Annotated in this window: 44 protein-coding genes, 1 tRNA gene, 1 pseudogene and 1 riboswitch; of the genes and pseudogenes, 29 read left to right on the top strand and 17 right to left on the bottom strand. The window is 72.1% G+C overall.

Features of this window, described 5'->3' with window-relative positions; genetic code table 11:
* Positions 1–465 precede the first annotated feature (465 nt).
* Both VH969_RS29135 and VH969_RS29130 read left to right on the top strand, forming a co-directional pair.
* Positions 466–2,592: a PQQ-dependent sugar dehydrogenase gene (locus VH969_RS29135; protein ID WP_331980029.1), complete on the top strand. Its 2,127-nt coding sequence runs from the start codon at positions 466–468 to the stop codon at positions 2,590–2,592.
* Positions 2,592–3,512 carry a LamG-like jellyroll fold domain-containing protein gene (locus VH969_RS29130; RefSeq protein WP_331980031.1) on the top strand — a complete coding sequence of 307 codons (921 nt, stop codon included), beginning with the start codon at positions 2,592–2,594 and terminating at the stop codon, positions 3,510–3,512. The genes VH969_RS29135 and VH969_RS29130 overlap by 1 nt, the downstream gene beginning before the upstream one ends.
* Positions 3,513–3,556: 44 nt before the next feature.
* Here VH969_RS29130 and VH969_RS29125 read toward each other — a convergent pair whose 3' ends face one another.
* Positions 3,557–4,255 carry a histidine phosphatase family protein gene (locus VH969_RS29125; RefSeq protein ID WP_331980027.1) on the bottom strand — a complete coding sequence of 233 codons (699 nt, stop codon included), beginning with the start codon at positions 4,253–4,255 and terminating at the stop codon, positions 3,557–3,559.
* A 76-nt stretch (positions 4,256–4,331) separates the two neighbouring features.
* Between VH969_RS29125 and VH969_RS29120 the strand changes: the two genes are divergently transcribed.
* From VH969_RS29120 to VH969_RS29095, 6 genes are all read left to right on the top strand, one after another.
* Positions 4,332–4,985, top strand: coding sequence for a PadR family transcriptional regulator (locus VH969_RS29120; protein ID WP_331980025.1), 654 nt, complete (start codon positions 4,332–4,334; stop codon positions 4,983–4,985).
* Positions 4,986–5,236: 251 nt separating this feature from the next.
* On the top strand, positions 5,237–6,271 hold the full coding sequence (locus VH969_RS29115; protein WP_331980023.1) for an efflux ABC transporter ATPase subunit, DrrA-related: 1,035 nt from the start codon (positions 5,237–5,239) through the stop codon (positions 6,269–6,271).
* On the top strand, positions 6,268–7,062 hold the full coding sequence (locus VH969_RS29110; protein ID WP_331980021.1) for an ABC transporter permease: 795 nt from the start codon (positions 6,268–6,270) through the stop codon (positions 7,060–7,062). The genes VH969_RS29115 and VH969_RS29110 overlap by 4 nt, the downstream gene beginning before the upstream one ends.
* A 121-nt stretch (positions 7,063–7,183) precedes the next feature.
* Entirely contained in the window at positions 7,184–8,356 is a 1,173-nt protein-coding gene (gene fxlM / locus VH969_RS29105; protein ID WP_331980019.1) for a methyltransferase, FxLD system, read from the top strand.
* A gap of 189 nt (positions 8,357–8,545) precedes the next feature.
* Positions 8,546–9,880 carry an MFS transporter gene (locus VH969_RS29100; RefSeq protein ID WP_331980017.1) on the top strand — a complete coding sequence of 445 codons (1,335 nt, stop codon included), beginning with the start codon at positions 8,546–8,548 and terminating at the stop codon, positions 9,878–9,880.
* A complete protein-coding gene (locus VH969_RS29095) occupies positions 9,877–11,310 on the top strand; it encodes a pyridoxal phosphate-dependent decarboxylase family protein (RefSeq protein ID WP_331980015.1) in 1,434 nt (477 codons plus the stop codon). Before VH969_RS29100 ends, VH969_RS29095 begins: the two co-directional genes overlap by 4 nt.
* 6 nt (positions 11,311–11,316) lie before the next feature.
* On the opposite strand, the gene VH969_RS29090 is transcribed toward VH969_RS29095, so the two are convergent.
* Complete coding sequence (locus tag VH969_RS29090; RefSeq protein ID WP_331980013.1) at positions 11,317–11,817, bottom strand: Lrp/AsnC family transcriptional regulator; 501 nt, start codon at positions 11,815–11,817, stop codon at positions 11,317–11,319.
* Positions 11,818–11,912: 95 nt separating this feature from the next.
* Between VH969_RS29090 and VH969_RS29085 the strand changes: the two genes are divergently transcribed.
* The gene (locus VH969_RS29085) at positions 11,913–13,091 is read left to right on the top strand and encodes an MFS transporter (protein WP_331980011.1); all 1,179 of its coding nucleotides are present in this window, start codon (positions 11,913–11,915) and stop codon (positions 13,089–13,091) included.
* On the opposite strand, the gene VH969_RS29080 is transcribed toward VH969_RS29085, so the two are convergent.
* Positions 13,019–14,047: a hypothetical protein gene (locus VH969_RS29080; RefSeq protein ID WP_331980009.1), complete on the bottom strand. Its 1,029-nt coding sequence runs from the start codon at positions 14,045–14,047 to the stop codon at positions 13,019–13,021. The two genes, VH969_RS29085 and VH969_RS29080, sit on opposite strands and share 73 nt — an antisense overlap.
* A 136-nt stretch (positions 14,048–14,183) precedes the next feature.
* Here VH969_RS29080 and VH969_RS29075 point away from each other — a divergent pair, with 136 nt between their 5' ends.
* From VH969_RS29075 to VH969_RS29060, 4 genes are all read left to right on the top strand, one after another.
* Entirely contained in the window at positions 14,184–15,194 is a 1,011-nt protein-coding gene (locus VH969_RS29075) for an amidohydrolase family protein (RefSeq protein WP_331980007.1), read from the top strand.
* Positions 15,195–15,292: 98 nt separating this feature from the next.
* Positions 15,293–16,084: an IclR family transcriptional regulator gene (locus VH969_RS29070; protein ID WP_331980005.1), complete on the top strand. Its 792-nt coding sequence runs from the start codon at positions 15,293–15,295 to the stop codon at positions 16,082–16,084.
* 76 nt (positions 16,085–16,160) lie between these two features.
* Positions 16,161–16,745: a helix-turn-helix domain-containing protein gene (locus tag VH969_RS29065; RefSeq protein ID WP_331980003.1), complete on the top strand. Its 585-nt coding sequence runs from the start codon at positions 16,161–16,163 to the stop codon at positions 16,743–16,745.
* Entirely contained in the window at positions 16,742–17,461 is a 720-nt protein-coding gene (locus VH969_RS29060) for an SRPBCC family protein (RefSeq protein WP_331980001.1), read from the top strand. The genes VH969_RS29065 and VH969_RS29060 overlap by 4 nt, the downstream gene beginning before the upstream one ends.
* Here the strand turns inward: VH969_RS29060 and VH969_RS29055 are convergent.
* On the bottom strand, positions 17,388–18,353 hold the full coding sequence (locus VH969_RS29055; RefSeq protein WP_331979999.1) for a cobalamin-binding protein: 966 nt from the start codon (positions 18,351–18,353) through the stop codon (positions 17,388–17,390). The genes VH969_RS29060 and VH969_RS29055 overlap by 74 nt on opposite strands.
* A 535-nt stretch (positions 18,354–18,888) precedes the next feature.
* On the opposite strand from VH969_RS29055, the gene VH969_RS29050 reads away from it, so the two are divergent.
* Positions 18,889–19,161 (top strand): hypothetical protein, encoded by a 273-nt coding sequence (locus VH969_RS29050; RefSeq protein ID WP_331979997.1) that lies wholly within the window; start codon positions 18,889–18,891, stop codon positions 19,159–19,161.
* 1 nt (position 19,162) lies between these two features.
* Here the strand turns inward: VH969_RS29050 and VH969_RS29045 are convergent, their stop codons facing one another.
* From VH969_RS29045 to VH969_RS29020, 6 genes are all read right to left on the bottom strand, one after another.
* Entirely contained in the window at positions 19,163–19,945 is a 783-nt protein-coding gene (locus VH969_RS29045; protein ID WP_331979995.1) for a helix-turn-helix domain-containing GNAT family N-acetyltransferase, read from the bottom strand.
* 82 nt (positions 19,946–20,027) lie between these two features.
* A complete protein-coding gene (locus tag VH969_RS29040) occupies positions 20,028–20,531 on the bottom strand; it encodes a hypothetical protein (protein WP_331979993.1) in 504 nt (167 codons plus the stop codon).
* Positions 20,532–20,587: 56 nt separating this feature from the next.
* Positions 20,588–21,235: a TetR/AcrR family transcriptional regulator gene (locus VH969_RS29035; protein WP_331979991.1), complete on the bottom strand. Its 648-nt coding sequence runs from the start codon at positions 21,233–21,235 to the stop codon at positions 20,588–20,590.
* 22 nt (positions 21,236–21,257) lie between these two features.
* Positions 21,258–23,549 carry a xanthine dehydrogenase family protein molybdopterin-binding subunit gene (locus tag VH969_RS29030; RefSeq protein WP_331979989.1) on the bottom strand — a complete coding sequence of 764 codons (2,292 nt, stop codon included), beginning with the start codon at positions 23,547–23,549 and terminating at the stop codon, positions 21,258–21,260.
* A gap of 101 nt (positions 23,550–23,650) precedes the next feature.
* Complete coding sequence (locus VH969_RS29025) at positions 23,651–24,637, bottom strand: FAD binding domain-containing protein (protein WP_331979987.1); 987 nt, start codon at positions 24,635–24,637, stop codon at positions 23,651–23,653.
* A complete protein-coding gene (locus VH969_RS29020; RefSeq protein ID WP_331979985.1) occupies positions 24,634–25,119 on the bottom strand; it encodes a 2Fe-2S iron-sulfur cluster-binding protein in 486 nt (161 codons plus the stop codon). Before VH969_RS29020 ends, VH969_RS29025 begins: the two co-directional genes overlap by 4 nt.
* A 137-nt stretch (positions 25,120–25,256) precedes the next feature.
* On the opposite strand from VH969_RS29020, the gene VH969_RS29015 reads away from it, so the two are divergent.
* The 3 genes from VH969_RS29015 to VH969_RS29005 all read left to right on the top strand — a co-directional run bounded on the left by VH969_RS29015 (position 25,257) and on the right by VH969_RS29005 (position 29,734).
* The gene (locus VH969_RS29015; protein ID WP_331979983.1) at positions 25,257–25,721 is read left to right on the top strand and encodes a hypothetical protein; all 465 of its coding nucleotides are present in this window, start codon (positions 25,257–25,259) and stop codon (positions 25,719–25,721) included.
* Positions 25,722–25,990: 269 nt separating this feature from the next.
* Complete coding sequence (locus VH969_RS29010; protein ID WP_331979981.1) at positions 25,991–26,608, top strand: LAVTG motif-containing sortase-dependent surface protein; 618 nt, start codon at positions 25,991–25,993, stop codon at positions 26,606–26,608.
* A 207-nt stretch (positions 26,609–26,815) separates the two neighbouring features.
* Positions 26,816–29,734, top strand: coding sequence for a WD40 repeat domain-containing protein (locus VH969_RS29005; RefSeq protein WP_331979979.1), 2,919 nt, complete (start codon positions 26,816–26,818; stop codon positions 29,732–29,734).
* Positions 29,735–29,738: 4 nt separating this feature from the next.
* Here the strand turns inward: VH969_RS29005 and VH969_RS29000 are convergent, their stop codons facing one another.
* Positions 29,739–30,245: a DinB family protein gene (locus VH969_RS29000; protein ID WP_331979977.1), complete on the bottom strand. Its 507-nt coding sequence runs from the start codon at positions 30,243–30,245 to the stop codon at positions 29,739–29,741.
* A gap of 92 nt (positions 30,246–30,337) precedes the next feature.
* On the opposite strand from VH969_RS29000, the gene VH969_RS28995 reads away from it, so the two are divergent.
* Entirely contained in the window at positions 30,338–31,180 is an 843-nt protein-coding gene (locus tag VH969_RS28995) for a MerR family transcriptional regulator (RefSeq protein WP_331979975.1), read from the top strand.
* An 88-nt stretch (positions 31,181–31,268) separates the two neighbouring features.
* Positions 31,269–31,349: riboswitch (S-adenosyl-L-homocysteine riboswitch) on the top strand.
* A 15-nt stretch (positions 31,350–31,364) separates the two neighbouring features.
* Positions 31,365–34,991, top strand: coding sequence for a methionine synthase (gene metH, locus VH969_RS28990; protein ID WP_331979973.1), 3,627 nt, complete (start codon positions 31,365–31,367; stop codon positions 34,989–34,991).
* Here metH and VH969_RS28985 read toward each other — a convergent pair.
* The 4 genes from VH969_RS28985 to mug form a co-directional block, all read right to left on the bottom strand.
* Complete coding sequence (locus VH969_RS28985; protein ID WP_331979971.1) at positions 34,976–35,341, bottom strand: MmcQ/YjbR family DNA-binding protein; 366 nt, start codon at positions 35,339–35,341, stop codon at positions 34,976–34,978. The two genes, metH and VH969_RS28985, sit on opposite strands and share 16 nt — an antisense overlap.
* Before the next feature lie 30 nt (positions 35,342–35,371).
* Complete coding sequence (locus tag VH969_RS28980; protein WP_331979968.1) at positions 35,372–36,286, bottom strand: PLP-dependent cysteine synthase family protein; 915 nt, start codon at positions 36,284–36,286, stop codon at positions 35,372–35,374.
* Positions 36,287–36,382: 96 nt separating this feature from the next.
* Positions 36,383–37,213, bottom strand: coding sequence for an EamA family transporter (locus tag VH969_RS28975; protein WP_331979966.1), 831 nt, complete (start codon positions 37,211–37,213; stop codon positions 36,383–36,385).
* 4 nt (positions 37,214–37,217) lie between these two features.
* Positions 37,218–37,787, bottom strand: a complete 570-nt coding sequence (mug, locus tag VH969_RS28970) for a G/U mismatch-specific DNA glycosylase (protein ID WP_331979964.1) — start codon at positions 37,785–37,787, stop codon at positions 37,218–37,220.
* A 170-nt stretch (positions 37,788–37,957) separates the two neighbouring features.
* Between mug and VH969_RS28965 the strand changes: the two genes are divergently transcribed.
* The 4 genes from VH969_RS28965 to VH969_RS28950 all read left to right on the top strand — a co-directional run bounded on the left by VH969_RS28965 (position 37,958) and on the right by VH969_RS28950 (position 42,751).
* Positions 37,958–39,343 carry an SDR family NAD(P)-dependent oxidoreductase gene (locus VH969_RS28965; protein WP_331979962.1) on the top strand — a complete coding sequence of 462 codons (1,386 nt, stop codon included), beginning with the start codon at positions 37,958–37,960 and terminating at the stop codon, positions 39,341–39,343.
* Positions 39,344–39,414: 71 nt separating this feature from the next.
* Entirely contained in the window at positions 39,415–40,551 is a 1,137-nt protein-coding gene (locus tag VH969_RS28960) for an MFS transporter (RefSeq protein ID WP_331979960.1), read from the top strand.
* 71 nt (positions 40,552–40,622) lie between these two features.
* The gene (locus VH969_RS28955) at positions 40,623–41,294 is read left to right on the top strand and encodes an HAD family hydrolase (RefSeq protein WP_331979958.1); all 672 of its coding nucleotides are present in this window, start codon (positions 40,623–40,625) and stop codon (positions 41,292–41,294) included.
* Positions 41,291–42,751: an alpha,alpha-trehalose-phosphate synthase (UDP-forming) gene (locus VH969_RS28950; protein WP_331979956.1), complete on the top strand. Its 1,461-nt coding sequence runs from the start codon at positions 41,291–41,293 to the stop codon at positions 42,749–42,751. Before VH969_RS28955 ends, VH969_RS28950 begins: the two co-directional genes overlap by 4 nt.
* Positions 42,752–42,783: 32 nt before the next feature.
* Here VH969_RS28950 and VH969_RS28945 read toward each other — a convergent pair.
* Both VH969_RS28945 and VH969_RS28940 read right to left on the bottom strand, forming a co-directional pair.
* Positions 42,784–42,856 (bottom strand) — tRNA-Arg (locus tag VH969_RS28945).
* 112 nt (positions 42,857–42,968) lie between these two features.
* Complete coding sequence (locus VH969_RS28940) at positions 42,969–44,045, bottom strand: LacI family DNA-binding transcriptional regulator (protein ID WP_331979954.1); 1,077 nt, start codon at positions 44,043–44,045, stop codon at positions 42,969–42,971.
* Positions 44,046–44,145: 100 nt separating this feature from the next.
* Between VH969_RS28940 and VH969_RS28935 the strand changes: the two genes are divergently transcribed.
* The 6 genes and pseudogenes from VH969_RS28935 to VH969_RS28910 all read left to right on the top strand — a co-directional run.
* Entirely contained in the window at positions 44,146–45,348 is a 1,203-nt protein-coding gene (locus VH969_RS28935; protein ID WP_331979952.1) for an MFS transporter, read from the top strand.
* Positions 45,349–45,361: 13 nt separating this feature from the next.
* The gene (locus VH969_RS28930) at positions 45,362–47,356 is read left to right on the top strand and encodes a bifunctional copper resistance protein CopD/cytochrome c oxidase assembly protein (RefSeq protein ID WP_331979950.1); all 1,995 of its coding nucleotides are present in this window, start codon (positions 45,362–45,364) and stop codon (positions 47,354–47,356) included.
* 191 nt (positions 47,357–47,547) lie between these two features.
* The gene (locus tag VH969_RS28925; protein ID WP_331979948.1) at positions 47,548–47,964 is read left to right on the top strand and encodes a single-stranded DNA-binding protein; all 417 of its coding nucleotides are present in this window, start codon (positions 47,548–47,550) and stop codon (positions 47,962–47,964) included.
* A 122-nt stretch (positions 47,965–48,086) separates the two neighbouring features.
* Complete coding sequence (ettA, locus tag VH969_RS28920; RefSeq protein WP_331979946.1) at positions 48,087–49,763, top strand: energy-dependent translational throttle protein EttA; 1,677 nt, start codon at positions 48,087–48,089, stop codon at positions 49,761–49,763.
* A gap of 17 nt (positions 49,764–49,780) precedes the next feature.
* Complete coding sequence (locus VH969_RS28915; protein WP_331979944.1) at positions 49,781–54,265, top strand: hypothetical protein; 4,485 nt, start codon at positions 49,781–49,783, stop codon at positions 54,263–54,265.
* Between the two features lie 122 nt (positions 54,266–54,387).
* Positions 54,388–55,092 (top strand): annotated as a pseudogene (locus VH969_RS28910) (NAD-glutamate dehydrogenase); the annotation flags it as partial.

Raw genomic sequence — 55,092 nt, 5'->3', positions numbered from 1 at the left:
GGTCGGCGTTCGCGGACGTGGACATGGCCGGCATCAGTGCCACGGTAGTGACAGTCGCCGTGATCGCACCGAGCACCCTTCTTCGTGCGGTCGGGTTCGCGGGGGTCTGCATGGCAGGGACGACTCCTTGAGTTGTGGCGGGGGTTTCGCCGGAGCGCGATTGATCTGATCTTTCACTCGAATGGCGGATGGACGCGGCCTCCGGCCCCCGGGATCCACCGTACCGGCAGGTGCCGACAATCTCGGCGGTCGCCGCCGAGCCTGTGGACAACCGGCCCGAAAACGAAGTTCGAGCCCCCCGGGGCCGAGAGTGACACCGACGAAATCGGCCGGTGGCGATCTTGGTTGTGGACATCCGACCACCGGCACACCTTGCGCGTGCGGGGAGGCCGTCTGTAGGGTCGGGAAAGCGCTTGCCGGAAAGCGCTTTCCTGCATCCTCGACCCCCCAAGGTGGTGGGCGAAAATGTCCCGAACGAGACGGTGGCTCGGCACGATCACCGGCTTCGCACTGGTCTTCGGCCTGTCCGGGCCGACCGCCGCGGCCGAACCCACGGCCGAACCCACGGCGGCCCAATCCACACCACGGCAGGCCGCCACGAGCGAGGGCACGGCCGACGAACCCATCCAGGATCCCCTGCCCGACCCGGTCCAGTCCGGCCTCGGCATCACCGTCGAGGAGTTCGCCCAGTTCCCCAAGACCGAACCCGTTCCACCGCCGACCGACCCGCGCCTCATGCGGCACGCGCGCATCAACCACCTCGGCGAGGTCCCGGACGGCTCGGGCCGCTTCTACGTGCCCGACCTCAACGGCAAGGTCTACCTCGTCGGCCGCGATCGCCGGCCGCATGTCTACCTCGACATCGGCGCCGTCTTCGCGCCCGACTTCTTCTCCGGCCGGGGCCTTGGCACCGGCTCGGGGTTCGTCGCCTTCCACCCGGACTTCAAGCGCAACGGCAAGCTCTACACCGTGCACAGCGAGAACGGCGCCGGGCTCGCCAAGCCGACCACGTGGCCGAGCCAGCCCGACCCGATCCTGCACGCGGTGGTCACCGAGTGGACCGCCGCCGACCCCGCCGCCGACACGTTCAGCGGCACCCGCCGCGAGGTCCTGCGCATCGGCTACAAGGGCCAGGTCCATGCGATCCAGCAGATCGACTTCAACCCGACCGCGCGCAAGGGCGGCCGCGACTACGGCATGCTCTACATCGCCTCCGGCGACGGTGGCCTGGGTGCCTCGACGACCGGTCCGCAGGAGCTGACCACCCCGTACGGCAAGCTGCTGCGCATCGACCCGGCGGGCACCGACGGCACCGGCGGCCGGTTCGGCATCCCGCGCGACAACCCGTTCGCCGGCGACGACGGTGTGCTCGACGAGATCTACGCGACCGGCATGCGCGACCCGCACCGCTTCAGCTGGGACACCGCCACCGGCCGGATGTACCTCGGCCACATCGGTGAGCACCGCATCGAGTCGGTCTACGAGGTCCGGCCCGGCGACAACTTCGGCTGGAGCGAGCGCGAGGGCCCGTTCGTCTACAAGCGCGGCGATCCGCAGTGCGGCGTGTACCCGTTGCCGGAGAACGACGAGCAGTTCGGCTACGTCTACCCGGTGGCCGCGTTCGACCACAACCCGCCGCCCGGCCACCCGCTGTGCTCCGACTCCGGGCACGCGATCAGCGGCGGATTCGTCTACCGCGGACACGACGTCCCCGCGCTGCGCGGCAAGTACGTGTTCACCGACCTCGTCGACGGCCGGGTGTTCTACACCGAGGCGAACGAGATGCGCCACGGCCGGCCGATGGCCACGATCCACCAGCTGATGGTCTACGACGCCGCCGGCGACCGGACCTCGTTCCAGCAGCTGGCCGGCGACGACCGGGTCGACCTCCGGTTCGGCCACGACGGCCGTGGGGAGCTGTACCTGCTCGCGAAGGCCGACGGAAAGGTGTGGAAGGTGACCGGCACGAAGCGGTTCGCGAGCTGCGACACCGGCGACACCCGGGTCGCCGCCGCGGGAGCGGGCGACTGGGCGCCGAAGACCCCGGCGAAGTGGGACTTCCGCGGCGAAGAGATCATCCTCGCCGAGGCGGGCACCGCCCCGCCCGGACCGCGGCGGCCGTTCGAGTACGCCGTGCTTACCAAGGGGCCCGCGTTCGGCTCCGTCCGCATCGACGCGAAGGTCCGCCTCGACACGCCGGTCGAGGTGACCAACCGGGACGTGATCGTCGTGTTCGGGTACGCGTCGGACACGCGGTTCTACTACGCGCATCTGTCCACGGACAACACGATCTACCCGCACAACGGGATCTTCGTGGTGAACGACGCGGACCGGGTGCGCATCGAGGACCAGTGGAACCCAGAGCTGTCCCGCGGCGCCCCGCCCGCGATCACCGACACCGACTGGCACGACGTGCGCGTGGTGCACTGCGCGGACTCGGGTGAGATCGCGGTCTATGTGGACGGTGCCGAGGATCCGCTGATGACCGCCGTGGACCGGACGTTCGCGTCGGGCCGGACCGGGTTCGGGTCGTTCGACAACATCGGTCGCGCGCGTGGCTTCCGGGTCACCGGGACGGCGGCGGGGTCGTGATGCGCCGGACGGCCGTGGTGGTGACGGCGCTGTGCACGGCGCTCGCGCTCCCGGTGCCCGCGAGTGCCGCCCCGCCCGGATCCGGTGTGGCCCCGTCGCTGCAGCGGAACCTCGTGGCGTACTACGACTTCGAACACCCGGTGCCCGCGAACCCCGCGGTGGAACGGGATCGAGGCCGGTCGCACACCGACATGTGGCTGGTCAACGGCGGCGCCGCGATGCGCGAGCACGATCGCGGCGGGCACGTCCTGCGGACCAGGCAGGTCAGCCCGACGGCGCTCGGCAACGACGACTGGAAGGCCGGCAGCTACGACGCCGCCGGCATGGAGTCGCTGCACCGGTTCAACGCCGCGCGGCAGGCCAGCGTGCTCGGCTGGTTCAAGGTCGTCGGCGAGGCACCCGCGCTCAACACCAACACCGCGGACCCGGCCGACCGGTACAACGCGGTCGGGCTCGCCGGCGTGCTGACCGGCGACTCCGACGGGCACGCCGTCCGCGCGCTGCTCGAGGTGATCGACGTGTCGGGCGAGCTGCGGGTCGTGGCGCTCGGCCGGCGCGTCGACGGCGGCAGCTCGCAGACGTTCGCCGCGGACCAGGACTGGCAGGCGGTCCTGCCGCCGGGCGAATGGGTGTTCCTGGCCGCCACGTTCGACTACGACACCGGCGAGATGGCCCTGTACAAGAACGGCCGCCCGCTCGACGGCTTCTACACGGTCGCCGGCGATCCCTGGCTCGTCGACGGGCCGCCCGAGCCGGACGTCACGACGGCGAGCGACCCGCGCGGCATCAAGATCGGCGGGAGCTTCCCGCAGAACAACGTCGAACGCAACCCGTGCGACTGCCGCATGGACGACCTGATGTTCCTCGACCGCGCGCTGTCGCCGGGCGAGGTGTTCCGGCAGTACGCGGCGGAGAGGTGAGCGAAGGCGCCCTCGTGCCGTGCGACACGAGGGCGCTTTCCTTGTCAGGTCAGGGGTTCCGCGCGCACCGTGAACGCCGGATGCAGGTGTGCGGTGTCGTTGAACCGGCGTACGATCCAGCGCCCGTCGGTCACCACGAGCTGGGTGATCGAGGCGTTGTCCGCGCCGATGAACGCGAACGGCTTCGAGTCGGTGGCCATCGCGACCACCTGGCCGATCACGCCGCCGTGCGTGAACACCGCCACCCGCTGGTCGGGGTGTGCCGCGGCGATCCGCTCGATCGCCGCCCGCACCCGGGCCGCGAGGTCCTCTGTGGACTCGGCGTTCGGGATCGCGTCCCAGCGTTGCGTCTGGAACATGCGCTGGGCGATCTCGTGGTTCTCCGAGACGCGGATGCGGAACAGCCCGCCCTCCCAGTCACCGAGCTTGACCTCGCGCAGCCCCGGCTCGACCGCGGGCGTGATCCCGAGCTTCTCGGCGAGCGGCGCCGCGGTCTGCACCGTGCGGCGCAGTCCCGACACGTACAGGGCGTCGAGCGGCTCGACCGCCAGGCGTTCGCCGACCAGCACCGCCTCGCGCTCGCCCTCCGCGGCGAGCGGCGGGTCGCCGTGCCCGTCGACCATCGGAAACTCCATGCCCTCGCGCGCGGGCGCGGACTCGCCGTGCCGCACGAGGAGGATGTCCGTGCCGCCGGGCGGCAGCGTGAAGCGGTACTGGCGGTATTCCGTCTGAGGTTCGGTCACGTCCCCAATTCAACACCGAGCATGCTTCCTCGAAGGTGAGTACTCGAATTCGGATATTTGCGGTACGGTGGCTGCCATGAGGAAGCGGAAGGTGTCCAACCCGCTGGCGCTGGCCGTGCTGGCACTGCTCTCGGAGCGGCCGATGCATCCGTACGAGATGTCCAACACGCTGCGGGAGCGGGCCAAGGAGGAGAGCATCAAGCTCAACTACGGCTCGCTGTACTCGGTGGTCGAGTCGCTGCGGCGGCACGAGCTCATCGACGTGCAGGAGACCATCCGCGCGGGGCGCCGGCCCGAGCGCACGGTCTACGCGATCACCGACCAGGGCCGCGTCGAGCTGGTCGACTGGATGTCCGACCTGCTTTCCCTGCCGGTCAAGGAGTTCACCCAGTTCGAGGCGGCGCTGTCGCTGATGCCGGTGATCGCGCCCGACGACGTGCGACGGCTGCTGGAGACCCGGCTCAGCCGGCTCGACGCGGAGATCGCCGCGATGGGTGGCGTGCTGGACGAGATGGCCCGGCAGGGCATGCCCTACCTCTGGGCGATCGAGTCGGACTACGCCCGGGCGCTGCGCCGCGCCGAGCGGGATTTCGTCCGCGAGTTGATCGACAAGCTCAAGAACGGCTCGCTCGAGGGCCTGGAGGTCTGGCAGCGCGCGCACGAGGGCGGCGATCTTCCGAGCGAGGCGGACTGGGCCCGGGCGAGCGCGCACCTGCGCCGCGTCGAGTAGTCGCGTAGGCATGGTGACATCAGTCTTGACGTCATCGTGATGTCAGTATCATACTCGACTTCGGATATACGCGATCGGGGAGAAGGGGGAGGGGAGCCAGACGCAGCGCTGGCCGGGTGCGGCAACACCCGGCCAGCGACCAGAAACCCAGGATTCGATCCGTGACGGCTCGCATACCCAGGCTGCGCTTTCCACTGTAGCTGGCCGTTTGCGCGGATCGACCTGGTCACACCACCAGGAAGGGTCAGCAGATGACCATGTCCACAGGGCGCGCCACGGCCGGCCGCCACTCCGCGTCCGCCCCGCCGGGCGGTGCGCCGGCGATCGTCGCCGACGAGCTCGTCAAGACCTACGGCCAGGTCGAGGCGCTGGCCGGGCTCGGCTTCACCGTGCCGGCCGGCACCGTGTTCGGCCTGCTCGGCCCCAACGGCGCCGGCAAGTCCACGACCATCAAGATCCTCACCACGCTGTCGCGGCCGACGAGCGGCGCCGCGTCGGTCGCCGGCATCGACGTGCTGCGCCGGCCGAACGACGTGCGCCGCACGATCGGCGTCGTCACCCAGGGGTCGGGCACCGACCCGATGGCGACCGGCCGGGAGAACCTGCTGCTGGCCGGCCGGATCCACGGCATGCGCGGCAAGCCGGTGCGGGCCCGTGTCGACGAGCTGCTCGAGCGGTTCGGCCTGGCCGAGGCGGCCAAGCGCGTGGTGCGGACGTACTCCGGCGGCATGCAGCGCAAGCTCGACGTCGCCATGGGGCTGGTGCACAGCCCGCAGGTGCTGTTCCTCGACGAGCCGACGACCGGCCTGGACCCGCAGGCCCGGGCCGAGATGTGGGCGGAGATCGGCAGGCTCACCTCGCACGAGCGGCTTACGGTCATGCTCACCACCCACTACCTCGAGGAGGCCGACCACCTCGCGGACCGGCTGCTGATCGTCGACCGCGGTCGGGCCGTGGCGCAGGGCAGCCCCGAGCAGCTCAAGAGCGAGCTGCGCGGCGACGCGGTGGTGATCGAGCTGTCGCCCGAGGCCGACCTCGCCGCCGACCTCGCGCGCGCCCGCGCCGCGATCGGCGGGCTCGCCGGCGCCCGCGAGGTCACCGTCGAGGGCCGGACGATCCGCACGCGGGTCGACCACGGCGCGTCGGCCGTGCCCGCGGTGCTCGCGGCACTGGAGAAGGAGTCGGTCCCGGTCGCGGCGGTCACGGTCGCCCGGCCGGCGCTCGACGACGTCTACCTGCGACACACCGGCCGCTCGTTCGCGGCCGCGGAAGGTAGGGCGGCATGAGCGGGCACGCAGGCGCGTCCACTGTCGCGCCGCACTCGGCGTACCTGACCGGCCGGCTGCTGCGCGCCACCGCGCGCCAGCCCGCGTTCGTCGTGATCATGCTTATCCAGCCGATGATCTGGCTGCTGCTGTTCGGGCAGCTGTTCAAGCGGGTGGTCGAGCTGCCGGGCTTCGCGTCCGGGTCCTACATCGACTTCCTCACGCCCGGCGTCGTCGTGATGACCGTGCTGTTCACCAGCGGGTGGGCCGGCATGGGCTTCATCGACGACATGGAGCGCGGGGTCATGGACCGGATGCTGTCCTCGCCCGTGAGCCGGATGGCGATGATGGTCTCGTCGGTCGCGAACCAGGCGGTGACGATCGTCGTGCAGGGCTTGATCATCGTGGTCATCGGCCTGCTGCTGGGTGCGTCGTTCACCGGCGGCGTCGCCGGCGTGGTGATCATGCTCGGCGCGTCGGTCCTGCTGGCCGCGGCGTTCGCGTCGCTGTCCAACGGGATGGCGCTCATGCTGCGCACCCGGGAGTCGCTGATCGGCTTCTCCACGATGCTGACGCTGCCGCTGTCGTTCCTGTCCTCGGCGATGATGGCCCGCGAGTCGGCACCGGAGTGGATCCGGACGGTGTCGGCGTACAACCCGGTCGACTGGACGGTCGTCGCCAGCCGCGAGGCGCTGTCGGCGAGCCCCGAATGGGCGGCGATCTGGCCACGGCTGGGTGGGCTGCTCGCGGTCGCGCTCGCCGCGGTCTGGCTCGCCACCCGGGCGTTCCGCGCCTACCAGCGGTCGCAGTAGATCCACAGGCGACGGTGCCCCGCCGGTTGCCGGCGGGGCACCGTCGCCTCGTTTTGGGGGTTGCCGGCGACGGTGTCGGCAATGGGAGCATTGCGGTCGGTTTCAACGAACGGGAGGCACGTTGGGCGTCGAGCTGAACGGGTTGCGCGAGCAGTTGCTCGCCACGGTCCGCGAGCGCGGCGGTGCGGTCGACGCGCTGGTGGCGGACGCGCTGCGCACCGTGCCACGGCACATCTTCCTGCCCGACGTGGCGCCGGACGTCGCGTACCGCGACGAGGCGATCGTGACCAAGTGGGACGACAGCGGGATGCCGTCGAGCTCGTCGTCCCAGCCCACGATCATGGCGATCATGCTCGACCAGCTCGAGGTCGCCCGGGGCCAGCGCGTGCTGGAGATCGGCGCCGGCACGGGGTTCAACGCCGCGCTGATCGCGCACATCGTCGGCCCGAAGGGGCACGTCGTGAGCATCGACCTCGACCCGGAGATCGTCGGCCGGGCCGAGGAGAACCTGTCCGCCGCGGGCACCGCGGGCGTCACGGTGCTCACCTCGGACGGCGCGCTCGGCGACCGCGCGCACGGCCCGTACGACCGGATCATCGCGACGGTCGGCGTCTGGGACCTCGCGCCGGCCTGGCACGAGCAGCTCGCTCCGGACGGCCGGCTCGTCGTCCCGCTCGACCTGCGCGGCGTGCAGCGGTCGGTGTGCTTCGAGCGCGAGGACGAGCACTGGACCAGCAGGTCCGCCCGGCCCTGCGGGTTCATGCGGATGCGTGGCGCGTCCGCCGGCCCGGACCGGAACTTCGTGCTGGACAAGGAAACCCACCTCACGCTCTCGCTGCCCGAGGGTCGCGAGATCGACACCGCGGCCGTGCTGGAGGCGCTGGCCGCACCCGAGCGCGAGGTACGCACTGGCGTGTCGCCCACACAGATGGAGCTGTTCGACGGGCTGGCGTTGTGGCTGGCGATCCGCGAGCCGCGGTGGTTCGCGCTGGGGTCGCACGAGCCCGACCCGCGCCTCGCGGCCGCCCCGCTGCAGGGGCCGCCCGGCGCCACGACGGCCGGCATCCTCGACGACTTCGGCCTGGCCACGCTGATCAGCGACAACGGTGAGCTCGTGGCCGCGGGCGCCGATCGCATCGCCGACGAGCTCGCGGCGCACGTGTCCGCATGGGACGGGGCGGGCCGCCCGGACTCGGACGGCCTGCGCATCGACGCGTACCCGGCGGGCACGGACGTGGCGGCGGCATACGTGATCGACAAGAAGCACGTCCGCCTGACCCTCGCCTGGGACTGACCCACCCGCCTCGCGCCGCGGGGCTCCGACCCGCCGACCCACCGCGCGCGGGATTGGCGCGCCGCCGCGACGTTGGATCGGGGCGGGTGTTGGACTCGGGCTACCGGGGTGATGGACTCGCCACGTCCGATCGCCGGACCGCGCGCATCCACTGGACGCGCGCTCCTGCCGACCGTAGGGTCCCGCGCAATGATGAATTCGGCTCACGTTCCGACCGAGGTGGACCGGCTGCCCGTGCGCACGCGGTTCGGGTACTCGCTCGGCTCCTTGTCGACCGGCGCGTTCGGCACGGTGCCGGGGCTGCTGCTCCTGCCGTACCTCACCGACACGCTTGCCGTGCCGGCCTCGGTCGCGGGGCTGCTCGTCCTGCTGCCCAAGGCATGGGACGTCGTGTTCAACCCGATCGCGGGCCGCATCAGCGACCGCACGCACACGCGCATCGGCGCCCGCAGGCCGTACCTGATCGGCGGCGGCATCGCGCTCGCGATCTTCTTCGCGGGCCTGTTCGCCGGCCCGAACACCGGCTCGGCGGCCATCGACGCGCTGTACGTGGCCGGAATGTTCCTCTTGTGCGCCACCGCGTTCGCGTTCTTCCAGGTGCCGTTCAACGCCCTGCCGGCCGAGATGACCGGTGACCCCGACGAGCGCACCCGGCTGACCGCGTGGCGGATCGCCGTGCTGGCCATCGCGATCCTGGTGTCCGGCGCGGGCGCGCCCGCGGTCCGCGACGCCGTCGGCGGGATCGCCGGCTACCGCATCATGGGCATCGCGGTCGGCGTCGTGATCATCCTCGGCGCGGTCGGCGTGTTCATCGGCACGGCGCGCGTTCCGTTCGGCCGGGTCCTGCCGTCGGTGTCGAACTGGCGCGAGGTCTTCGCCGCCATCCGCGACTGCCGGCCGTTCCGCTGGCTGCTCGGCGCGTTCGTGATCCAGGCCGTCGGCATCGGGACGCTGCTCGCCGGGGTCGACTACGTCGCCCGCGTCGCGATCGGCGACAAGGGACTGCAGTCGCTGCTGTTCGCGGCCTTCGTCGCGCCCGCGCTGCTCGTGATGCCGGTGTGGCAACGGGTCGCGCTCCGGTTCGGCAAGCGGATCGGCTACATCGTCGCCACGCTCGTCTTCACCGCCGGCGTGCTCGGCATGCTCGGCGCGCGGGTGTTCCCCACGTGGGCCGCGGTCGCGTTCGCCGCGGTGGTCGGCGTCGGGTACGCCGGCATGCAGGTCTTCCCGCTCGCCCTGCTTCCCGACGTGATCAGCGCCGAGGAGCGCCGCACCGGCCAGATCCGCGCGGGCCTGTTCGCCGGCGTGTGGACCGCGGGCGAGACGCTCGGCCTCGCGCTCGGCCCTGCCCTGTACGGGCTCGTGCTGGCGATCGGCGGCTACGTGTCCTCAGCAGGCACGGACGTCACGCAGCCATCCGGCGCGGTCACCGCCGTCGTCCTCGGTGCGGCCCTCGTCCCCGCCCTGTTCGCCCTCGCCGGGCTGCCGCTGCTGCGCCGGCGCGCGCTGGAGGTATCCGCATGACCGCCGGAGTTCCCGCCGACCAGGTACTCGACGAGCTGCGCGCGCTGCGGGCCGGCGACCTGCCGACCCACGGCGGCCGCACGCTCGCCTACGTCTACGACAGCGGGCTGTCCGGTGTGGATGATCTGGCCGCGCGGGCGCACGCGCTCGCCAGCTCGGCCAACGGGCTCGACCCCACCGCTTTCCCCAGCCTGATGCGCATGGAGAACGACGTCGTCGCGACCGCGGCCGCGCTGCTCGGCGGCGGCCCGGCGACCGCCGGCTCGGTGACCTCCGGCGGCACCGAGAGCTGCCTGCTGGCCGTGCAGGCCGCCCGCGACGCGCGGCCGGAGATCGACCGGCCGCGCATGGTGCTCGCCACCACCGCGCACGCCGCGTTCCACAAGGCGGCCCACTACTTCGGAGTCGAGACGGTCAGCGTGCCGGTCGACCCGGTGTCGTTCCAGGCGGACGCCGACGCGATTGCCGCCGCGCTCGACGACCGGACCGTCCTCGTCGTGGTAAGCGCCCCGTCCTACGCCCACGGCGTCGTCGACCCCGTCGTGCCCGTCGCCGCCGCTGCCGCCGAGCGGGGCGTGCGGTGCCATGTGGACGCGTGCATCGGCGGCTGGGTGCTGCCGCACTTCCGCCGGCTGGGTGTCGTGGTGCCGGACTTCGACCTGTCCGTGCCCGGCGTGACGAGCCTGTCAGTCGACCTGCACAAGTACGCCTACTGTCCAAAAGGGACATCTGTGCTGCTGCACGCCTCGGCGGACCTGCGGCGGGCGCAGTACTTCGCGAGCGCCCGCTGGCCCGGGTACACGATGCTGAACTCGACGCTGCAGTCCACCCGCTCCGGCGGCCCGCTGGCCGCGGCGTGGGCGGTACTGCGCCACCTCGGCGACGCCGGCTACGCGCGGCTGGCGTCGCTCACGCTGTCGGCCGTCCGCCGGATCCGCGCCGGCGTCGAGGCGATCGACGGCCTGCGCGTGCTGGGCGACCCGATCTCGACCCTGCTCGCGGTCGCGGCCGCCACCGACGACTTCGACGTGTTCACCGTGGCCGACGAGATGACCGCGCGGCGCTGGTACGTGCAGCCGCAGTTCGGGTTCGCGGCCTCCCCGGCGAACCTGCACCTCACGGTCACGGCCGCGAACAGCGGCACCGAGCAGGCGCTGCTCACCGACTTCGCCGACGCCGTGGCCGCCGCACGCAAGGCCGGCCCGGTGCGCCTCGCGCCGGACCTGGTCGCGGCGATCGGCGCGCTGGACCCGGCCGGGCTCACGCCCGAGCAGTTCGCCGGCCTGCTCGCCGCGGCCGGCATGACCGGCGTCGCCGCGCCGGAGCGGATGGCCGAGGTGAACTCGATGCTCGCGGTCGCGGCGCCGCGGCTGCGCGAGCGGCTGCTGGTGGAGTTCCTCAGCGGCATGTACACACCGGACTTCGCCTGACGGCGGTCAGGACCAGCCCTCCGCCCGGGTCGCGGTCAGGTAGTCCGCGACGGGCGCGCTGACCGGCCGGCCGTCGAACTGGGTCGACAGCACGACGAACGAGCGCAGCTCGCCGTGCTGGCCGAGGCGCTCGAAGAGGCCCTCGAGGTGGTCGAGCGTGGCCGCGCGGACCTTCAGCATCGTGCAGTGGTCGCCGGAGAGCTTGTGCACCTCGACGACCTCCGGGTAGTCGGCGGCCGTGCTGGTCTTCAGCAGGCAGTGGCCGAGCGTGCAGCGCAGCTGCGCGAACGCGAGGAACGGATAGCCGGCCTCGCGCGCGTCGACGTTCGCGCGGTAGCCGGTGATCACGCCGGTCTCCTCGAGCCGACGCACCCGCTCGGCCACGGCCGGGGCGGACAGGTTGATCCGCCGGCCGAGCTCCTTGAACGACAGCCGGCCGTCGGCCTGCAGCTCCTCGACGATCTGCCAGTCGACCTTGTCCAGGGGTCTTTCCGAACGAAAGGTCATCGCCACCACAATCCTTTCGTCGTGCCGGTGGGCGCGACCATACGCCTGCGTCAGGCCATTCGAAAACGCGTCGAACCTGCCTAACGTTGTCTGGCATGACGATCCTGCAGACCCCGGTACGCCGCTCGGCCACGTCGCTGTTCTCCGGCGTCGCCGCCATGAACACCGCGATGGCCGGCGCCAGCACGGCCGGCACGCTGATCGCCGGCGCGACCGCGGGCCCGGCGTGGAGCGGCGTGCCGGGCGCGTTCGGCGTCATCGGCACCGCGCTCGGCACGCTCGGTGCCGGCGCGTTGATGGCCAGACGCGGCAGCAGGCCCGTGCTGCTGGGCCTGTACGCCGCGGCCGTGGCCGGCGCGATCATCGCGTTCGGCGCGGCGGCCGGTGCGCTGCTCGTCGTGCTCCTGCCCGGGATGGTGTTGCTGGGCCTGGGCAACGGCGGCGCGCAGATGAGCCGGTACGTCGCCGCGGAGCTGTATCCGGTGGAGCGCAAGGGTTTCGGGCTGTCGGTGATCGTGTGGGCCGGCACGGTCGGCGCGATCCTCGGGCCGGGACTGATGAAGCCGGGCGGGCACGTGGCCGAGCTGATGGGGCTGCCCGAGCTCGCCGGCCCGGTGCTGGTCGCGGTGGTGACGACCGTGATCGCCCTCGCCGTGACGGCCGGGCTGCCGCGCGTGCCGCCGCCCCCGCCACGGCCGCGGCTGTCCCGCCCGATGGTCGCGGCGGCGCTGCGCCGCCCCGAGGTGGCGGGCCCGCTGATCGCGATGGTCGGCGCGCAGGTGGCGATGGTCTCGGTGATGACGATGACGCCGCTGCAGCTCGAGCACCACGGGCACGGGCTCGGCGTGATCGGCTGGATCCTGTCGGCGCACATGATCGGGATGTTCGCGCTGGCGCCGCTGTCCGGCCGGATCGCCGACCGCTGGGGTGGCCGCGCCACGATCTACCTGGGCATCGGCACGCTGCTCGTCGCCGCGGCGACCGCCTTCTCCGCGCCGACGGCCCACACGTCGGGGTTGCCGCTGGCGCTGTTCCTGTTGGGCTACGGCTGGAACCTCGTGCTGGTGGGCGGCAGCAGCCTGCTCTCCCGCGACCTGCCGGCCGCGGAACGCACGCAGCTGCAGGGCGTGGTGGACGCGGTGGTGTGGCTGTCCTCCGCGGTGGCGAGCCTGGTGGCGGGTTCGCTCTACGGCCTGGGCGGCTACTCGCTGGTGGCGGTGTTCGGTGGCGTGCTGGCGCTGGCCCCGATCGCGGTGGTGAGCAGGAGGTCGTGAAGGTCGAGGGCGCGGCGCACCAGTGCCGCGCCCGCCGCCTGCATCGGGAGGCCGTCGATCGCGGTCGCGGTGAAGGGGCGTTCGGTGACCGCGCCCTCCTCGTTCTCCGCGACCCACCCGCCGAACAGCGCGTCGAACACCGGTGCCTCCAGCACCACCGCCACGAGCAGGTCCGTCGCGAACGTCAGCGGGTCGACGCCCAGGCCCAGGCAGTGCGCGCGGATCCGGCCGCCGCGTAGGGCCTCGCCCATGGCCACCGCGAAGGGCCAGCTCTCGTAGTCCACGCCGGATCGTTCCGGCTCGCCCAGGAGCTCCTCCGCGTACTCACGCAGCAGGAAGTTCCACAGCGAGAACTCGGCCGGCGACGGCCCGCTCGCCTGGAACACCCCCACCGGCACCACCTGGTACAGCCCGCCCGCGTGACCGACCCGCGCCGGGTCGCGCCAGTGCAGGAAGAACGTCGGCGGCGAGCCGAGCCTGATGGTCAGCGCGCTGATCGCCATGTTCGCCGGGCGCCGGGCGAGGTCTGTCGGGTCGCCGATCGCGTCGCGCAGGGGGGCCGGGCCGCCGGCCGCGTACTCGTGCGCGGCCGCCTCACCCGTGTCGATGCTGTCGAAGTACGTGCCCTCGCCGAACGCGAGCCGCGGCTCGCCGGTCAGCCGGGCCTCGAGCAGCCGGTAGGTGGGCCGGTTCTCGAACACCGCCGGCGCGTCGTGCGCGGCCATCATGGCGGCGTAGCCGGTGGGCGGCAGGCCGGGCACCGGCGGCGACGCGCCGAGAGACAGCGCGAGGTCGGCGAGCGGCACCGGGCGCTCCGGCATCCACTCCGGGCGAGTCAGCAGCGGGGTGCCGGCGAGCTTCGGGACGTCCGGGTAGGACGCCGCCGCCTCGACCGCGAGCCGGTGCCGGCCGGCCCGCAGCTCGCGCCGCACGCGCAGCCACTCGGCGATCTCCACGGCGCGATTGTGCCCGACGGCGTGAGATTCCACGCCCGTGAAATATCCGCCGGTTTTTCGCGGGCGTGCAAACCACGCCGTTGACCCCTGACCGTGGCGGCCGAACCATCGAGGTACCTCGATCGGGGAGGCCGCGATGTACGAGAAGGACGGGCAGCGCTACTTCGTCGTCGACAGCCACGTGCAGTACTGGGACGCCCGGCCGGCGAACCAGGCGAACCGCTACGGCGAGGGCTTCATCAACTGCTGCTACGACTACCACCGCAACCTCTCGCCCGAGTCCGAGCGCTGGTCGTTCGAGGAGTTCCGGCTGCAGCCCGAGGAGCGGGTGCTGCACGACCTGTTCGAGGCCGGCCACGTGGACAAGGCGATCCTGCAGCCGACGTACCTGACCGAGTTCTTCGTCAACGGCTTCAACACCACCGAACGCGACGGCATGCTCGCCGAGCGGCACCCCGGCAGGTTCATCGTCAACGGCGCCTGGGACCCGCGCGACGGCCAGGCCGGCCTGGACCGCCTCGAGGCGCTGGCCCAGCGGTGGGACCTGCGCGGCGTCAAGCTGTGCACCGCGGAGTGGAAGGGCGCGTCGAAGGGCTGGCAGCTCACCGACCCGTGGGCCTACCGGTACCTCGAGCTGTGCCAGGACCTCGGCATCCGCAACATCCATGTCCACAAGGGACCAACGATCTACCCGCTCAACCGCGCCGCGTTCGACGTGGCCGACGTGGACGAGGTGGCGTCGGAGTTCCCGGGGCTGCGGTTCGTCGTCGAGCACGTCGGCCTGCCGCGGCTGGAGGACTTCTGCTGGATCGCCACGCAGGAGCCGAACGTCTACGGTGGACTCGCGCTCGCGCTGCCGTTCATCCACACGCGGCCGCGCTACTTCGCGAAGATCATCGGCGAGCTGCTGTACTGGATCGGCGAGGACCGGATCACGTTCGGCAGCGACTACGCGATCTGGACCCCGCGCTGGCTCGTCGAGCGGTTCGTCGACTTCCAGCTCCCCGACGACATGACCGAGTACCCGCGGCTGACGCCCGGGATCAAGCGGAAGATCCTCGGGCTGAACGCGGCGAGGCTGTACGACATCGAGGTGCCGGCGGAGCCGGAGGTGCCCGCGCCGACCGCCGACCGGGTGCCCGTGTGAGCGGTTGGCGGACCGTGATCGTTCGACATAAATTTGTGCCCACGCGAACGTGATGTCAGACCTTTTGCGCGGCGATCCGCTGACGTAATGTCGGCAACGTGACCGAGCAGAGCAGCGGGTTGATCGGGTCCGCCCAGCGCGCGTTGCGGGTGCTCGACATCGTGGGTTCCGCGGGTGACGGCATCACGGCGAAGGCGGTGGCCAGGCGCGCCGGCTACAACCTGTCGACGACCTACCACCTGCTGAACACGTTGGTGCACGAGGGATACCTGATCCGGCTCGGGCACGGGCGCGGCTTCGGCCTCGGGTACAAGGTGGGCAGCCTGTACCAGCGGCTGTGCGAGGAGCTCGATGTCGGCCAGGAGCTGCAGGACGAGCTGCACCGCCTGCACCGGCGGGCCGAGGCGGCCGCGTACTACACGGTCTTCCGCGAGACGGACATCGTGGTCGCCGCGGTGGCCGACTCCCCGGAGTTCCCGCGCGCGACACCGCTGGACTTCGGCTTCCACGAGGCGGCCCACGCCACCGCGTTCGGCAAGGTGCTGCTGGCGTCCATGCCGCGGCGCGCGCGGCGGGAGTACCTCACGAGCGCCGGCATGCCCCGGCTGACCGAGCACACCCACGTGCGCGCCGTCGACCTCGACACCGAGCTCGACCACGTCGAGCGCGCCGGGATGGCGCTGGAGATCGAGGAGTTCCAGCCGGAGCTCGCCTGCCTGTCGGCGCCCGTGCTGTCGTCGGACAACCGCGTGATCGGCGCGGTGGCGTTCTCCGTTCCGTCGGAGACGTTCCACGCGCGGCGGTGGCAGCTGGAACGGGCCGCCCGGGCCGGGGCGGCGCGGTTCTCGCACCTGCTCGCCACCCGCCCGTCGCTGGTGTCGGGCGTCTAGCTCTCCTGCGAAGGTCGAGCCGCTCCTTCGCGCAGGACTATTGACAAGAAAAACTGTCAATTGGCAGCATGGGCCCGTGGCCGCCGGACTCACATATGTCGACCAGCCCGAACAGGTACGGCTGGCGCTGTCCCCGCTGCGCCGCCGGCTGCTCGGCCTGCTGCGCGAACCGGCGTCGGCCACCCGGCTCGCGGGCGAGCTCGACCTGCCGCGCCAGCGCGTCAACTACCATCTGCGCGCGCTCGAGCGGGCCGGGCTCGTCGAGCTCGTCGAGGAGAGGCAGCGGCGCGGGTGCGTCGAGAGAATCCTGCGCACCCGTCCCGGCACCTTCGTCGTTGACCCCACCATGATGATCGCCGACGAGAGGACGCAGGCACGTGACCAGTTCGCCGCCGAGCATCTCGTCGACGTCGCCGCCGCGACGGTGCGGGACGTGGCTCGGATGCAGGCGGGAGCGGCCGCCGAGGGCAAGCGTCTGCTCACGTTCACCGTGGAGGCGGAGGTGAAGTTCGGGCAACCACACGACGTGCACGCGTTCACCGACGCGCTTGCCGAGGCGGTCCGGCAGGTCGTCGCGCGGTTCGACAGCCCGGACGGGCGTCCGTACCGGATGGTCGTCGCCGGCCATCCGGCCCCTGCTGACATGGGAGACAACCAATGACCGACAGCGCGCCGCGGATCGAGGTCACCATCGCGGCACCGGTGGATACCGTGTGGCAAGCCTTGCGCGACAAGGAAACCATCCGGCACTGGCACGGCTGGGACTACGACGGGCTCGACGACGAGATCGAGCTGATCTACTTCACCGAGGTCGAGGAGGACACCGGCGCCCGCACGCTCCACCTCCACGGCGGCGACCCCATCAGCCTCGAGAAGGACGGCGACGGCACGCGCGTCACGCTAACCCGTGCGCCCCGCGGCACCAACCCGGACTGGGACGCCTACTACACGGAGATCACCGAGGGCTGGATCACCTTCCTCCACCAGCTCAAGTTCGCGATCGAGCGCCAGCCCGGTGCCGCCCGCCGCACGCTGTTCTTCGCCGGCAGCAACGAGTCCGGGCTCGACCTCGCCGCCGAGCTCGGGCTGCCCGAAGGCCCGACGGTCGAGACCACGCTCCTCGGCGAGCACGTGAAGGGCGAGGTCTGGTTCCGCTCCGAGCACCAGCTCGGCGTCACCGTCGACGCGTGGGGCGACGGGCTGCTCGTCGTCTCGAGCATCGGGCCGGCCGGCGACAAGCCGGAGGGCTCCGCGATGGCGGTGCTGTCCACGTACGGCCTCGACGACGCGCGCCACGCCGAGATCAAACAGCGGTGGAGCCCGTGGTGGGCGCAGCGCTTCCCGTCGGACGAAGCTCTTCCGTCCGAAGTGGACTGACTTTGGCGTCGGGGTACGCGCCGTGCAACACGTGCGCGAGCACCTCGGCGCCCCGCACGACCCGCGGACCCGGCCGGTTGAAGTAGGCCGGGCCGTCGAGCACCCACACCCGGCCCGCGCGCACGGCCGGCAGGTCCGTCCACCCGGGACGGCCGGTCAGCACGGCCAGCTCCGCGCGCGTGCGGGCCGGCGGGAAACCGCACGGCAGCAGCACGAGCACGTCCGGCCGTGCGGCCACGACCCGCTGCCACTCGATCGCCGACGTGTGCTCGCCCGCGCTCGCGAGCAGCGGCTCGCCACCCGCCAGCGCGATCTGCTCGGGCACCCAGTGGCCGGCCGGCCAGACCGGGTCGAGCCACTCGAGCGCGACCACGCGCGGTCGCGGCCGGCCGGTGACCCTGCGGCGCACCTCGTCGAGCCGGGCGTGCAGCCTCGCGATGCGGTCCGCCGCGACGTCCGGTACGCCCAGCGCCTCGCCGACCACGCGCAGGCAGTCGAGCACCTCGGCGAGCGTGCGCGGTTCGAGGCTGAGCACCAGCGGACCGGCCGTCATGATCCGCACCGCCTCGGAGACCCGGCGGTAGGAGACCGCGCAGACCTCGCACAGGTCCTGCGTCAGCACCAGGTCCGGCCGCAGCCCGGCGAGCATTGCCGGGTCCAGGCCGTACAGCGCCGAGCCCCGATGACCCGTGCCGACGGCGGCCGATATCTCGCGGCTCGACATCTCCGCGCCGACCTCGCTGGTCGTCACGACGGGCACGCGCTCGACCCCCGCGGGCCAGTCGCACTCGTGCGTGCGACCGACGAGGTCCGCGAGCCGGCCGAGCTCGGCCACGATGTCGGTGGCCGCCGGGAGCAGCGACACGATGCGCACGTCCGTCAGCCTAGGCACCACCGGATGATCGACACCGGCAGCGCGGCCGCGTTGACTGCGGAGCGTGACGACCGAGTTGATCTCCGACCCACGCTCAGGTGAGCGGCCGTTCACCACTCGAACGTGTTTCGTCGCGGGAAATCGCAGGTGAACACGCACTAGACGGATGCAAGTGCAGCTGCATGTTCCATCAGTAGGTCGTTCAGGCTACAACTGGCCACTCATCGACGAATACACACCGTTCATCGCTTGACGGTAGGGTCACGGTGAGATAACAAGATCAATCGGCCATGCTTGTGGGACAAGCCGGGGGGCATCGAACACAAGAACCGACGGGCCGAACGTGGCTCCCTGCTGGCACAGGGAGCCACGCGGATGTTCCGTCGACCAGGCGACCGAGTCCGCGCGAGAACTGATCGAAAGGGCAGACAGAACGGTGACCAGTCTAAAGCCCGGCGCCGCTCCCGTACCAGGAACGAAGAGCAGACCCATCGACACGCGATCGAACGCCCGCCGCACCGTGCGGCTGGCGTCCATCACCGAGGTGGAGTCCGTGCCGGCCCCGCGGCGCGCGTCCGAGCCCGGTGGCGCGCATCGGGCGGCCCGCGCCCATGGCCTGCCCACGTCGCGGGACGACCTGCTGATCCTCGCCGAGCGCATCGTCGGGGACTGGGCGGCCACGCTGCGCGCCGCGCTGTTCCTGCTCGTCGCGGTGGTCGCGGCGATCACGGTGATCGGCCTCGTGCTCGGCGCCGGGCCGGCGCTGGCCACCGGGTTCCTCGCGCTGCTCGTCTTCCTCGCCGGCCGGCGCCGCGGGCACCGCTGACTCAGCGCCGCGGTGCGCGGCGTTCTATGAGAACGGTGTCGTGCCACCTGCCGTCCCGCTGGGCGATGCGCTCCCGCACCCCGACCGTGCGGTAGCCCGCCGCGTGGTGCAGCGCGATGCTCGTCCGGTTCACGGTGAAGATCGCGCTCTGCAGTGTCCACAGCCCACCGTCGTCCGCGGCGGTGACCTGGCGATGCAGCAGGGCGCGCCCGACGCCGCGGCCGCGATGGCGAGCGTCCACGTACAACGACGTCTCCGCGACGCCGGCGTAGCACTCGCGCGGCGACACCGGCGCGGCCGCCGTCCAGCCGACCACCTCGCCACCGGCCTCGGCGACCCAACGGTGGTCCGGCAGCCATTTCGCGTCCAGCGCGGTCCGGCTCGGCACGGTCGTCTCGAACGTGGCGATCCCCGTGGCGATGCCTTCGGCGTAGATCCGCCGTACGGCCGGCCAGTCCGCGGGGCGCAGCGTGCGGACGGCGACGTCCCGCGGCGGCTCCGGCGGGCGGGTCGGCGGGAGCCCGAGCACGGCGTCGGCGACCTGGGGCAGCGCGGCCGGGTTGTTCGCGGTGACGACCGTGGCGTTGCCCGCGCGGCGCGTCCGGACGAAGCCGGCCTCGGCCAGCCTGGCCACGTGGTGCGAGCACGTCGACTGGCTGACGCCGAGCCGCTCGGTCAGCGTGCCCACCGTGACCCCGTCCGCGGCCGCCACCGCCTGCAGCAGCCGGAGCCGGGTGGGGTCGGCGAGGCAGGCGAACCGCGCGGCCAACGTCTCCGGGAGCATGCCACCGAGCGTAGCCACGCCGACCGGCCACAATGGATAAATCCTTGTTAACTCGATCGATGCCCGTCGATGGTCCGACCGGTCAGGCCGCGGCGAGCCGGGCGATCGTCCTGAGCTGGCGGCGCATCATCACCAGGTCACCCCACGCGAGGAAGCGGCGGCGGAGGAACGACAGCGGCCGTGCCGACACGACGAGCTTCGCGACCAGGCGGCCCGGAGCCACGCGGTAGGTGACCGCCAGGTCGCCGAACATCAGCCGCGCCCAGCGGTCCGTGAGCCGGACCGTCAGCTCCAGATCCTGCACGAACCCGGCCAGCGTGAAGATGTTCATCACCGGCTGGCCGAGCGCGAGCTCGGTGAGGCCGGGTGTCAGCGTGCGCGGGCTGCGCCGGCCGAGGTTGTCGATGAAGTCGTAGCTGTAGGGCGCCACCCGCAGCTGGCAGAGCCACCGGTACACCGCCGGCGGCGCCGCATCGACGTCCACCGCGCGGAACCACGACTCCGTCGGTCCCGGCACGAGCTCGTCACACGGGTACGGCTCGGCCACCTCCGCCCGCGTCGCACCCCAGATCTCCGGTATGTCCACCCTTCCGGTCTAGTTCGGCATCCGTGCGTGCGTCAACGTCTGCCGCGCCACAGAGGTCAGCGGGCGAGCAGGCCGAGGATGATCGTCTCCGCCATTCGCGTGATCGTCGGCACGAACGGGAGGTGCTCGTGCCCGAGGCGCGGCTCCTCCTTGTACAGCTCGACGAGCGTGGCCGGCGGGTGGCCGATCTGCCACAGCCCCGCCGCGACCATGCCCACCGCGCCGACGAGCTCGAACGCGTCCCGCTCGCCGAGCTTCGGCAGCACCGTGCGGATCTGCGCCCCGATCCCGTCCACGGACCCGACCGCCGCACGCTTGAACGTCCGGGCCGTCTCCAGCGACACGTTCCGCTCGAGGTTCAGCGGCGCGTGGGTCATCAGGTCGCACAGCAGCGGGCGCTCGGCCAGGGTGGTGGCGAGCGCCGACGCGACGCCGGCCACGTCACCGTCGGCCAGCGTGGCGAGCGCCGCGCGCATCGCCTCGGCCCAGCCACGCCAGTCGTCGGCCGCGAGATGCAGGTAGATCTCCTCCCGCGTCTCGAAGTACCGCAGCAGCGCCGACTTGTGCATCCCCACCGCCCCCGCGATGTCCGCCAGGCTCACCGCGCGCACGCCGTCCCGCTCCGCGAGCGAGCGCGCCGCGGCGAGGATGGCCTCGTACCGCTGGCGCTTGTGCTCGGGCCGCCGGGCTCGCTGGAACGTCACCCCTCCACGGTAGGACCGGCCGCTACAACAGCTTGTCGAGGGTGATCGGCAGGTCACGGATCCGCCGGCCGGTCGCGTGGAAGACCGCGTTCGCCACCGCGGCCCCGACGCCCGTGATGCCGACCTCGCCCGCGCCGAGCACGCCAAGGGGCATCGTCGGGTCCGGGTCGTCCAAACAGGTCACGTCGATGTGCGGCACGTCGGCGTGCACGGGGACGTGGTACTCCGCCAGGGTCGCGTTCACGATCCGGCCCGTCGCCGGGTCCACGAGCGTCTCCTCGCCCAGCGCCAGCCCGATGCCCATCACGATCCCGCCGCGCAGCTGGCTCGCCGCGGTCTTCGCGTTGACCACGGTGCCGATGTCGAACACGCCCGCCCACCGCGACACCCGCACCTCGCCGGTGTCCGGGTCGACCCGCACCTCGCAGAACTGCGCGCCCGACGCCGCCTTCACCCAGCGCCGGCCGTCCCGCAGGAACTTCGCGACGAACCTCGCCTGGTCCGCGAGCTCGCCGAGCCGGGACGTCGAGCCGACCACACCGTCCACATGCGAACGTCCGGCCCTGGTGAGGATCCGCGCGTAGGTCTCGCCCGCCGCACCGGCGAACAGCCCGCCGGCCCGCGCGCGGACGTCGGCGAGGCGCCGGCCGCGCAACGGCGAGTCCGCGGACCTGCCGGCCAGCTCGAACACCTCGCGCCGCACCTTCGCGCAGGCCTCGAGCAGGCTCGACGCCACGCTCGCGGTCTGCGCCGAGCCGCCGGCCCCGGGCCCGGCGGGCAGATCGCTGTCGCCGTGCTCGACCCGGATCGCCTCGACCGGCACGCCCAGCGCGTGCGCGGTGATCTGCGCCTGTGCGGTGGCCGCGCCGACGCCGATCTCGTGGAACGCGCACTTCACCACGACCGAGCCGTCCGCGGCCAGCCGGACGGTGACGCTCGCCGGGAGCTGCCACGCCGGGTGGTATGCCGCGGCCACGCCCATGCCCACCAGCCACCGGCCGTCCCGCATGGAGCCCGGCTCGGGCGTGCGAGCGGCCCAGCCGAACCGCTCCGCGCCGATCGCGAACGTCTCCAGCACCCGGCGGTGCGAGAACGCCTTGCCGTCCAAGGGGTTGCGCTCCGGCTCGTTGCGCCTGCGCAGCTCGATCGGGTCGAGCCCGACCCGGTACGCGAGCTCGTCCATCCCCACCTCGAGCGCGTACGTGCCGATCGACTCGCCCGGCGCGCGCATCGACGTGTTGGCCACCGCGTCGAGGTCCACCTGGCGCTGCTCGACGAGAATGTTCTCCGCCGCGTAGAGGTGCCGGGACTGGGAGACCACCTGCTCGGGGTGGCCGCCGACCCGGCCCAGCTGCGTGATGCTCGTGTGGATCAGCGAGGTGAGCCGGCCGTCGGCCGTGGCGCCGAGCGCCACCCGCTGGATCGACGGCGTGCGGCCGCCGACGGTGCGGTACACGTCCTCGCGCGTCAGCATGAGCCGCACCGGCCGGCCGGTCGCGCGGGCGGCGAGCGGGGCGAGGATCGTGCCGGCCCAGACGCTGCCCTTGCCGCCGAACCCGCCGCCGACGAAGGTGGAGATCACCCGGACCCTGGCGAGCGGCAGGCCGAAGCGGTGGGCGAGGTGGCGGCGCGTCCAGTCGATGTTCTGCGTTCCGTCGTGGACGGTCAGCTCGTCGCCGTCCCACACCGCCGTCGTCGCGTGCGGCTCGAGCGCGTTGTGGTTGTGCATCGGCGTGGTGAAGCGCAGGTCCACCGACACGGGCGCGGCGGCGAGCGCGGCCTCGGCGTCGCCCTTACTGCCACCGCCCGGCATCAGCATCGCGTTGCGCCGCTGCGGATGCGCGTCCGGCACGGCGGCCTTGAAGTCCAGTGTGGACGGAAGTTCGGTATAGGAAGGACGGACCAGCCGCGCAGCCGCCAGCGCGATGTCGACCGTCTCGGCCACGACGACCGCGACCGGCTGGCCGTTCCAGTGCACCTCGTCGGTGTTGAGGTAGTTCACGGTGGTGCCGGGCGCGAGCGTCGCGAGGTTGACCGGGGTCGGCTTCTGCGGCGGCTTCAGCGCGGGCGCGTTGTGGTGGGTCAGCACCGCGAGCACGCCGGGCAGCGCCGCCGCGGCGGCCGTGTCGATCGCCGTGATGCGGCCGCGGGGGATCGTCGAGCAGACGAGCGCGGCGTGCGCCAGGTTCGGGTAGGCGTACTCGGCGGAGTAGCGCGCCCGGCCGGTCGTCTTGGCGTGCCCGTCGACCCGGTCGAGCGGGCGGCCGAGGACGGAGAACTGTTCCGCCTCCCCGGAATCAACCCTTGTGGTCACCCTCGGTTGGTGCCGACCGGTTCGGCGCGTACCGGTGGCTGGGTTGCGTCCCGTTCCCCTCGGGTGCGGTTGGCTGGCACCCGGTTCGTGCACAGGGAGTGTCATGCCGGGGTTCCTTCCGCGAGGCGTCGCAATGTCGCCGTGATCGTGCGTTTCGCGAGCTCGATCTTGAAGCCGTTCGCGCTCTGCGGGACGGCCTGCGCGAGCTCGGCGCCGGCCGCCCGGTCGAACTCCGCATCGGTGGCCGGCGCGCCGGTCAGCACCCGCTCGGCCTCGACCGCCCGCCACGGCTTGGCCGCGACGCCGCCGAGCGCGAGCCGCACCGCCGCCACCCGGCCGTCCTCGACCCGCAGCGCGGCGGCCACGGACACGAGCGCGAACGCGTACGACGCGCGGTCGCGCACCTTGCGGTAGCGGGAAAGCGCGGCCACCGGGTTCGCCGGCAGCTCGACGGCGGTGATCAGCTCGTCGGGCTCCAGCGCGGTCTCCACGTGCGGGGTGTCACCGGGCAGCCGGTGGAAGTCGAGCAGTGGGATACGCCGCGTGCCGCGCACGCTCTCCACCTCGACGGTGGCGTCGAGCGCGGCGAGCGCGACGCACATGTCGGACGGGTGGGTGGCGATGCAGCTCTCGCTCGTGCCGAGGATCGCGTGCATCCGGTTGAAGCCGCCGATCGCCGCGCAGCCGCTGCCGGGCTCGCGCTTGTTGCACGGCAGCGTGCCGTCGTAGAAGTACGGGCATCGGGTGCGCTGCAACAGGTTCCCGCCGACGGTCGCCATGTTGCGCAGCTGGCCGGACGCGCCCATCAGCACCGCCTGGGCGAGCATCGGGAACCGGGCGCGGATCATCGGGTGCGCGGCGAGGTCGCTGTTGCGCACGAGCGCGCCGATGCGGACGGTGCCGTCGGGGCCGGTGTCGATGCCGGTCAGCGGCAACCGGCTGATGTCGATGACGGTGTCCGGCGACTCGACGCCCTCGCGCATGAGGTCGACGAGGTTCGTGCCGCCGCCGAGGAACTTCGCGCCGGGCCGGATCTCGCGTACCGCGGTGGCCACGTCGGCCGCCGCGAGGTAGCCGAAGTCCTTCATCCCGCGACCTCCTCGATCGCGTCGACGATCCCGTTGTAGGCACCGCAGCGGCAGATGTTGCCGCTCATCCGCTCGCGGATCTCGTCCTCGGTCAGCTCGGGTGCCTCGTCGACGTGCTCGGTGACCGCGCTCGCCGTGCCTTCCTTGTGCTCGTCGAGCATCGCGATCGCCGAGCAGATCTGGCCGGACGTGCAGTAGCCGCACTGGAAGCCGTCGTGCGTGACGAACGCCTGCTGCAGCGGGTGGTCGACGCCCTCGATCGTGGTGATCTCCCGGTCCTCGTACTGCACCGCGAGCGCGAGGCACGAGACGATCCGCCGCCCGTCGACGAGCACGGTGCACGCGCCGCAGGCGCCCTGGTTGCAGCCCTTCTTGGTGCCGGTCAGCCCCATCCGCTCGCGCAACGCGTCGAGCAGGCTGACCCGCGGTTCCAGCTCCACCGCCGCGGCGGTTCCGTTGACGTTCAGTCGCACCTCCACCATGCCGGGGGACGTTAACAGAACAGTGTTGAGCTAACAAGAGCCCAGCGGTCTGTTAATGGTTGAGAATCCACGATTGACGTGCGGATGTCCGGGGTACTCATAGCGACAGGAGTGCCGAACTTGGAGGTGCAGGAAGCATGCTGATCCTCGGCTTGCTGCTGGTTCTGGCGAGTGCGGGCGCGGCGGTCGTGCTGATCGCGTACAACACCGCGGGTCCCGCGGAGACCGTGTCCGCCTTCGGCCGCGACATCGCGAACGTCACGCTCATGCAGGCGTTCGTGGCCGGGATCGTCGTCGCCCTGGTGTTCTTGCTGGGCCTGTGGATGATCGCCGCCGCGGGCCGGCGCAGCCGGGCGCACCGGGCGCGTTACCGGGAGGCGCGCCGCGAGGCCAAGACCGCCGCGCAGGAGCGCGACGAGCTGGCCGAGCGGGTCCGCACGGAGGACGAGGTCCGGGCGGAGCAGGAGACCGTCGCCATGCCCGTCGCGCGCTCGCACGGCGAGCACGCGGTCGACGACGGCCGCCACGTCACGCAGCCGACCGACCGGCACCAGCAGCCGGTGATCACGAACATCAACGAGGGCCACACGCCGACGAAGTAGGCGAGCTGGTCCCGTACGCAGGGCCGGTCACGATCAAGCGCTCCACCCCCGGCGCAAGGTCGTGACCGGCCCTTTTGTATTTCCGTTGCTACGGAAAGCATTCTGACCACACGGTGGGGCTACTCCGGATTTGCAAACGACACGCCAATGGGGGGATCCCGCCGAAAGTCGTTTCCGGAGTGTGTATACCCTGTCACCCCATCGTGGCTGTTGATCGTCGCCGGGCGGTCGACAGGTTCTTGGTCTACTGCTTTTAGCCGGAGGCATACATGGCACACCCCTCGACCGCGCGCCGCCGGTTCGGCGCCGCTCTCTCCGCGCTCGGCATCGGCGTGGCCGCTGCCGCGGCGCTTGTCGGCATGGCCGGCACCGCCGCCGCCCACGTCCCCGACATCAAGGCGGAGTGCACCGACAACGGCACGGTCCTTCAGGTCCACCTCGAGCGCTACGACGACTCGGGCGTGAACACCGTCAAGGTCATGGACGGCGACACGGTGCTGCTCGACACCAAGCAGTTCGGCCGCAGCTTCGACCAGACCTTCGACAACCTGGACGCGACGGTCGACCACGTCTTCACCGCCGACGTGCGGGCCCACGACGACCCGAACGGGTCGAAGGGCTTCACCAGGGTGCTGACGGCGGAGGCCAAGGCCTGCGTGACCCCGCCGCCCACGACGACGACCGAAGTTCCGCCGACCTCCTCCGAGGCTCCGCCGGTGCCGCCGTCGTCCGCGCCGGCCACCACGACGCCTGCGGCGCAGCCGGCTCCGGCCCCGCCGCTCGCCGAGACCGGTGCCAGCGTCGCGCTGCCGCTGGGCATCGGCGCCGTCCTGCTGGTCGGCGGTGGCGTCCTGCTGTTCGTCGTGCGTCGTCGCAGCCGCGCCTGACGTAGCAGAACACCAAGAAGGGGCGGGCCCGAACGGGCCCGCCCCTTCTTCGCGTCTACGGGATCAGTCGCTGTCGGTCACGTACGGCTCGGCCATCTCGAAGCTCCTTTCCTCTTGGGAAAGGTTTTAGGCCACCGTGGTTGTTCAGTGTCCATGGCTGGACGCTGAACAACGGGATGTGAACAATGCGCGGGGAGGAGGTGCGCGGTGCCTCGTGGGGAGAGGCCGCTCGGGCCTGGAGCCGACGTGCTGCTGCGCTTCGCCGGTGATCTGCGGCGACTGCGTGAGCGCGCCGGTAGCCCTACCTATCGCGAGCTCGCCACCCGCGCGCACTACTCCGCGGCCGCGCTGTCCGAGGCGGCCGGCGGGCGGAAACTTCCGACTCTCGCCGTCACCCTCGCGTACGTGACCGCGTGCGGCGGCGACACCGCCGGCTGGCTGGCGCGGTGGCGGGACACCGCGGCCGAGCTGGCAGACGACGAACCCGCGGAGTTACCCGCCGGTGCCGGGGAACCGCCCTACGTCGGCCTCGCCGCGTTCCAGCCGGCCGACGCCGGCCGCTTCTTCGGCCGCGACGGTCTCGTCGACGAGCTCGTCACCCGGGTGCGGAACAGCCGGTTCCTCGGCGTCTTCGGACCCTCCGGGTACGGCAAGTCGTCGGTGCTGCGGGCCGGCCTGGTCACCCGGCTCGAGCCCGACCCAGTCGTCGTGTTCACGCCCGGCGCGCGTCCCGTGGAGGAGTGCGCGGTGCGGATCGCGGCCACGCTCGGCGAGTCCGCGGCGACCCTGCGGACGGAGTTCAAGGCCGACCCGGCGAACCTGCACCTGCGGATCCGCCAGGCGATGACCTCCGGCGACCACCCCGACCGCGACCTCGTGCTCGTCGTCGACCAGTTCGAGGAGGTCTTCACCCTCTGCACGGACGCCCGCGAGCGGAAGTGGCTGATCGACGCCCTGGTGACCGCCGCGCGAACCGAGACGAGCCGGACCCGTGTGGTGCTGGGCGTGCGCGCGGACTTCTACGGCCACTGCGCGCGCCACCCGTCGCTCGTCACGGCGCTTCGCGACTCGCAGGTGCTGGTCGGCCCGCTCGACGAGGACGGCATGCGGGACGTGATCGTGAAGCCGGCCGAGCAGGCGGGGTTGCGGGTGGAGACCGCGCTCGTCGCCAGGCTCGTCGCGATCGCCGCGAACGAGCCGGGCGCGCTGCCGCTGCTGTCGCACGTGCTGCTGGAGACCTGGCGGCGCCGGCGCGGGACGACGCTGACACTCGGCGGCTACGAGTCCGCGGGCGGGCTGCGGCACGCGCTCACCCGTACCGCCGAGAACGTCTACGCGGGGCTTGACCCGGCCGGTCAGGTCGTCGCGAAGCAGCTGTTCCTGCGGCTGTGCGCGCTGGGCGACGGCACCGACGACGCCAAGCGCCGGGTGCGCCGCGACGAGCTCGCCGACCTGCCCGGCGCGAGCGAGCTGCTCGAACGGCTGGCAGCGGTCCGGCTCGTCACGCTCGACCGGGACAATGTCGAGCTCGCGCACGAGGCGCTGATCCGGCACTGGCCGCGGCTGCACGAGTGGCTCACCGAAGACCGCGACGGGCTGCGCACCCACCGGCTGCTGACCGACGCGGCGCACGCGTGGAAGTCGCTGCACCGCGACGCCGGCGCGCTGTACCGGGGTGCCCGGCTCGCTCGCACGCAGGAGTGGGCGGACGGCCTGCACGGCGGCGCGGAGGCCGTGCTTTCCCCGCTGGAGCGGGAGTTCCTGCACGCGAGCCGGTCCGCGATCGTCGCCGAGCGGACGGCCGAGCGGCTGCGCACGCGGCGGCAGCGCCGGCTCGTCGCGGTGCTCGTCGTGCTGCTGGTGCTGGCGACGGTCACCACGGTGTCCGCCGTGCTCGCCCAGCACGACGCGACCGAGCAGCGCACCGCGGCCGCGGCCCAGCGCGTGATCACGCAGGCGACGCTGCTGGTCCGCAGCGATCCGGCGCTGGCCGAGCAGCTCGGCCTCGCCGCGTACCACCTGGCGCCGACCGCGGAGAACAAGGACAGCCTGATGCGCATCGTCGCCGCGACGGCCGAGCGCCGGGTGGACCAGGTCGGCTTCGAGCTCGACGGGCGGATGTGGGGCGTGCGCGTCGGCGAGACCGCGGTGACGGTCGGCGACGTGACCGACCCGGACACCACGGACGAGGGCCAGCCGCTCACGGCGCCGGAGGACACGACCGAGGGCCCACGGGTCGACGCCACGGCGTTCGCCCCGGACGGCCGCACGCTCGCCATGGTCACCTTCAAGCGGCGGGTGCACGTGTGGGACCTGACCGCGCTGCCGGACCGGGAGCCGCTGGCGTCGTTCGTGGCGCCGGCCGGTGCGTGCGAGCCGACGTGCTCGCAGCTGGCGATCCACCCCAACGGGCGGATGCTGGCGATGGCGAGCAGCAAGGGCGGCGCGTGGCTGTGGCGGATCGGACCGCACGCGGGACCGCTGGGCCACGTGCCGATGACGGGCGTGGGCCTGCGCGGCATCGCGTTCAGCCCGGACGGCCGGCTGCTCGCGACCGCCGAGGAGGGCGGCCGGATCGTGCTGTGGGACCTCGCCGACCCGGCGAAGCCGGCCCCGCTCGGCGTCGTGCGGACGGGTTCGGTGACCTACGCGCTGAACGGTTCGTGGATCGCGTTCAGCATGGGCACCCGGCTGATCGCGACGGCGGGCCCGGACAACACGGCGGTGCTGTACGACATCTCCGACCCGCACCGGCCGCGGCACGTGTCGTCGGTGGCGGGCCAGGCCGAGTCGGTGTCGTCGGTGTCGTTCAGCCCGGACGGCAGCATGCTGGCCACGGCGAGCGCGGACCAGACGACTGCCTTGTGGGACCTCCGGCACCCGCAGGCGCCGCGGCTCGCCGGGCGGCTGCGCGCGGACCTGGAGGTGCCGCACCGCGCGACCTTCGCCCCGGACGGCCACACGGTGGCGACCACGGCGCAGCCGAAGGGGCAGCGGCTTCTGTTGTGGGAGACGGACTTCCACCGCCTCACGACGCACGTCTGCGACACGTTCGGCGCCATGGGCCGCGACCGCTGGAACCGCTACTTCCCGGGCATCGAGTACCAGGACCCTTGCGCGGCATAGGAACTCAGACGCCGACCGTGCCGTCGATTCCCTCTCGCAGGAGGTCCGCGTGACCGTTGTGCCTGGCGTACTCGTGGATCAGGTGGAACATGACCAGGCGCAGCGACACCTCCTCGCCCCACCGGGGGTTGTAGGCCGTCACGTCGAGGGACTCGGCCTCGCGCTCGATGCGGCGCGCGTGCTCGACCTCGGCCTCCCAGGCCGCGAACGCCTCCGCCCGGTCGCAGCCCGCCGGGTCGTACGCCGCCTGGTAGTCGCCCTCCGCCGACCACACCAGCGGGATGTCCTCGCCGTTCATGACCTTGCGGAACCACGTCCGCTCGACCTCCGCCAGGTGGCGCACCAGGCCCAGCAGCGACAGCGTCGACGGCGGCATCGACCGGCGCCGTAAGTCCTCATCGGACAGTCCGGCGCACTTCACGGCGAGCGTCTGGCGGTGGAAGTCGAGGAACGCGCGCAGCGTCTCGCGCTCCCCGCCGGTCAGCGGCGGGTCGATCCGTTCGATGGACACGGCGGCGAGGGTACGTCACCCCTTCGGCCCGCTGCCGGTCGACAAAGGCGGTGGCGTCCTCCGCCCCGCGCGGTGCCCGCGAAGGTGTGAGGATGTCTGCAGTGGACGGGGACGGGACGGCGTGGACGGCGGGGCAGGTGGCACGGCACCTGCGGATCGCCGAGTCGACCCTGCGGTCCTGGCACCGCCGCTACGGGGTCGGCCCGCAGGCCTCGCGGCCGGGCAGCTACCGGCGCTACACCCCGGTCGACGTCGAGCGGCTGCAGCGCATGCGCGACCTCATCGCCGCCGGGATGCTGCCGTCGGAGGCCGCCTACACGGTCTGCACGCCCACCGGCCAGCCCCTGGACGAGGCCCTCGACGACGTGGTGACCGCCGCGCGGAGCCTCGACAACACCCGCTGCCTGGCCGCGCTCGAGAGCGCGTTCGCCGCTCGCGGCGTGGTGGAGGTGTGGGAGCGGCTGTGCCGGCCCGCGTTGCTGGCGATCGACGCCGACCAGCGGGCCGACCCGGGCTGCGTGGACCGCGAGCACGTGCTGTCGTGGGCGATCGCCGCGGCGCTGCACCGTGTCGACCGGCCGGCCGGGGAGGGCTCGCTCGTGCTGCTCGCGTGCACCGAGGCCGAGCAGCACACGCTGCCGCTGGAGGCGCTGGCCGCCGCGCTCGCCGAGCGCCGGGCCACCGTGCGGATGCTCGGCGCCGCCGTGCCGACGGCCACGCTGGTCCACGCCGTGGCCGCCGCCCGCCCCGCCGCCGTGGTCCTCTGGGCGCAGAGCCCCGCCACGGCCCGGCCAGAGGCCGTCCGCGCACTCGGCGCGTTCCCGTTGCGCCGGATCACCGCTGGTCCGGGCTGGCCGCGCCGCAGGCTGCCGGGCACCGAGCGGTTCACGAGCCTCGCCGCCGCCGTGACCGCGCTGACCGATCCCGGTCCGTGAGACGGCGAGCGCACTGGTCGGGAAATTTCCAGGCGCTCTGGACACCGTCTCTTGGCGTCCTCTAATTCGAACCGGTAACTTTGTGTGCAGGGTCGAGAGGCGCTGCAACGGACACCGTGTCCGCCACGCTCGGCCCTGACCGATCGTCACCCAAGGGCGCCTCCCGACATTGGGAGGTGCACAGGTGGGCAAGTCCGACACAGGCGCGAGCAGGGCGCTGCGACAGCTACTCGACCGGCGGATCGCGGTGCTCGACGGGGCCTGGGGCACGATGCTGCAGGGTGCCGGCCTGACGCCCGCCGACTACCGGGGCGACCGCATCGGCGAAGCCCATCCCAAGGACGTCACCGGCGACCCGGACCTGCTCAACCTCACCCGCCCGGACATCGTGCTCGACGTGCACCGCCAGTACCTGGCGGCGGGCGCGGACATCACCACGACCAACACGTTCACCGCGACCGCGATCGGCCAGGCCGACTACGGGCTGGAATCGCTGGTCAGGGAGATGAACGTGCGGGGCGCGGAGATCGCCCGCCAGGCCGCGGACGAGGCCGGCGACCGGTTCGTCGCCGGCTCGATCGGCCCGCTCAACGTCACCCTCTCGCTGTCCCCCCGCGTGGAGGACCCCGCGTTCCGTGCGGTCTCCTTCAACCAGGTGTACGACGCCTACGCCGAGCAGATCGCCGGCCTCGCCGAAGGCGGCGTGGACCTGCTGCTCGTCGAGACGATCTTCGACACGCTCAACGCAAAGGCCGCGATCGCCGCCGCCCGCGATGTCGCCCCTGAGCTGCCGCTGTGGATCTCGGTGACGATCGTCGACCTGTCCGGCCGCACGCTGTCGGGCCAGACGGTCGAGGCGTTCTGGAGCTCCATCGAGCACGCGGAGCCGCTCGTCGTCGGCGTCAACTGCTCGCTCGGCGCCGAGGAGATGCGCCCGCACGTGGCGGAGCTGTCCCGCCTGGCCGGCAGCTACACCGCCGCCTACCCCAACGCCGGCCTGCCCAACGCGTTCGGCGGCTACGACCAGACGCCCGAGGAGACCGGCCGGCTGCTCGGCGAGTTCGCCGGCGCGGGCATGGTCAACATCGTCGGCGGCTGCTGCGGCACCACGCCCGCGCACATCGCACAGATCGCCGAGGCGGTCGGCGGCATGGACCCGCGCAAGGTCCCGGCGATCGAGAACACCACGCGCTTCTCCGGCCTGGAGCCGTTCGAGATCGGCGCGGACACCGGCTTCGTCATGATCGGCGAGCGCACGAACGTCACCGGCTCCAAGCGGTTCCGCCGGCTCATCGAGTCCGACGACCACCAGGCCGCCGTGGACGTCGCGCTGGAGCAGGTCCGCGGCGGCGCCAACCTGCTCGACGTCAACATGGACGCCGACCTGCTCGACAGCGAGCAGGCGATGACCACGTTCCTGAACCTGATCGCCACCGAGCCCGAGGTCGCCCGCATCCCGATCATGATCGACAGTTCCAAGTGGACTGTCCTCGAGGCGGGCCTGAAGTGCGTGCAGGGCAAGGGAGTCGTCAACTCCATCAGCCTCAAGGAAGGCGAGGAGCCATTCCTCGAGCACGCCCGGCAGATCCGCACGTACGGCGCCGGCGTGGTCGTGATGGCCTTCGACGAGCAGGGCCAGGCCGACACCGCGGATCGCAAGGTGGAGATCTGCGCCCGCGCGTACGACCTGCTCACGCAGCAGGCCGGCTTCGCCCCCGAGGACATCGTGTTCGACCCCAACGTGCTCGCGGTCGCCACCGGCATCGCCGAGCACAACGGGTACGCCAAGGCGTTCATCGACGCGCTGCCGCGGATCAAGGAGCGCTGTCCGGGCGCGCGTACCAGCGGCGGCATCTCGAACCTGTCGTTCGCCTTCCGCGGCAACGACATCGTGCGCGAGGCCATGCACTCCGCGTTCCTGCTGCACGCGGTGCGCGCCGGGCTGGACATGGGCATCGTCAACGCCGGCCAGCTCGCCGTGTACGAGGACATCCCGGCCGACCTGCTGGAGCTCGTCGAGGACGTGCTGTTCGACCGGCGCGAGGACGCGACCGACCGGCTCGTGGCGTTCGCCGAGAACGTGCGGGGGAGCGGCACCAAACGCGCCGTCGACCTGTCGTGGCGCGAGGCGCCGGTGAACGAGCGGCTCGCGCACGCGCTGCTGCACGGCATCGTCGACTTCATCGAGGAGGACACGGAGGAGGCCCGCCGGGAGGCCGATCGCCCGCTCGACGTGATCGAGGGGCCGCTGATGGACGGCATGAAGATCGTCGGCGACCTGTTCGGCGCGGGCAAGATGTTCCTGCCGCAGGTCGTGAAGAGCGCGCGCGTGATGAAGCGCTCGGTCGCCTACCTCGAGCCGTACATGGAGGAGGAGAAGGAGCAGGCGCGCCGCGAGGGGCGGCTGCTCACCGACCGCGGCCAGGGCAAGATCGTGCTGGCCACCGTCAAGGGTGACGTGCACGACATCGGCAAGAACATCGTCGGCGTCGTCCTGGGCTGCAACAACTACGACGTCGTCGACCTCGGCGTGATGGTGCCGGCGGCGAGGATCCTCGACACGGCGGTCGAGGAGGGCGCGGACGCCATCGGCCTGTCCGGGCTGATCACCCCGTCGCTGGACGAGATGGTCGGCGTGGCCACGGAGATGCAGCGGCGCGGGCTGAACCTGCCGCTGATGATCGGCGGCGCGACGACGTCCCGCCAGCACACCGCGGTGCGCATCGCCCCGGCGTACGACTCGACGACGATCCACGTGCTGGACGCGTCGCGGGTCGTCGGCGTGGTGTCCGACCTGCTGAACGAGGGTCGCGCGGAGGAGCTCGACGCGGCGAACCGGATCGAGCAGGCGCGGCTGCGCGAGGAGCACGAGCACCGGCACGCCAAGCCGCTGCTGACGGTCGAGGAGGCGCGGGCCAACCGCGAGCGGGTGCCGTTCGACGACCTGCCGGTGCCGGAGTTCACCGGTGTGCGGACGGTGTCGCCGTCGATCGCGGAGCTGCGCGAGTTCATCGACTGGCAGTTCTTCTTCCTGGCCTGGGAGCTGAAGGGCAAGTACCCGGCGATCCTGGAGAGGAACCCGGCGGCGCGCGAGCTGTTCGACGACGGCAACGAGCTGCTGGACCAGATCGTCGCGGACGGCCGGTTCACCGCGCGTGGCGCGTACGGGTTCTGGCCGGCGCACGCCGAGGGCGACGACATCGTCGTCGAGGGCGGGCCGCGGCTGCCGATGCTGCGCCAGCAGACCGAGAAGCCCGAGGGCCGGCCGAACCGCTCGCTCGCCGACTACGTGGCGCCCGAGGGCGACCACCTCGGCGGCTTCGCGGTGGCGATCCACGGCGCGGAGGCGCTGGCGGGGGAGTTCGAGGCGGACAACGACGACTACCGGGCGATCATGGTCAAAGCGCTGGCCGACCGGCTCGCCGAGGCGTTCGCCGAGTACGTCCACCTGCAGGCGCGGCGCGAGTGGTTCGAACCCGACGCGCAGCCGGAGCTGGCCGACCTGCACGCGGAGCGCTTCCGCGGCATCCGGCCCGCGCTCGGCTACCCGGCGAGCCCGGACCACAGCGAGAAGCGCGAGCTGTTCGGCATGCTCGACGCGGACCAGGTGGGCATCGCGCTGACCGAGTCGTGCGCGATGACCCCGGCCGCGGCGGTCAGCGGCCTGATCTTCGCCAACCCGGAGTCGCGGTACTTCACCGTCGGCCGGATCAACCGCGACCAGGTGGCGGACTACGCGGCCCGCCGCGGCGTCGAGGTGGCCGAGGTGGAGCACTGGCTGCGCCCGAACCTGGCCTACGACCCGTCCTGATCCACGCCGTGCGCCTGGTCGTACTCCGCGGCGACCTTCTTCGGGACGACCATCCGCCAGCCGTCGACGATGAGCTCGCGCAGCTCGTCCACGTCGACGGCGGCGAGGCGCAGGTGCACCCAGTGGTAGCGCATGTCGCCCTTGCCGGGTAAGGAGAACTTGCCGGGCTCGGACTCGACGAGGGCGGCGCGCTCCTCCTTCGGGAACGCGAAGCCGAGCGTCTGCTCGTCGCGGGACAGCGCGAGGTAGACGATCCGGCCGACGTTGAACTTGACCCGGTCGCGCACGAGCCGCTCGACCGTGCGCGGCAGGCCGGTGGCGATCCGGCGGACGTCTTCGGCGGTGGCCATGGCGACATTTCACCACGGCCCACCGACAGTTCAGGACTGGTACAGCTCGCCGCTGAGGTACTTCAGGCCGCTGTCGACCTGGATCGTCACCACGCGGTGGCCGGGACCGAGGCGTTCCGCGAGCCGCAGCGCGGCGACGAGGTTCACGCCGGTCGACGGTCCGGAGAAGACGCCCTCGGCGCGGGCGGCGCGGCGGGCCATCTCGAAGCCCTCGGCCTCGGGGATGGCCATGACCTCGTCGAAGTCGTCCGGGTGCAGCTGCGGCGGCCAGTAGCCCACGCCGCCCCCCTCGACGTGGTGCGTGCCGGGCGGCCCGCCGGAGAGGACCGCGGACTCGGCGGGCTCGAGCGCGACCCGGTGCAGCGCCGGCAGCTTCTCGCGCAGCGCCCTGGTGGTGCCGAGGAAGCAGCCGGCCGTGCCGATGTAGGCGCAGAACGCGTCGATCCCCGGCAGCTGTTCGAGCAGCTCCTCGCCGAGGCGGTGGTAGCCGTCGAGCATGTCGGCGTTGTTGAACTGGTCGGTCTGGAACGCGCCGGTCTCGCGGGCGATCTCGCCGGCGCGGCGGACCATCGACGGGATGAGGTCGGGCGTGATGCCACCCCGGCTGCGCAGGAGCTCGACGTCGGCGCCGAAGGCCCGCATCGTGCGGATCTTCTCCTCCGCGAACGCGTCCGAGGACACGATCCGCAGCGGGTGGCCCTTGACGGCGCAGACGAAGGCGAGCGAGGACCCGGTGCTGCCGCCGGTGTACTCGACGACGGGCTGGCCGGGCAGGAGGCGGCCGTCCCGCTCGGCGCCCTCGATCATGGCGAGGGCCATCCGGTCCTTGTAGGAGCCGGTCGGGTTCGCGCTCTCGAGCTTGACCCAGACTTCGGCGCTGCCCGGGGCGGGGAGGCTGTCCAGGCGGACGAGGGGCGTGCCGCCGATGGCGTCTGTCCCGCTCACGACGCCACCTCGCGGGCTCGGTGCCGCCGCCCGCGGTCGCCCCGTGTCGAATGATCAGCTCCGCAAGCTCCGCTCATCGATCGAGCATATGGCCGTTCAGGCCACGGCCAGGACCGCGACTCCGGTGAGGCATCCCGCGATTCCGATCTGTTGCCACGCGGCGACACGCTCGTGGAGGAGGATGCGGGCCAGCCCGATCGTGACGACCGAGTGCAGCGCGGCCAGCACGGCGACGACCCCGAGGTAGCCGACCGTGGTGGCGGCCGCGTACATGGCGTCGCCGGCGGTCATGAGCACGCCGGTGACCACGAGCACCGGCAGGTCGGTCCGCCGGATCGCCGGCCCGCTCCGCGCTGCCGCCATGGCCGTCCCGATCGCGGCGAGGGCCGTCAGCCGGGCGACCAGCAGGGCCCACAACAGCCCGCCCTCGCTGGCCGCGTCCATCGCCACGAAGAACACCCCGAACCCGATCGCCGCCGCGATCCCGTACGCGATGCTGGGCCCCACCCGCCCCGCGGAGCCGCGCGCTCGGGACGCGAACGCGATCCCCGCGACGATCAGCACCAGCCCCGTGCTCTGCGCCGGCCCGGGCACCTCCCCGAGCACGAGACCCGCGACGAGCGGCACGGCCGGCGCGGCGGCCGCGATCGGTGCCACGAGGCTCATCCGCCCGACCGCGAGCCCGCGGTAGAGCGCGGCGGCCCCGGCCAGCTCGGCGAGTCCCGCCCCGGCCCCGGCCACGACGTACGAGACGTCCGGCGGCCCGGCCGCGCGCCCGGCCACCGCGACCACCAGCAACACCACGGACGTCGACTGCGTCGCCAGCAGCACGGTCAGCAGCGGGAGGGACCGGCTCTGCCAGCCGCCGAGGAAGTCGCTCGCGCCCCACGCCAGGCTCGCCCCGAGCGCGAGCAGCATCGCGAGCATGTCCTCACCCCTCCGGCGTGGGTCCCTCCTGCTGTAACGCCATCCGGAGCCGCAGAAATTCGTCCGCGAGCGCGGGTAGCTGATAGTGCGCGTTGAGCCCCGAAGGGTTGGGCAACACCCACGCCCGCGCGGTCCCGATGCGGTCCCGTTGCTCGCCGACGACGGCGGCCGCCCGCCCGAAGCCGGCCCGGTAGGCGGTGACCCCGAGCACCGCCACCACCCGCGGCCGGTACTCCGTGGCGACGCGCGCGAGCCGCCGCGCCCCGTCCCGCAGCTCCTCGGCCGAGAGCTCGTCCGCCCGAGCCGACGCCCGCGTGACGACGTTGGTGATCCCGAGCCCGTGGTCGAGCAGCTCGTCCTGCTCGTCGGGCCGCAGCTGCCGGGGCGTGAAACCGCTGCGGTGCAGCGCCGGCCAGAACCGGTTGCCGGGCCGGGCGAAGTGGCGGCCGGTGGCCGCGGAGTACAGCCCGGGGTTGATGCCGCAGAACAGGACGTCCAGCCCGGACCGGATCACGTCCGGGACGGTCAGCTCGCGAGCAGCCGCCAACTCGGCTTCGGAAGGCCTGCGGTTCACGAGATCAGGCTACGAGCGTGTCAGGAATCGGTCCGTGCCGTCGTCGCTCCGCGGATCTCGGCATATGCGTGTTCCGCATCGTGAGAGAAGCATACCGAACCATGGGACCGTGACAATCGCATCTGTTCGTTGAAGCTGGCCAAAGATCGGCGGGAGATGTGGTCGCGAACATGCCTGACAATTCCACGGCGATCCTCGCGCAAATCAGACAGACCGCGCCGCCTGGGCCGGGCCTGGACGAGTCGGCACTGCCCAGGCTGCGGGAGCTGTCCGCGGCACTAGTCGCCGCGTCCGGCGAAAGCGTGGCCGAGTTTCGTCGCTACCTGTCGGTGACCGAGCGCGGTATCGACGTGCCCGACCAGCGCGCGCGGGCGCACCTCGCCGGCCGCACGATCCTGGTCACCGGCGCTTCCGGATGCATCGGAACGGCGTTGCTGCAACAGCTCGACCGGTACGGGCCCGGCCGTCTCGTCGCACTGGACCTCGACGAGCCGAAGGTCCCGGTCGCCGCGTACCACCAGGTCGACGTCCGGGACCGGGAGGCGGTGGCGGACGCGGTCGCCGAGATCAAGCCGGACCTGGTGTTCCACACGGCGGCGCAGCGCGACCCGAGCCTGGCCGAACGTGCCGTGCACCGGACGGTCACGACGAACGTGTTCGGCACGCGCAACGTGGTCGACGCGTGCGTGCAGGCGAGCGTCGAGCAGCTCGTCCTCGCCTCGACCGGCAAGGCGCTGCGGCCGTACACGCCCGATGTGTACGCCGCCAGCAAGCGAGCCGCCGAGCTGATCGTGGCGGACGCCGCGACGCGGGGCGTGCTTCGCGCCTCCGCCGCCAGGTTCACCCACGTGGTCGACAACTCGATCGTCCTGAACCGGCTCCGCGCCTGGTGCCGGCGGGGCGAGGTGGTTCGGCTGCACTCCGCCGACGACCGGTTCTACGTTCAGTCCGCACGGGAGTCCGCGCAGCTCCTGCTGGTCGGTGCGGTCACGTCGGCGGAGGGTGGCCTCGGGCTGCACGCGATCCGGAACCTGGACTGGCCGGTCTCGGTGCTGGAGATCGCCCTGGGGATGATGGCCGAGCAGGGGGTGGCCCCGCTGCACATCGCCGGCTACGACCCCGGCTACGAGGAGCAGGCTTTCCCCGGCCTGTACGACCCGGCGTTCGCCGGCGACGTCAGCCCGTTGATCAACTCGTTCGAGGCGCCCAGGGTGCAGGCCTGTGCCTCGCCGGACGTCGACCTCGTGGTCAACCCGGTCAACCTGTCGGAGGACGCGAACCGGCGCCTCGACGAGTTGGCGGCGCTGTGCGCGACCGAGTACGACCCGGAGGTCGTGCGGGCCGAGTTCGACCTGCTGTCCCGGACACTGCTCGAGGTCACGCTGGCCAACGTGCCGCCGGAGACCCTGCGCCGGGTCGTCGAGCTGACAAGGCCGCACGTGCAGCGCATGAACGCGACCAACACGTACATCCACCACCGGGTGCGCATGCGGGCGGGTCGTCTCGCCCGGCCGGGGTTCGCCGCGGTCCAGACCCGGAACGCAGCCGCCCGGTGACCGACGTCGCTGGAACGGGATTGCGCCGGGAATCCGCCGGCGGGTTGCCGCCGCTGTACCACCGTCGCCTGGTGGTGTTGTGCGTCAGCCAGGCGGTGGGGTCGATCGGGCTGGCGGCGGGAGCCGTGGCCGGACCGCTGCTCGCCGAGTCCGTCACCGGCTCCGCGGCCTACGGTCCGCTTCCCCTGGGCCTGCTGGTCGTCGGTGCCGCGCTGTCCGCACCGCTGGCGACCGGGTCGATGCACCGGGTGGGCCGGGCCAGGGGACTCGCCGTCTGTCACTTCGTGGCGGCGGCCGGCGCGGCCGTCGTCGTGCTGGGCGGCGCATGGCACCTGGTCCCGCTGCTGTTCGGCAGCCTGCTGCTCGGGGTCGGGAACACCGGCGTGATGCTGGGCCGCTATGCCGCGGCGGACCTGGTCCCTCCGGAACGCCGTGCCGAGGCGATGGGTGTGGCCATGGCCGCGGTGACCGTGGGCGCCGTGGCCGGTCCGGCGCTGCTGGGCCCGGCCGGCTGGCTGGCCGAACGGTTCGGCCTGCCCGCGGCGCTCGGGCTGTTCGTGCTGGCCCTGGTGATGTTCCCGGCGACGGGAGTGATCGGCCTGCTGGCCGACCGCCGTGGCGCGGGCAGGTTACCGGCGACTGCGGCGCGGCCCGTGGCGACGGTGAGCTGGCGCGCACGGGTGTCTCCGTTGCTGGTGCTCGCCGCGACCAACCTGACCATGGTGTCGGTGATGGGCGCGATGCCGAACCACCTGCGACACCACGACTGGGACCTGAGCGGGGCGGGCCTGGTCATCGGCATGCACGTGGCCGCGATGTTCGGCCCCTCGCCGCTGACCGGCCGGCTGATCCGGCGCCTCGGCTACCGCCGGGTCTCGTTGTGCGGCGCGGTGCTGCTGGTGGCCGCGATGGCGGTCGGCGTCCTCCGGGCCGGTGACGGGGACGTGGTGCTGCTCCTGCTTCTCGGGCTGGGGTGGAACCTTCAGCTGCTCGGCGGCACCGCGTGGCTGATCGACGTCACGCCGGACGAGCTGCGGCATCGGGCGGAGGGAGTGGGAGAGGTGGTGATGGGGATGGCCGCCGCGACCGGCACCCTGGTCGTCGCCGGCCCGCTGCTCGCCATCGGCAGTCTTCCCGTGCTGTGCCTGGCCTTCGTGGCCCTCAACGTCGCCGCCACCGCGGCGTTCGCGACGGCCGGGCGCCGATGAGCCAGCCACGGCCCGGTGCGCACACATCCGATGCGGCGTTTCGCGCAGCGGAGCCCCGTTCGGTCCGGGCGGTGCTGTTCGACTTCTCCGGCACCCTGTTCGACCCCACCTCCGTGCTCACCGGCGCGCGGCTGGTCGAACGCTGCGCCATGCGGGGCATTCGGCTGGCCACGGCCGCGGCGGCCGCGCTTCTCGTCGCGATCCAGTCCGTTGTGGACTCCGCGGACGGGCGGTCGGCTCTGCGCGGCGCGGACCGCGACTCCGGCACCCACCGCGCGCGGTGGACCGCCCTCGCGGAGTCGGTGCCCGGGGTGAGTCCGGCGATCGCGGCGGCGTTCTACGACTGCGTCACCGACGTGCGCGCCTGGCGTCCTTACACCGACACGGCGGCCACGCTCGGCGCGTTGCGGCGATCGGGGGTTCCGGTCGCGGTGGTGAGCAACACCGGCTGGGACATCAGTGGTTCCTTCCGCGAGGCCGGCCTCGCCGGACTGGTGGACGCGTTCGTCCTCTCCTGCGATCTCGGCATCGAGAAGCCCGACCCGCTGCTGTTCGAGACCGCCTGCCAGAAGCTGGGCGTGCCGCCATCGGAAGCGGTCATGGTCGGCGACGATCCGGTCCGGGACGGCGGCGCGTCGGCGGCCGGTATCCCGGTTTACGTGCTGCCCCACAACCGGGCCGGCAACAGGTCCCGGGGCCTGTCCGCCGTGCTGCGACTGCTCGGCGTGGAAGTACCGGCATGACCGTCACCGCCGGGCCGGCACCGCTGGTCATCGCCTCGAACCGGGGTCCGGTCGAGCTGTGCGTGGACGAGGCCGGCCGGGTGGTGGCGAACCGCGGCGGCGGTGGCCTGATCGGTGTCCTCGGGCCGGCGCTGGCCAGCCGGAACGGAACATGGATCGCGTCGGCGCTCACCGAGGAGGACCGGCGCGCGGCGCGGCAGCGGGAGACCGGGGCGGTCGTCGAGCTGCCGGAAGGTTCGGTCCGGCTGCGACTGCTGGATCTAGACCGGCAGGACTATGACGGTTACTACCGCGACATTTCCAACGGGCTGCTGTGGTTCCTGCACCACCACATGCTCGACCCCACGCGTGAGCCGGCCATCGACGCGGGTGTGCGCGAAAGCTGGCGGGCATACCGCCGGATCAACGCGCGGTTCGCGAGCGCGTGCGCGCGGGAGCTCGCGCTGTCCGGGCAGGCCCTGCTCCAGGACTACCACCTGTCGCTGGCGCCGCGGCAGCTGCGCGCGTTGCGGCCGGATGCCGGGATCGCGCACTTCACCATGATCCCGTGGGCGGACCCGGCGAATCTCCGCGCGCTGCCGGCGGACCTGGCCACCGAGCTGCTCGACGGCATGCTCGGCGCCGACCTGCTCGGCTTCCTCGTGCCTCGCTGGGCGAACGCGTTCGTCGAGACCTGTGCGGTCGCCGGGTACCCGGTGGATCGGGGCCGCGGCACGGTCATCGACCGCGACGGCCGACGGGTCAAGATCCGCTGCTTTCCGGTCGGCGTCGATCCCGACCGGCTGCGCCACGTGGCCGCCGGCGCGGCGGCCGAGGCGTACCGCCGGGAGCTGCGCCGGCTGGTCGGTGATCGCCGGCTGGTCGTGCGCGTCGACCGGATGGAACCATCCAAGAACCTGCTCCGCGGGCTGGACGGGTTCGCCGAGCTCATCGCCCGCGAGCCCGCCCGGCGCGAACGGGTGGTGCACTACGTCCTCGCCTACTCCTCGCGCCAGGACGTGCCGGCCTACCAGGCCTACGACCGCGAGGTTCGCCGGCGCGTCGACCTGATCAACGAACGGTTCGGGACGCCGACCTGGCAACCCGTCGTGCTCGAGACCCGCAACGACTTCGCGCGCGGCCTCGCCGCCCTGACGCTGGCCGACGTCCTGGTCGTCAACGCGATGCGGGACGGCATGAACCTCGTGGCCAAGGAGGGCCCCGTGGTCAGCCGCCGGGACCTCGCGCTGGTGCTGTCCACCGAGGTGGGCGCGGCCGACGAGCTCGCGGACGCCGCGATCATGGTGCACCCCTTCGACGTCACCGCCCTGGCGGACGGCATCGCGGCCGGGCTGGACATGCCGCGGGCAGAGCGGGCGGAGCGGCTGGCCCGGCTCCGCAAGGCCGCCGGCGCGATGCCGCCACGCCAATGGCTGGACCAGGCCGTGCACGAGTCTGCTGATCGCCGGACGGGATAGGTTCGGGAACGTACCCCAGTGCGATCAACACGCGCCCCCGGCAGGACTCGAACCTGCGACCCAGAGCTTAGAAGGCTCCTGCTCTGTCCGCTGAGCTACGAGGGCATAGGCGGGCCGCGCCTGCCGGTCGGCAGGATGCTGCCCTTGGGTCTGATCGTTCGAAACCGCGTGGTCGTTTCCGAATCGGCCCAGATTTCGGGGTGTGATTTGGGTCGGCTCAGCGCCGGGCGGGGCCCGTCGAGCCGCGAACCTGCAGGTCAACCCCGATCGTGACCGGTCTTACCGGTCTCGCTCCCTCGAGCATCCGCAGCGCCAGCTCGCCGGCCTGTCTGCCCTTCTCGACGAGGTCCTGCCGCACCGTGGTGAGGTTGGCCCAGGACGCTGCCGGAGTGTCATCGAACCCCACGATCGACACCTCCCCGGGCACCGCCAGCCCCAGCTCCTCCGCCGCTCGCAGCGCGCCGAGGGCGAGCTCGTCGGACATGCACAGCACCGCGGTCGGCCTCGGCCGTAGCCCGAACAGCCACCTGGCGCCCTCCCTGCCCAACTCCCGGACACTGCCCGGCGCCTCCCAGAGCGGCACCTCATCGGTGACGATACCCTGTTCAGCCAGCCCTTTCAGGTATCCGGAGATCCTGTCGAGGCTCACGCGAAAGTGGCCCGCCGAGATCCGCGAGGGCCCAGCCGGCCCGCGATGCCCGTCCGCGCTCAGGCTGAAGCCGAGCATCGCCACCCGCCGGTGCCCCAGCGACGCCACGTGCCGCGCGGCCAGCAGCGCCCCGCCGAAGTCGTCGACCTGGACCCGCGCCGAGCCGGCCAGCACCGGCTGGTCCACGACCACCAGCGGCAGGTTCCGCTCGCCGACCGCCGCCAGCGCGGGCGCGTCGTCGGGCAGCGAGTACGACACCACGACGTCGGTCTGCGCCCGCATCACGTTCTCCGCCCGCGGGCCGGCGTCGCCCACGCCCGGGAGCAGCAACAACGCCCGGTCCGGGCTGTCGACCGTCGACGCCAGGCTGTCCAGCATGATGCACAGCGCCGGGTCCGAGAACGCCGACGAGAGCCCGTCGCACAGCATGATCGCGACCGAGCCCGCCCGCTTGGTGGCGAGCGACCGCGCGACCGGGTCCGGTCCGGCGTACCCCAGCTCCTTGGCCGTCTTGATGATCCGCTCGCGCAGCCCCGCGGACAGCTGGTCCGGCCGGTTGTACGCGTTCGACACCGTCGCCCTCGACACCCCGACCTCGCGGGCGATCGTGTCGAGGGTGGGTCGGCGCACCCGGTCCGGACTCACCGGTCAAGCCTAATTCGTGCACAGAAGTAAATACCTGGCGATCACTGAAGCGCTTCAGTTAGGCTCGTTCGGGAAGGGGACACGGGAGGAGGGGACCGGGGTGCTCGCCGCGCGGTTGTCGGTGTTCATCATCTTCGCGCTCAACGGCACGGTGATCGGGTCGTGGGCACCGCGCATGCCCACCGTCGCCGACCAGATCGACGCCAGTCCGGGCGAGCTCGGCCTCGCGCTGCTGGGCGCCAGCGTCGGCATGATCGCGGCGGCCTCGCTGGCCGGCCGCTGGTGCGCCCGCTTCGGTGCCCGCGCGATCGTGCTCACGTCCGCGCTGGCCACGGCGGTCGTCCTGCCGCTCATGGCAATCGTCAGCTCACCCCTCCAGCTCGGGTTCGCGCTGATCTTCCTCGGCGCGGTCGTCGGCACGCTCGACGTCGCGATGAACATCGCCGCGGTCACCGTCGTGCGGCGCACGGAGCGGCCGATCATGCCGGTCTTCCACGCCGGGTTCAGCTTCGGCGCGCTCGGCGGCTCGGTCGGCGCCGCGTTCGCCGCCGGGCACGGCATCGGGCTCTTCGGGCACTTCCTCGCCATGTCGATCCTCACGGTCGTGGTGACGCTCGCGGTGATCCGGTTCGTGCCGCGCGAGGAGCCGGCCGCCGACCCGGCGGCGCACGGCTCGACCGACCGCCGCATGCTGCGCCGGCCGGTGCTGTGGCTGCTCGGCGCGATCGCGTTGTGCTCGGCCATCGTCGAGGGCGGCAGCGGCGACTGGTCCGCCCTGTTCGCGGTCCGCGAGCGGGGCATGGGCGAGGCGGCCGCCGCGGTCACGTTCTCGGTCTTCTGCCTCGCGATGGCCTTTGTCCGGCTGTTCGGTGAGCAGGCCGAGCGCCGGTGGGGCGCGGACCGGATGCTGGTCGGCGGCTCGCTCGTCGCGGGCGCCGGCCTGCTGGTCACGGCGAGCGTGCCGAGCGGCGCGCTCGCGTTCGTCGGCTTCGGTCTCGCGGGCGGCGGCCTGGCGTTCGCTTTCCCCGTCGCCTTGAACATGGCTGGCGCGGTCGGCCGGCGCGCGGACGGGACCGGCGGCGAGCGGGAGATCGGCTTCGTCACCACGGTCGCCTACAGCGGCTTCCTGGTCGGACCACCCATGCTCGGCGGAATCGCCCAGGTCACGAACCTGGCGGTGGCCGTCGGCTTCGCCGGCTTCGTCGCCCTGTTGATCGCCCCGGTGGCGCTCGCCGCGGCCCGGGCCCGAAGGCGCGAGGAGAACTCGGAACCTGCGCGGGTACCGGCCCTGAATCGGCGGTGACTACGCTCGACCCGTGTCCGTCGACAGCGCGCCCAAACCGGCCACCCCTGCCGCCAAGACCGGCACGACGGCAGGCGTCCTGCCGCTGATCGTCATCGGTCTGCTGCTCGCGGTGCTGACCGCGGTCGCACTGCTCACGCTCACCGCGGGCGACTCCGGCATAGTCAACCTCTACGGCCTGACCGTCACGCGCGTCCTCGCGGAGATCGGCAGCGTGCTGACCGTGGGCTCGCTGCTGTTCGCGGCCTTCATGGTGGCGCCGAAGAGGTCCGGAGAGCTCGAGGTCGGCGCGTACGCGGCGTTGCGTACGGCGTCCTGGGCGGCTGTCCTGTGGAGCCTGTCGGCACTCGTGTCGGTCGCGTTCAACGAGGCAGACGCGATCAACAAGCCGGTATCCGAGATCATCCGCTCGGACCTGCTGATCACCCTGTTCAAGGACCTCGAGCAGGCCAAGGCGTGGCTGCTGACCGCGATCGTCGCGGGCGTGGTCGCGCTGGCCTGCCGGTTCGTCGTGTCCTGGGGTTGGACCGCGACGCTGTTCGCGCTGGCGCTGTTCGGGATCGTGCCCGTCGCGGTGACCGGGCACTCGTCGGCTGGCGGGCAGCACGATCTCGCCACGAACAGCCTGCTGTTCCACCTGGTCGCGGCTTCGCTCTGGGTCGGTGGGCTGGTGGCGCTGCTCGTGTTCGGCCGGCGCGTGACGACCGGGCCGGCGCTGAAGCTGGCGGCCACCCGCTTCTCCGCGACCGCGCTGGTCTGCTGGGTGACCATGGCCGTGTCCGGCGTGCTCAACGCGTGGGTGCGGTTACCCGTCGCCGACCTGTTCACGACCTCCTACGGCCTGCTCGTGGTCGCCAAGATCGGTGCGCTGCTGGTGCTCGGCGGGTTCGGCTACCTGCAGCGCAAGAAGGGTGTGCGGGCGATCGTCGAGGGCGGCACGAGCGGCGCGCTGGTGCGCCTCGCCGCGGTCGAGGTCCTCGTGATGTGCCTGACCATCGGCATCGCGTCCGCGCTCTCGCGCACTCCACCGCCGGGCCTCGGCCAGGTTCCCGAGACCGTCGAGCTGTACCTCGGCTACACGCTCCCCGGCCCGCCCACGCTGTTCCGGCTGCTGACCGCGTGGCGGTTCGACATCATCTTCGGCACGTTCGCGGTCGTCCTCGCGGTGCTCTACCTGCTGGGCGTGCGCCGGCTGCGCGCCCGCGGCGACACCTGGCCGGTCGGCCGGACCGTCGCCTGGCTGCTCGGCTGCCTCACGATCATCATCGCCACGTCGTCAGGGTTCGGCCGGTACGCGCCGGGCATGTTCAGCATCCACATGGAAACCCACATGATGCTGTCCATGCTGGCGCCGGTGTTCCTGGTGCTCGGCGGTGCGGTGACGCTGGCGCTGCGCGCGCTGCCGGTCGCCGGCAAGGACAACCCGCCCGGGCCGCGCGAGTGGCTGCTCGCGGCCGTCCGGTCCCCGGTGTCCCGTGTACTCACCCATCCGGTGGTCGCACTGGTGCTCTTCGTCGGGTCCTTCTACGTGCTGTACTTCTCCGGGCTGTTCGACGCCGCCCTGGACAAGCACTGGGCCCACCTTCTGATGAACCTGCACTTCCTGCTCGTGGGTTACATCTTCTACTGGCCGGTGATCGGCATCGACCCGTCGCCGCGGCGGCTGCCGCATCTCGCGCGGCTCGGCATGGTGTTCGCGTCGCTGCCTTTCCACGCGTTCTTCGGCGTGATCCTCATGAGCATGACCACGGTCATCGGGGAGCGCTTCTACCAGGGGCTCGGTCTCGGGTGGACAGGCGACCTGCTCGCCGACCAGCAGCTCGGCGGCGGCATCGCCTGGGCGGCGGGGGAGCTGCCGCTGGTGGTCGTGCTGATCGCGCTTCTCGTCCAGTGGGCCCGCGCCGACGAGCGGGAGGGCAAGCGCCAGGACCGCAAGGCCGACGCCGATGGAGACGCCGACCGCGAGGCCTACAACGCCATGCTCCGCAAGCTTTCGGAGCGCTCGTAGCGGCCGCGCGTCACTACCACCGCCCGCCGACATTTCCTTCTCTCGCAACCTTTCCGGCACCTGGTTGTCCACAACGCGCCGGTTGTCCACAGCTCGCCGGCTCGCCGCCCCACACATCGCCCCGCCCCGGCACTGTGGAACACGACAACGGCGCCCGGCGCGCCGCGGCGACGAGCGAGAGGAACAGCGAGATGTTCGAGACGAACCTGACCGTGGCCGGCAAGGTGGTCACCGAGATCACCCGGCACACCTTCCCCAACGGCGACCGCAAGACCAGCTTCCGGCTGATGGCGCGCGAGCGCCGCTTCGACCGTGACACGCAGGACTGGGTCGACGGAGACAAGGTCTTCCTGCAGGTCAACTGCTGGCGCCGGCTCGCCGAAGGGGTGGCGGTGTCGCTCGTGAAGGGCGACAGCGTGGTCGTCACCGGCCGGTTCTACGTCCGCGAGTACTTCACCGACAGTGGCGAGCGCCGCAGCAGCAACGAGCTCGACGCGCGCTCGGTCGGCCCCGACCTGGCGTGGTGCACGGTCTCGGTCGAGCGACCGCCCGCGCTCGCCCCGGCGAGTATCGGCACTCCACCCGAGGAGGTGGTCGCCGCCGCCTGAGGAGGCGGGACCCCTTGCGGGGCGGGTATACCCTCTGGTGACGGCGATCCCGGGGTGATCGTCAGCTTCGTTGTGCCACGCCGCGGTCAGGTCCGAGTCCGGACCTCTCTACGATCGCGTTCATGGCCGAGTTCATCTACACCATGAAGAAGGTGCGCAAGGCGCACGGGGACAAGGTCATCCTCGACGACGTGACCATCATGTTCTACCCCGGAGCAAAGATCGGGGTAGTGGGTCCCAATGGCGCCGGTAAGTCCAGCGTGCTCAGGATCATGGCCGGATTGGACCAGCCCAACAACGGCGAGGCTTACCTGTCCCCCGGGTACAGCGTCGGCATCCTCCAGCAGGAGCCCCCGCTCAACGAAGACAAGACCGTCCTCGGCAACGTCGAGGAGGGAGTCGGCGAGATCAAGCAGAAGCTCGACCGCTTCAACGAGATCGCCGAGAAGATGGCGACCGACTACTCCGACGAGCTCATGGAGGAGATGGGAAAGCTTCAGGAGGATCTCGACCACGCGGATGCCTGGGACCTCGACTCCCAGCTGGAGCAGGCGATGGACGCGCTGCGGTGCCCGCCACCGGACGCGGACGTCAAGGTTCTCTCCGGTGGTGAGCGCCGCCGGGTGGCGCTGTGCAAGCTGCTGCTGTCGAAGCCCGACCTGCTGTTGCTGGACGAGCCCACCAACCACCTCGACGCGGAGAGCGTCCTGTGGCTGGAGCAGCACCTCGCGCAGTACGCGGGTGCCGTCCTGGCGGTGACCCACGACCGGTACTTCCTCGACAACCTGTCGCAGTGGATCCTCGAGCTGGACCGCGGCCGCGCCCACCCCTACGAGGGCAACTACTCGACCTACCTGGAGAAAAAGGCCGAGCGGCTCGCCGTGCAGGGCAAGAAGGACCAGAAGCTGCAGAAGCGGCTGAAGGACGAGCTCGCCTGGGTGCGGTCCAACGCCAAGGCGCGGCAGACCAAGTCCAGGGCACGTCTCGAGCGGTACGAGGAGATGGCCGCGGAGGCCGAGCGGACCCGCAAGCTCGACTTCGAGGAGATCCAGATCCCGCCGGGGCCGCGGCTGGGCAACGTGGTGGTCGACGTCGAGAACCTGCGCAAGGGTTTCGGCGACCGCGTGTTGATCGACGGGCTGTCGTTCAGCCTGCCGCGCAACGGCATCATCGGCGTGATCGGACCGAACGGCGTCGGCAAGACCACGCTGTTCAAGACCATCGTCGGCCTCGAGAAGCCCGACTCGGGCGAGGTCAGGGTCGGCGACACCGTGAAGCTGTCGTACGTCGACCAGGAACGGGCCGGCATCGACCCGAAGAAGAACGTCTGGGAGGTGGTTTCGGAGGGGCTCGACTACATCCACGTCGGTCAGGTCGAGATGCCCTCCCGCGCCTACGTCAGCGCGTTCGGCTTCAAGGGCGCCGACCAGCAGAAGCCGGCTGGCGTGCTGTCCGGCGGTGAGCGCAACCGGCTGAACCTGGCGATGACCCTCAAGCAGGGCGGCAACCTGATCCTGCTCGACGAGCCGACGAACGACCTCGACGTCGAGACCCTGGGGTCGCTCGAGAACGCGTTGGAGCAGTTCCCGGGCTGCGCCGTGGTCATTTCTCACGACAGGTGGTTCCTTGATCGCGTCGCTACCCATATCCTCGCGTGGGAAGGCACCGACGAGAATCCCGCCAAGTGGTTCTGGTTCGAGGGCAACTTCGAGGGCTACGAGAAGAACAAGATCGAACGTCTTGGTGAGGAAGCCGCACGTCCACACCGGGTGACCTACCGCAAGCTGACCCGGGACTAGGTTGGGGGCTCCGAGTAGTGGCGGCCTGGAACGACGCACCTGCGGCAGGCGGGCTCGGCGAGTGTGCCGCGCTCGTCCGCTCGGCTGAGGCACTGCGCTTCAGCGCGCCGGAACTGGCCGTCCAGCTGGCTCGGCGGGCCCTCGAGGTCGGCGCGGAGTCGGCGAAGACGGCCGACGTCGGTCAGGCCAAGTCGCTGTCGATGCGTGCCCAGGCGGTGCTCGCCGCCGGCCTCGCCCGGATGAGCCACTACTCGGACGCCGTCGAGCCGGGGTTCGCGGCACTGGCGCTCGCGGAGAGCGAGGGCGTCACCGACGTGGCCGTCGCGGTGCGGCTCGACCTCGCCACCTGCTCGCGCGAGGTCGGCGAGCCGTTGCTGGGCTGCGCGCTGCTGCGGCCGGTGCTGGAGGCGACGCAGCCGGACCCGTCGGTGCGAGCGATCGCGCTGGGCCGGCTCGTCGGCTGCATCGCGCACGTCGGTCGGCGCGACGACCTCGAGGACGCGCTCGCGGAGGCCGACCGCGTCCTGTCGGCCGACGACGGGCTCGGCCCGGACGCTCGGCGGATGGAGCGTGCGCGGCTGTCGGTGCGTGCCGCCGCGTACTACCGCTGGTACGGCGACACCGAGGACGCGGCCGAGGCCGCCCGGGAAGGCCTGACGCAGCTGAACCGGCTGCGCGGGCTGCGGGCGGAGACGGCACGGCTGCGCGCACAGCTCGTGCTGGAGCTGGCGTGCGCGCTGCTGGACGATGGCTCGCTCGCGGAGGCGGCGTCGGTTTCCGAGGCGGTGCTGGCCGAGCCGGTGCGCGCCACGTCCGCGGCGGCGGTCGGCCGGCTGATGCTGGCGGTGTCCACGCGCGTGCACCTGCCGTCGGGTCGGGTGGAGCGTGGTCGCGGCCTGCTGGACCAGGCGGTGTGGGTCGCGGACCGGCACGGTCTGGACGACCTGCTGGCGGACGCGCTGACGGCCGTGTCCCAACTGGACGAGAAGGCCGGCCGCACGGCGGAGGCGCTGGAGTCGCTGCACGCCGCCCGGGCCGCGGAGCAACGTCGTCTGCGCGGGATGTCCCTGGCTGCCCGCAGGCTGCTGACCGAGACCAACCCCGCGAAGTGGAACGTCCGCACGGTCAACGCCTTGCTGCGCAAGGTGATCCGCGGCGCGCCGGCCCCCCAGGCCGCAACGGGCGCCACCCCGGCCCACGACGACTGGCGCATCGCTGCCCAGCGGGTGACCCAGCCCAGGCAACAAGCCACGCAGTCCCGCGCGGTACCTGCTCTGCCGTCGATGGGACAGTCCACAGAAGACCGAGCCTGGCCGACCGAGCAGCCCACGACCACCCAGCCCGCCGACCGGCCAACACCGCCCGCCGAAACGGACACAACGACCGTCCTGGACTCTCCCCGATTTGGCCGACCCCCGGCCGCCACCCAACCGGCGAGCACCCCGCTCGACGATCACCTGGCCGCGCCGCCCAGCAGCGCCCACCCGAAGGCCGACCTGTCCAGTGAGCGCAGGCCCGCGACCCACGCCGGCGACCGCCAAGCGGGCGACCCGATCAGCGAGCGCGCGCCCGCGGGCCACACCGGCGACCGCCAAGCGGGCGACCCGATCAGCGAGCGCACGCCCGCGGGCCACGCCGGCGACCGACCGGCAAACCCCCCGCTCGGCGAACATGCACCCGCTGCACAACCCGGCAACCGGCCCGCCGGTGACCCGACCGGCGAGCGCACCGCTGCCGCCCACGGCGACCACTCGGCAGGCGCCGGGATCAGCGAGCGCCCAGCCGCGGCGCACGCCGGTGACCGGCTGACAGGTGATCCATCTGGCGAGCGTCCGACCGTTCCCCAAACGAGCGATCGGTTACCCGGCGATCCGACTGGCGAGCACACGCCAGCGACGCGGGCCGGCGACCGACCGGCGGGCGACCCATTCGGCGAGCGCCCGACCGTTCCCCAAACCAGCGGCTGGCCCCTCGGTGATCCCACCGGCGAGCGCGCGGTTGCGGCCCACGCCGGCGACCGACCGGCGGCCGGCTCGGTCGGTGAGCGAACGGCCGTCACTCCTGTCGGCGATTGGTCGCTCGGCGACCCGACCGGCGAGCGCGCGGCGGCCTTTGGTGGCGACCGGGCAGCGAGTGGTTCGGCCGGTGAGCGGACGGCTGCCCCTGGCGGCAGCCCGTCCGCGGGCGACTTGGTTGGCGGGCAGTCCGCCGCCACGCGAGCAGGCGAGCCGCCCGCTGCGGCACTGTCCGGTGAGCAAGCGGGTGCGGCGGCTGATGAGCGGCCGGTCGTTCCCTCGTGGTCGGCAAGCGAACTCGCTGCTTTGTGGCCCGGTGGGCAGGCTTCGAAAGGGGCGGCGACGCCGGTCGGCGAGCAGGCCGCCGCACGGGCCGACAAAGAAGAGGCGGGCGTGAGGTCCGGTGCGGCTGCGGCGGAGCCGGACCTCGATGCGGCGACCGGGTTGCTCAGCAAGGAAGGTCTGATCCGGCGGCTGAGTGCCGTCCGCAACGGCGATCGGCCGGTGGCGTTGACCCTTGTCCGGTTGGAAGGGCAGCCCGGACCGGGGCGTTTCGCCCCGGGCACCCGCCCGGCTGCGGCGGCCGAGTTCGAGCTGAGCGAGCTCGCCGGCCGGGTTCGCACGATCGCACCGGACAACGCGGAGCTCGCGCGTTCGGACGGCATGGAGCTCGCGGTCCTGCTGCCGCGCACGACGCGCGACCAGGCGGAGAAGTTCGCCGCCGAGGTCGAGTCCGCGTGGCTGCGGGACGCCAACGGCCAGAACATCAGCACGGGCGTGGTCCAGTCGAACCCCGAGGCGACCACCGTCGACGCCCACGCCCTCATCAACGAAGCCCGGCACGTGCTCGCACCGAGCGTGGCCGAGGCCGAGCGCGTGCCGCCGTCCGTGCCGCGGACAGTGGAGGATCTCGCGAAAGTCGACGACGACGCGGGTGACACCCTGCGCATCGGCCGGGAGATCATCCGGTCGCTGAGCATCTCCGAAGGCAGCGGGGGCAAGCGCCGCGCCGCCGACGCCCCACCCGCCGACGTGCGGGCCGACACCGCGGCCTCCGACGAGCCGGGCGGCACGGCTAGGGAAGCCCAGCTTTCGCCGACGTACGAGCAGACAAGGGCCGACCTGGTCCGGATGATGTCCGCGTTGAACACCGAGACCAACAAGGAGTCGACTCCGCCTCCCGCCCCGGCGAGCCCGACCGAGGACACCACGCGGAACGGCACCACGCTGCCGCGTCAGTCGATCCCGACCCCACCCGACCCGGACGAGATCCCCGAGCCGCAACCCCGCCCGGACGTTCCCGAGCCTGAAGAGCCGCAGCCGATCCCACCGGCCCCGCCCGAGCCTGGCCCCGACTCCCCGGGCGACCCCGGCCCGTTGCGACCGCCCAGCGCCGCCGATCCCGACAGCGCAGCCCCAGCAGGGAGCGCCGCGTCGGCCGAGCGGGGATCCCCGATGCGACTGCCGAGCAGCGAACTCAGTGCAGCCGACCGTTCTGGTGGCACCCCGGCGAGCGAACGGAAGTCACCGACCTCCCTGCCGAACGACGAGCCAGACCGAGCCGCCGGCGCCGATGTGGACGGGCGCGGATCGCTGTCCAGTGCCGAGCGAGGTCGTGCGGACGGCATCGAGCGTGGTCCCGTGACGTCGCAGCTGAACGACGGACGAGGTTCGGCCGGCGGTGCCGATGTCGGTGAGCGGAGGTCGCTGTTCGCCGACGACCGAGCCAGGTTCGACGGCTCCGATGTGCGCGGTCGTCGGTCCATGAGGTCGCTGTTCAGCGCCGACCGGGACCGCGCCGATGGCACCGACGCGGGCGAACCTGGTCCGCTGACGTCGCTGCCGAACGATGAGCGACGTTGGTCCGGCGGCGGCGATGCGGGTGGGCGCGACTCGTTGAGGTCCGGTGACGAGGGCAGTGCGGCTCTCCCGGACCGTGCCGGAAACGCAGCGGCGGAGGAGCGGCTGCACAACAGCGACCCTGCGGGGCCGGTCCAGGCCGGCGGGATGTGGCCGCGCAGCGCCGAGTCGGATACGTCCGGCGGCAGCGACGCATCCACCGTGCGGGACACGACCAACTCGCTGCCCAGACGCGAGCGTCGCCGGGCCGGCGAGTCGTCGCGCCTGGGCGGCGAGCGCGACGGCCGGCCACGCGCGGGGCGGCTCGCGGACGCCTTCCGGGAGGAGCCGGCCGGCAGGACCGAAAACGGGCCGAGGGATCTCGGAGCAGCGTTCGGCTCGCGGAACGCGAAGACCGGCGAGCCGGGCAAACCGAGCGGCCGGACCACCGAGCGGCGCGCGGAACGGTCCTCCGGATCGACCACCATCGCCGGGTTGCTGGCCGAGGCGCTCGCCGCGTACCAGGAGAGTCCGGAGGAGCTCGAGCCGCCTGCCAAGAAGGAGCAGGCGCCGGACAACGACTTCGACCGGCTCTTCGACTGGCGTTACCAGTCGCCGGCCTCGGGCAGGCACCGATCACCCGAATGAGGCCGCCAACGGGTCGTTACCCTTGGCACGACTCAGGATGCCCACGTACGGGATTCGTGATCAGATTAGGGTGTGTCCTGCATGTGGCACACCGATGTGCCGCCAATCGTGGAGTCGTGTAGATGACCTCGACCGGAACCCGCACGGGCTCTTTCGCCGGCCACAAGCCTGGCAGCCACGACGGGCAGGACAGCCCGGAGCAGACTCGAGACGACCTCATCGAGCTTGCCGCCGCGGCTGATGACCAACTAGCCGACCTGATCCGCCTCTACTACCGCTACATCCCGCCCGAGGAGATCATCGACCACGAGCCGGTCGATCTCGTGGGCACCGTCCGCTCGCACCGCCGGCTCGCGGAGCAGCGCGTACCGGGCCGCCCCGCGGTCCGCGTCTTCAACCCCGACGAGAACAACGACGGCTGGTCCACCGCCGGCACGATCGTGCAGATCGTCACCGACGACATGCCCTACCTCGTCGAGTCCGTCTCCGCCGAGCTCGTGCGCAGCGGGCTGCAGGTCCACCGGGTCGTGCACCCGATCGTCGTCGTGAGCCGGGACGTCGCCGGCTCCCTCCGCGACATCCTGACCAGCGCGGTGGCCGACGACCCGCCGCAGGACGCGCTCGCGGAAAGCTGGATGTCGGTGGAGGTGGACCTGATCACCGACGCCGACCGCAGCCGCGAGATCGAGTCCGGCCTGCAGCACGTGCTCAACGACGTCCGCGAGGTCGTCGAGGACACCGCCAAGATGGCCGGCACCGCCCGCGCGCTCGCCGACCAGCTCGAAGCCGGCCCGCAGGTCGACGAGGCCCAGGCCCTCGAGGGCGCC

The organism is Actinophytocola sp., assembly GCF_036555685.1.
Classification (GTDB): Bacteria; Actinomycetota; Actinomycetes; order Mycobacteriales; family Pseudonocardiaceae; genus Actinophytocola.
Note: the sequence above shows the minus strand (reverse complement) of the source record. Positions and strands in the feature narration are given on the sequence as shown.

What these genes read in the sequence shown, in the direction of transcription:
- VH969_RS28975 (WP_331979966.1), bottom strand. Translation starts at nt 37,213, where the DNA reads ATGCTCGCGATGCTGCTCGCGCTCGGGGCGAGCCTGGCGTGGGGCGCG.
- VH969_RS29045 (WP_331979995.1), bottom strand. Translation starts at nt 19,945, where the DNA reads ATGCTCCCGGAGACGTTGGCCGCGCGGTTCGCCTGCCTCGCCGACCCC.
- VH969_RS28995 (WP_331979975.1), top strand. Translation starts at nt 30,338, where the DNA reads ATGTCTGCAGTGGACGGGGACGGGACGGCGTGGACGGCGGGGCAGGTG.
- VH969_RS29015 (WP_331979983.1), top strand. Translation starts at nt 25,257, where the DNA reads ATGCTGATCCTCGGCTTGCTGCTGGTTCTGGCGAGTGCGGGCGCGGCG.
- VH969_RS29075 (WP_331980007.1), top strand. Translation starts at nt 14,184, where the DNA reads ATGTACGAGAAGGACGGGCAGCGCTACTTCGTCGTCGACAGCCACGTG.
- VH969_RS28985 (WP_331979971.1), bottom strand. Translation starts at nt 35,341, where the DNA reads ATGGCCACCGCCGAAGACGTCCGCCGGATCGCCACCGGCCTGCCGCGC.
- VH969_RS28965 (WP_331979962.1), top strand. Translation starts at nt 37,958, where the DNA reads ATGCCTGACAATTCCACGGCGATCCTCGCGCAAATCAGACAGACCGCG.
- VH969_RS29095 (WP_331980015.1), top strand. Translation starts at nt 9,877, where the DNA reads ATGACCGCCGGAGTTCCCGCCGACCAGGTACTCGACGAGCTGCGCGCG.
- VH969_RS28950 (WP_331979956.1), top strand. Translation starts at nt 41,291, where the DNA reads ATGACCGTCACCGCCGGGCCGGCACCGCTGGTCATCGCCTCGAACCGG.
- VH969_RS29115 (WP_331980023.1), top strand. Translation starts at nt 5,237, where the DNA reads ATGACCATGTCCACAGGGCGCGCCACGGCCGGCCGCCACTCCGCGTCC.
- VH969_RS29060 (WP_331980001.1), top strand. Translation starts at nt 16,742, where the DNA reads ATGACCGACAGCGCGCCGCGGATCGAGGTCACCATCGCGGCACCGGTG.
- VH969_RS29110 (WP_331980021.1), top strand. Translation starts at nt 6,268, where the DNA reads ATGAGCGGGCACGCAGGCGCGTCCACTGTCGCGCCGCACTCGGCGTAC.
- VH969_RS29025 (WP_331979987.1), bottom strand. Translation starts at nt 24,637, where the DNA reads ATGAAGGACTTCGGCTACCTCGCGGCGGCCGACGTGGCCACCGCGGTA.
- VH969_RS29020 (WP_331979985.1), bottom strand. Translation starts at nt 25,119, where the DNA reads ATGGTGGAGGTGCGACTGAACGTCAACGGAACCGCCGCGGCGGTGGAG.
- VH969_RS29090 (WP_331980013.1), bottom strand. Translation starts at nt 11,817, where the DNA reads ATGACCTTTCGTTCGGAAAGACCCCTGGACAAGGTCGACTGGCAGATC.
- VH969_RS29120 (WP_331980025.1), top strand. Translation starts at nt 4,332, where the DNA reads ATGAGGAAGCGGAAGGTGTCCAACCCGCTGGCGCTGGCCGTGCTGGCA.
- VH969_RS29085 (WP_331980011.1), top strand. Translation starts at nt 11,913, where the DNA reads ATGACGATCCTGCAGACCCCGGTACGCCGCTCGGCCACGTCGCTGTTC.
- VH969_RS29010 (WP_331979981.1), top strand. Translation starts at nt 25,991, where the DNA reads ATGGCACACCCCTCGACCGCGCGCCGCCGGTTCGGCGCCGCTCTCTCC.
- VH969_RS29130 (WP_331980031.1), top strand. Translation starts at nt 2,592, where the DNA reads ATGCGCCGGACGGCCGTGGTGGTGACGGCGCTGTGCACGGCGCTCGCG.
- VH969_RS29135 (WP_331980029.1), top strand. Translation starts at nt 466, where the DNA reads ATGTCCCGAACGAGACGGTGGCTCGGCACGATCACCGGCTTCGCACTG.
- VH969_RS28925 (WP_331979948.1), top strand. Translation starts at nt 47,548, where the DNA reads ATGTTCGAGACGAACCTGACCGTGGCCGGCAAGGTGGTCACCGAGATC.
- VH969_RS29100 (WP_331980017.1), top strand. Translation starts at nt 8,546, where the DNA reads ATGATGAATTCGGCTCACGTTCCGACCGAGGTGGACCGGCTGCCCGTG.
- ettA (WP_331979946.1), top strand. Translation starts at nt 48,087, where the DNA reads ATGGCCGAGTTCATCTACACCATGAAGAAGGTGCGCAAGGCGCACGGG.